We start from the raw sequence: 49,925 nt of genomic DNA, 5'->3' as shown, positions 1-49,925 counted from the left end.
ACGCCGGAACCGGCGAGGGCGGCGGAGGCGGGCGGCCCGGGGCCCAGGCCGCACCCGCACAGCCCCCCGCCCCGGCGGCCCCCGCTCCCGCTCCCGCCCCGACTCCTGCCCAGGCCCCCGCTCCCGCCCCGGCACCCGCGCCCGGCGCCTGGCCCGCCGCGGCTCCCGCGGGCGGCGGGCGGCGGCCCGGCGGATGGCCCACGACGGCTCCCGCCGGCGGTGGACGGCCTCAGGCACCGGCCTCGCCGGGCCCGTCGACGCCCGCCCCGGCACCGGGGACCGCGACGACGGCCACCGCTGTGCCCGCCGCCCCGGCCCCGTCCCCGAGCGGTGGGCCCGACCCGCGCGCGCTGTGGCCCAACATCCTCGAAGCGGTCAAGAACCGCCGACGGTTCACCTGGATCCTGCTCAGCCAGAACGCCCAGGTGACCGGTTTCGACGGCACGACCCTCCAGATCGGCTTCGTCAACGCGGGCGCCCGCGACAACTTCCTGAGCAGCGGCAGCGAGGACGTGCTCCGGCAGGCCCTCACCGAGCAGTTCGGCGTGCAGTGGAAGACCGAGGCGGTCGTCGACCCCTCCGGCGGTTCGGCCCCCGCGCCCTCCGTCGGCCCACCCGGCGGATACGGCGGCTCCGGCGGCGGCCCGGCCGGTGGGTACGGCGGCTCCGGCGGCGGTGGGTACGGCGGCGGTGGGTACGGCGCGGGCGCGCCCGCGCAGCGTCCGGCGGCGCCGGCTCCCGCGGCCCCGGCCGCACCCGCACAGGCCCCCGCGCCGCCGCCCGCCGCCGCGGCCCCGGCCTCCGCCCCGGCGGCCGGCCCGGCCCCCCGGCGCACGGCCCCCGAGCCTCCGGCGCCGCCCCCGGTCTCCCCGGAGGACGACATCCCGGAGGACGACGACCCCGACCTCGACGAGTCGGCCCTCTCCGGCAAGGAACTGCTGGTGCGCGAGCTGGGAGCGACCGTCGTGGAGGAGATCGCGCACGAGTAGCGGCGGCCCGCGCGGTCCGGCACCCCGGGTGTTGGAGGAAACGCCAAGCGCGTCTCGTCCGCCGCTTCGGAAGCCCGCACAAACCGACCCGGCCCGTTCCCATTAGGCTGACCCCGTGAAGGTCCTTGTCATCGGCGGCGGCGCCCGCGAACACGCCCTGTGCCGTTCCCTGTCCCTCGACCCCGACGTCACCGCGCTGCACTGCGCGCCCGGCAACGCCGGGATCGCCGAGGTCGCCGAACTGCACCAGGTCGACGCCCTCGACGGCGCGGCCGTGACCGCGCTGGCCACCAGGCTCGGCGCCGAACTGGTCGTGGTCGGGCCGGAGGCTCCCCTGGTCGCCGGGGTCGCCGACGCCGTGCGCGAGGCGGGCATCCCGGTGTTCGGCCCCTCCGGGCAGGCCGCGCGGCTCGAAGGCTCCAAGGCCTTCGCCAAGGACGTCATGGCCGCCGCCGGCGTCCCCACGGCCCGCTCGTACGTCTGCACCGGCCCGGCCGAGGTGGACTCGGCCCTCGACGCCTTCGGCGCCCCGTACGTCGTCAAGGACGACGGTCTGGCCGCCGGCAAGGGTGTCGTCGTCACCGACGACATCGAGGCGGCGCGGGCGCATGCGACGGCCTGCGACCGCGTCGTCATCGAGGAGTACCTGGACGGCCCCGAGGTCTCCCTCTTCGCCATCACCGACGGCGAGACCGTCCGCCCCCTCCAGCCCGCCCAGGACTTCAAGCGGGCCCTCGACGGCGACGAGGGCCCGAACACCGGCGGCATGGGCGCGTACTCGCCGCTGCCGTGGGCCGACCCCAAGCTGGTCGACGAGGTCGTGGACAGCGTGCTCCAGCCGACCGTCGACGAGATGCGCCGCCGGGGCACCCCGTTCTCCGGCCTGCTGTACGCGGGTCTCGCGATCACCTCCCGAGGCGTCCGCGTCATCGAGTTCAACGCCCGCTTCGGCGACCCCGAGACCCAGGTCGTACTGGCCCGCCTGAAGACCCCGCTCGCCGGTCTGCTGATGGCGGCCGCCACCGGCAACCTCGCCGACCTGGAGCCCCTGCGCTGGAGCGACGACGCGGCCGTCACCGTGGTCGTCGCCTCCCACAACTACCCCGGCACCCCGCGCACCGGCGACCCGATCACCGGCCTCGACGAGGTGGCCGCCGAGGACGCCCCGCACGCCTACGTCCTGCACGCCGGCACCCGGAGCGAGGGCGACACCGTCGTCAGCGCCGGCGGTCGCGTCCTGTCCGTCACGGCCACCGGCGCGGATCTCACCGAGGCCCGCGACCGCGCCTACCGTGCGGTCGCCCGCATCGGTCTCGACGGCTCCCAGCACCGTACGGACATCGCGGCGAAGGCGGCGGCGGACGCGTAGGACGGCGCCGCACCGCTCCGGAGGCTCCGGAGCAGCCCATTCCGCACCGAACCGGCAGGCCCCGGCTCCCTCCCAGGAGTCGGGGCCTGATCCTTGCTGTGTGTCACCCACCTTTCCCCAAAGCCATTCCATCGAGTGACCGATGCGCCATACGGCTGACGGGCGGGAAGGCCCCAACTAGGGTGCGGCGCAAGCTTTCCGGCACTTGGCCCACCGGCATTGCGATGTCAGTGCCGGGTGCCACAGTGGGGGAGTGGGCATCAGCAGAAGAGCAGCAGCACGGGACGGCCGAGCCGGACGGGACAGACCGGTCGGACGGCACGGAGCCGTGGGGCGAGCACGACGAGCCGCGGGGCAGCACAGGGCAGCAAGGAGGGGGTGAGCTCAGGCCGTGACCGGTATCGGTGGTGTGGAGACGGGCGCGCAGACCGCGCGCTCCCGGGCGCTGGCCGTGCTGCGCGTCCGCTCCCGGGCAGTGGCCGTCGCCCTGCTGCCCGCTGCCGCCGCCGTGATCCTGCTCGTGGGTGGGTCCACCGGTCATCTCGTGGGCAGGGGCTGGGACGCCGCCCGCTGGGCCGTCTCCGTGCTCGCGCTCCTCGTCCTGGCGGCCGCCGCAGGTGTCGCCCTGGTCGTCTCCCGCGCCCGGCCGGCCATGACCCCGACGGTCACGATCGCCGAGACGTCGGCCCCGGACCTCTACCGGATGGTGCGCGACCTGGCCGAGCGGCTCGACGTCCCCGCCCCCTCCGCGATAGCGCTCACGCCGGACTGCGACAGCTGGCTGGAGGACCGCACCCACCCGGCGCACGGCCCCCCGCGCGCGGACCGGCACGACGACGCGGCCGGCGGGGCCGCCCCCGTCCACCGCCGCGGCCCCGCCGCCCCCGTCCTCGTCATCGGCTCCCCCTTCCTGTGGTGGATGCGCGTCGGCGAGCTGCGCGCGGTCCTCGCCCCGGTCGTCGCCGGTACGGGACCCTCGGCACACCCCGACATAGCCGCCGCCCGCCGCTTCATACGGGGCCTGGACGCGGCGGTGGCGGTGGCCTCGACGCGGAAGCGCTGCCTGCTGTCCCGCGCGGTGTGCGCCGGTCTGGGCCACGTGTGCCGGCTCCTGCTGCGCAGCTGCCGGGGGCATGTGGCGGAGATGGAGCGCGGGGTCGCGGCGGCGGCCGCCGAGCGCGCCAAGGCCGTGGACTACGGCCTGCGGATCGTCGCGCAGGAGCAGGTCGGACTCGCCTACGCGGGCTGGGACCGGCTGCTGACCCGGGTGGCGCTCCCCGCCTGGCGGATGGGGCGCTGGCCCTCCCGGCTGGACGTGGGCGTCGTCGCCGCGCTCACGGAGCTGTCCCGCCGGGACCGCCTGGCCGAGGGGTTCGCCTCACGCCTGGGCGAGCGTCCCGCCTGCGACCTGCTGGAGGAGCCCGGACTGATGGACGAGGCGGTCTCCCTCCTCGCCGCGCGCCTCTTCCACGGAGGGCCGGCCGGGACCGGCCAGGACTGGTCGCCGGTGGAGTGGGACGAGTATCCCGAGGAGGTCGTCGACCGGACCTGGCGCACGGAGGCGGCCCGCCTCCACCGCGTCCTGGACACCCTGGGCGTCCGCCGCACCACACCGGGCACCGACGGCCCCACCCTCACCCGCGTCCTGGACCACCTCACGACCCCACCGGCACGGGCGGCTGACGGGGATGCGCCCGCTGCCGGGGGAGCGGTCGTCGACCGGGTCGCGGACACTGCCGGGCCAGGGTCTGTCACCGGGCCCGGGGCCTCCGCTGGATCCACGGCGTCCGCCGAAGCCACGGCCTCCGCCGGGACCGGAGCCGTTGACGGGCCCACGGGCCCTTCCGGGTCCGCGGCCTCCGCTGAATCCACGGCGTCCGCCGAATCCACGGCGTCCGCCGAATCCACGGCGCCCGCTGGATCCACGGCCTCCGCCGAATCCGCGGTTTCCGCCGGAGCCACGGCCTCCGCCGGGACCGGAGCCGTTGCCGGGCCCACGGGCACTGACGGGCCCACGGGCACTGCCGGGTCCGCGGCCGTCCCCGACGACGATGACGACCTCGCCGGCACCACCCCCCGCGGCGCCGCGCTGGCCGCCGGGCTCAGTGCCCAGCTGGCCCGCGAGGAGGCGTCGACCGGCCGGTCCCCGTCGCCCGGCCGGGAGGCACCCGCGGGCGCGACCGGTTTCGGCCCCGCCCTCTGGGACGACCGTGCGCTCCCCCTCCTCCCCCTCCAGCCCCCGCGCACCGGCCGCGAGATCCTGACCGCCCACATCACCGCGATGGTGTGCTGCGCGGCGATGGACACCGCGGGCGCGGCGCCCGGGCTCGACTGGCTCGACGGCCCGTCCCTGCTGTTCGACGGCGCCCGCGCCGCGGACCTGGCACCCCGCGTGCTCAGCCTGGTCGAGAGGGGTGACCCAGGCCCCCTGCGCGCCTGGATGACCGAGCTCGGCATACGCCCGGAGAAACCGGTGCGCCTGGTCTGACCCCGGCCCCCGGGACCTGACGCCCGGCCGTCCGAACCCTCCCGGCCGCACCACGACCACCCAACCGGATCCCCCTCTTCCACTTTCGGCCACTTCGCAACGAACAGTGACAGCACGCGCGCAAAATGTGATGTGCTGGGGTCCGATCGCGCACATGGCAAAGGCGTTCGTCATACGCACGACCACGGGGGCACAAGGGAGGGGACTGTCCCATGGGGCCCGAGCAGATCCGCCGCTGGGAGCCGGGAACACGCGCACACGCCGTGACGGACCCCTTCGGACAGGGGCCCGTCCCCTGGTTACGCGGCGGCGAGACGTACTTCGGCGACAACGGCCAGATCGTCTCCTGGTACGCGGAGCCGGACACCGCCCGGGCCGCGGACGTCGAGCAGCCCCGGCCCGGGACGGCCCGGCAGAAGGCCGCGCGCCGCACCGACGGCGGCGGCCCACGCGCCGCCGACGACGTCCGGTGCCAGATCAAGGGCTTCACCGCGACCGGCGCCGCCGCCCCCGGCGAGTCGATCGACTTCCACGTCACCGTCGACCCGCCCCAGGAGTTCGGCGTCGACGTCTACCGGATCGGCCACTACGGCGGCGACGGCGCCGCGAAGATCACCACCAGCCCCCGCCTGTCCGGCATCGTCCAGCCGCCACCGCTCACGGCGGACCGCACGGTCTCCTGCCACCACTGGTGGCTGTCCTGGCGGCTGCAGATCCCGTCGTACTGGAACACCGGCGCGTACGTCGCCGTCCTCACCACCGCCGACGGCTACCGCTCCCACGTCCCCTTCACGGTCCGCCACAGCGACCCCGCCGACCTGCTCCTGGTCCTGCCGGACATCACCTGGCAGGCGTACAACCTCTTCCCGGAGGACGGCCGCACCGGCGCCAGCCTCTACCACGCCTGGGACGAGGAGGGACGGCTGCTGGGCGAGGCCGACGCCGCGACGACCGTCTCCTTCGACCGGCCGTACGCGGGCGCGGGGCTGCCCCTGCACGCCGGCCACGCCTACGACTTCATCCGCTTCGCCGAGCGCTACGGCTACGACGTCGCCTACGCCGACGCCCGCGACCTGCACTCCGGCCGGGTCGACCCGACCCGCTACCGGGGCCTGGTCTTCCCCGGACACGACGAGTACTGGTCCGCCGCCATGCGCCGCACCACGGAACTCGCCCGTGAGCACGGCACGTCCCTGGTCTTCCTCTCCGCCAACACCATGTACTGGCAGGTGGAGCTCGCGCCCTCCCCGTCCGGCGTCCCCGACCGCCTGCTGACCTGCCGCAAGCGCCAGGGCCCCGGCCGACCGGTGCTGTGGCGGGAGATCGACCGCCCCGAGCAGCAGCTGCTCGGCATCCAGTACGCCGGCCGCGTCCCCGAACCGCACCCGCTGATCGTCCGCAACGCCGGACACTGGCTCTGGGAGGCCACCGGCGCCCACGAGGGCGACGAGATCGAGGGCCTGGTCGCGGGAGAGGCCGACCGCTACTTCCCGCGCACCCCGCTCCCGGAGCACGACGAGCGGGTCCTGCTCGCCCACTCCCCGTACACCGACGCCGACGGCGCCCGCCGCCACCAGGAGACATCGCTGTACCGGGCCCCCTCGGGCGCCTGGGTCTTCGCGTCCGGGACGTTCGCCTGGTCCCCGGCCCTGGACCGCCCGGGCCACGTCGACCCGCGCGTCCAGCGCGCCACCGCCAACCTCCTGGACCGCATCTGCAAACGCGACTGATCCCCGGACCGGTCCGCGCACGGGGGACGCCCCCCTGTCCCCGGTCACCCGGACGTACGGGAGAATCGAGGCATTGGACAGAACCACGGGGAGGAACCGTGTCCGGATTCGTCGAAAAGCCCGAGCCCATCCAGGTTCCGGGTCTGGTGCATCTGCACACCGGCAAGGTGCGCGAGCTGTACCAGAACGAGGCGGGCGACCTCGTGATGGTCGCCAGCGACCGCATGTCCGCCTACGACTGGGTGCTGCCGACCGAGATCCCCGACAAGGGCCGGGTCCTCACCCAGCTCTCCCTGTGGTGGTTCGACCTGCTGGCCGACCTGGCCCCCAACCACGTCGTGAGCACCGAGCTGCCTCCCGGCGCCCCCGCCGACTGGCAGGGCCGCACCCTGGTCTGCCGGTCGCTGCGGATGGTCCCCGTGGAGTGCGTGGCCCGCGGCTACCTCACCGGCTCGGGGCTGGCCGAGTACGAGGAGACCCGCACCGTCTGCGGCCTCGCCCTCCCCGAGGGCCTCGTGGACGGCTCCGAGCTGCCCGCCCCGATCTTCACTCCGGCCACCAAGGCCGAGGTCGGCGAGCACGACGAGAACGTCTCCTACGAGGAGGTGGCCCGCCAGGTCGGCGCCGACACCGCCGCCCGGCTGCGCCAGGCCACCCTCGCCGTGTACTCCCGGGCCCGGGACGTCGCCCGCGAGCGCGGGATCATCCTGGCCGACACCAAGTTCGAGTTCGGCCTCGCCGGTGAGGACGACGAGGACCTCGTCCTCGCCGACGAGGTCCTCACCCCGGACTCCTCCCGCTTCTGGCCGGCCGACCAGTGGCAGCCGGGCCGCGCGCAGCCGTCCTACGACAAGCAGTACGTGCGGGACTGGCTGACCTCGGCGGAGTCCGGCTGGGACCGCAGGAGCGAGCAGCCCCCGCCGGCGTTGCCGCAGCAGGTCGTCGACGCGACCCGCGCCAAGTACGTCGAGGCGTACGAGCGCCTGACGGGACTGAGCTGGTCCTAGCCGGCCGGGGCCCGTCGGCCGCCCCCGGCCACGAAGAGGCCAGAACACGAGGAAGCCCCCGGCCGGAACCGGGGGCTTCCTCGTGTGGAGCGAACGACGAGGTTCGAACTCGCGACCTCAACCTTGGCAAGGTTGCGCTCTACCAACTGAGCTACGTTCGCACTGCGCCGTGGACCAGAGCCATGGGCCTGGGCCCTGGGTCGAAGCCCTGAGCCGAAGCCCGGGCCTTTCGCCGTGGCGCGACAGCCACTATACCCAACCGCGCTCCCGTGCGAGCCGCACCGCCGCGTGCCGGTTCTCCGCGCCGAGCTTCGTCACGGCCGACGACAGGTAGTTCCGCACGGTCCCCTCGGCGAGCGCGGCCCGCTCGGCGATCTCCGCGACGGGCGCCCCGTCGGCCGCGTGCTCCAGCACCTCCGCCTCGCGCGCGGTCAGCGGCGAGTCCCCGGCGGAGATCGCGTCGGCGGCCAACTCGGGGTCGATGTAGCGGTTCCCGGCGTGCACCGTGCGGATCAGCTCGGCGAGCCGCTGGGCGCTGACCGTCTTGGGGACGAACCCGCGCACCCCCGCCGCGAGCGCCCGCTTCAGATGCCCGGGCCGTCCGTGACTGGTCACGATCAGCACCCTGCAGCCGGGCAGTTCGGCCCGCAGGGATGTGGCGACCTTCACACCGTCCGCGCCGGGCATCTGGAGGTCCAGCACGGCGACGTCCGGCTCGTGCGCCCGGGCCATCGCCAGGGCCTCCGGGCCGCTGGCCGCCTCGGCGACCACGACGAGGTCGTCCTCCAGGGACAGCAGGGCGGCCAGCGCCCCGCGGATGAGGTGCTCGTCGTCGGCGAGCAGCACGCGTACGGGCGTCGTCACGACGCGACCTCCAGCACGGCCGGGGCGGCCGACGGCAGCGGCACCTCGGCCGTGAGCCGGAACACGCCCTTGCCGGCGGGCCCGGCCTCCAGGACGCCGTCCACGGCGGACAGCCGCTCCCGCAGCCCCGCGAGCCCGGACCCGCCGGCGGCGGCAGCTCCGGCCGACGGGGCGGCGGAACCCGTACCGGCCGTCTCCGGCACCCCGTCGTTCTCCACCGTCAGCACCACACGTCCCTCCGACAGCCGCACCACCACGGCGCACTTCTCCGCGTCCCCGTGCCGCAGCACGTTCGTGGTGGCCTCCCGCACCACCCAGCCGAGCGCCGACTGCACCTCGCCGGGCAGGCCGCTCGTCTCACCGCTCACCTCGCAGTCGATGCCGGCCGCCGCCAGCACGCCGCGGGCGCCGGTCAGCTCGACCTCCAGGTCGGCCTCCCGGTAGCCGCGTACGACGTCGCGGACCTCCCGCTGCGACTCCTGGGCGATGCGCTGCACCTCGATCATCTGTTCCACCGCCTCCGGTCGTCCGCGCCGTGACAGCTGGACGGCCAGCTCGCTCTTGAGCGCGATCACGGCCAGGTTCCGGCCCATCACGTCGTGCAGGTCCCGGCCGAACCGCAGCCGTTCCTCGGCGACCGCGAGCCGGGCCCGGGTCTCCTTCGCCTCGTCGAGCGTGTAGACGGCGTTGAGCAGCCAGACGGAGAAGACCGACGTGAAGGCGAGGAACCCGCCGGCCGTCAGCACGAGGCCGGCCAGGACGAGTGAGGCGGCGGCGGGCAGCCCCAGCGGGAACGACACGAGGCCGGCACCCAGCGCGAAGCCGCTGACGACGGCGACCACGCGCCGCCGGTCCCGCACCCCGAGCGTGATCGTGCCCGCGGCGAAGAACAGGACACCCCCGAAGACCGCGCCCGCCGCGGTGTCCACGTCGTCGCCGCCCGGCCCGTGCTCCGCCAGCGCGATGGTGGCGACCGCCATCGCCGCCGTGAGGGCGGTGTAGCCCCACAGCAGCCGTACGGGCTGCGGGCGCCGGCGCAGCGTCCAGTCCAGTGCCCGGGACGCGACCACCATGCCGACGGCGGCGTGCACCGTGACGAGGAGGGCCAGTCCGGTCGCGAGCCGCGGTCCGGTCCGGTCGAAGGCCGACACCCCGATCGCGAGGATCTCGATGATCCCGAAGAAGTGGAACGACCACCGCGTGTACGTCTCCACCTTCGCCGGCGTGCTCTTCCGCCGCCACCAGCGCCTCGGCCTGCGCATGTCCTCGCCCACCCCGATCCGCCTCGTCCCGGTCCCGGTCCGGGTCCCGGTCCGGGTCTTCCCGTCCGTCAGTGCCGTGGCTCCCAGCGGAACCACCGCCGTACAGCAAACACCGCGAGCGCGGTCCAGGCCACCGCCGTGGTCACGGCGCCCAGCACCTCGTACGCCGGCAGGTCACCGGTCCAGCCGCCGCGCACCAGGGTGATGACGGGCGTCAGCGGCAGCAGCTCGCAGACGGAGGCCAGCCGGTCGGGCAGCAGCTCCAGCGGCACGAACAGGGAGGAGCCGAACATCGACACGAACATGAACGGCAGCGGCGTGACCTGGGCGCTCTCGCCGGTCCTGGTGAAGCTCGCGGTGACCGCCGCGAGGGCTGCGCACATCACGAGGCCCAGCAGCAGGCCGAGGACGGCCAGATGCGGCGCGGACGGCGCGGACAGGTCCAGCAGCACGGTGCAGCCCACCGTGAGCAGCAGGGACTGCACGAGCCCGCTGAGGACGGCCGGCATCGCCGAACCGCTCAGGATCTCGACGTCCCGCAGTTCACCGGTGCGCAGCCGCTTGAGGACGAGTTCCTCGCGCCGGACGACGAAGACACCGGTCAGGGCCGAGTAGACGGCGAAGAGCAGGGAGAAGCCGATCGCGGCGGGCAGCACGAGCGTGCCGGTGGTCAGTCCGGCCTCGGCGAGGTCCATCTCCTGGGACGCCGACCGCACGGTGAACGGCAGCACCAACGGCACGAACAGCGCGGCGAAGACCGTGCCCTTGTTCCGCCCGAGCAGGGTCAGCTCGGCGCGGGCGAGGGCGGTCATGCGTCGCATCGGCGTGGTGACGGCGGCGCTCGTGGGACCTGCCGGGGAGTGGTTCGTGGTCGTCGCGCTCATGCCGCGTACTCCTTCGTCGTCGTGCCCTCGGTCGTCCTCGCGGAAGCGGCCTTCGCGATGCCGAGGAACGCCTCCTCCAGGGACGCCGACCGCATGTCCAGGCGGCGCAGCTCCACTCCGGCCCGCCCGGCCCACACCAGCAGCCCGGTGGCCGCGCGCTGCAGCTCCCGGGTGCGCAGCCTGACCGTCCGCCCTTCCACCTCGTGATCGCTCACGCCCAGCTCGCCGAGCGGCGGCAGATCACCCACGAAGTAGCCCTCGGGCAGGTCGAAGGAGATGCGGGACGGCTGAAGGGCGGTCACCTCGGCCGGGGTTCCGGTGGCGGCGATCCGGCCCTCGTGCATGATCGCGAGCCGGTCGGCGAGGTTCTCGGCCTCCTCCAGGTAGTGCGTGGTGAGCAGCACCGTGGTGCCCCCGTCGCGCAGTGCGCTCACCAACTCCCAGGTGTCCCGGCGGCCTTCGGCGTCCAGTCCGGTGCTGGGCTCGTCGAGGAAGAGCACCTCGGGGTCGCCGAGCAGCGCGAGCGCCAGGTCGAGCCGGCGCCGCTGGCCCCCGGACAGCTGCTTCACACGCGTGCCGGCCTTCGACTCCAGCCCGACCACCGCCAGCACCTCCGCCGGAGGGCGGGCCCCGCTCACGCAGCCCGCCCACATCCGCGCGGTCTCCGCGACGGTCAGCTCGGACGGGAAGCCGCCCTCCTGGAGCATCACGCCGGTGCGGGGGCGCACGGCGGCCCGCTCGGTGTACGGGTCGTGCCCGAGGACGCGCACCCGCCCGCCGGACGGGGCGGCGAGGCCCTCCAGCAGCTCCACCGTCGACGTCTTGCCCGCGCCGTTGGTGCCCAGCAGCGCGAAGACCTCCCCGCGGCGCACGGAGAAGTCGATCCCGCGCACGGCCTCGAACCCGCCCCCGTACACACGTCGCAGGTCAGTGACCTCAATCACGTGTTCGTGTCCGTTTGATTGCATGCCCTAAGCATTCCGGCGCCGGGGGAGGGCCGGCAGTGCGGGGCGTCACCGGCCGGCATGACAAATGTCAGAACGGAGACCGGGACGGGCGGCGCACGATCCGTTCGACGCGGTCGGTCCCGGGCACACGAAAAGACCCCGGTCCTCAGGGGACCGGGGTCTGATTCCCGAGCGGACGACGAGGCTCGAACTCGCGACCTCAACCTTGGCAAGGTTGCGCTCTACCAACTGAGCTACGTCCGCATTGCCCCCGACCGGCCTTCACCGATCGGTGCGAGCACCAGCCTACCTGATCGACTTGCGTGATCGGTACGGCGGTGCAGAGCGGGTGACAGGAATTGCACACTGCGCCTTCCCCCTGGAAGGGGGATGTTCTACTACTGAACTACACCCGCATGTTCCGTGAGCCCGGCCTTTCGGCCTCGCCCCTCGGCGTGCTCCAGACTCTAGCCGATCACCCGGGGTGTTGCGCAAGTCGGTTGCCGCGAGGGGCGGCTGAGCGGCTGTCGACCGCCGGCCGGGGGGGGGAAGCGCGCCACCGCGGACGGTGCCTCTCGCGCCCTACCCCCGCCTACCCCCGCGCGCCCTACCCCCGCGCCTCCCGCGCACTACCCCCGCGCCCCCCGCGCGCGGCGGCTCACCGCCGGCGCCTCACTGTGCCTCGGCGAATCACTGCGCCTCGGCGAACGCCTCGTACACCCTCTTCGGGATCCGGCCCCGCGCGGGCACGTCCATCTTGTTCGCCTGGGCCCAGGCCCGGACGGCCGCGGGGTCGGGGGCGACCTCCGTCTGCCGGTACGCCCTGCCGGAGCGCGACCGCTTGCGGCCGGCCGTCACGTAGGGCTCGAGGGCCTTGCGCAGTTTCCGGGCATTGGCTTCGTTCAGGTCGATCTCGTACATCCGGCCGTCGACTCCGAAGGCGATCGTCTCCGTCGCTTCCGAGCCGTCGATGTCGTCAAAGAGAGTGACCACGACACGCTGCGCCACGAATATCGGTCCCTTCGTGCGGCATCTCCGCGATGACGTGCCAAGACGCCGCGATGATGCCGACTGTTCGCCTGTAATTGGGCAAAGTATCGGCTAATGACATTTCATTTGTACAGTGCCCGGCATTGCAATGGGAAGCCCGACTAAATCTCTCCGCGTGTCTGTCGCGCAATAGGTGTCCGGGCTCGATCCGGGATCTTTCCCAAAGCTTTTCGTCAGCGCCTCCCGTCGAGTCCGAATCGTGACAGGGCTCACGTAGTTTCCTCCAAGGCTACGCGCGTAGAAATTTTGTACGGGTAGTCTGAAGGGACCTGCTCAGCACCACACACCGGGAGTGCCAGTGGCACGCGTCGTAGTCGACGTCATGCTCAAGCCGGAGATCCTCGACCCCCAGGGCCAGGCGGTGCAGCGCGCACTGCCGCGACTGGGTTTCGAAGGGATCTCGGACGTACGTCAGGGAAAGCGATTCGAACTGGAAGTGGACGGACCGGTCGACGACGCCGCCCTCGCCCGCATCCACGATCTCGCGGAATCCTTCCTCGCCAACACCGTGATCGAGGACTTCACCGTCAAGGTCGAGTCCGACGACGTAGTCGCGGGGGCCGCGAAGTGACCGCTCGTATCGGCGTCGTCACTTTCCCCGGCAGTCTCGACGACCGGGACACGCAGCGCGCGATCCGCGTCGCCGGTGCCGAACCCGTCGCCCTCTGGCACAAGGACAAGGACCTCAAGCAGGTCGACGCCGTGGTGCTGTGCGGCGGTTTCAGTTACGGCGACTATCTGCGCGCCGGCGCCATCGCGCGCTTCTCGCCGGTGATGGACACCGTCATCGACCAGGCCAGGGCCGGCCTCCCGGTGCTCGGCATCTGCAACGGCTTCCAGATCCTCACGGAGGCCCACCTGCTGCCCGGCGGGATGCTCGGCAACGACCACCTGCACTTCATCTGCCGCGACCAGAAGCTGCGGGTGGAGAACGCGGACACCCTCTGGACCAGCGACTACACCGCCGGCCAGGAAATCAGCATCCCCCTGAAGAACATGGACGGGCGCTACGTCGCCGACCGGCGGACGCTGGACGAGCTGGAGGCCGAGGGCCGCGTCGCCTTCCGGTACGTGACCGACGGCGAAGCCGCTCACGGATACGGCAACCCCAACGGCTCGCTCAACGACATCGCCGGCATCACCAACGCCGCCGGGAACGTCGTCGGCCTCATGCCGCACCCCGAGCACGCCGTCGAGCCGCTGATCGGCACCGGCCGCACCGACGGCCTCCCGTTCTTCACCTCGATCCTCAAGAAGCTGGTCAACGCATGAGCCGGACGCCTCTGGACACGGTCGAGCACGCGGCCGCGACCCCCGACGTCGAGCTGCCCTGGGCCGAACTGGGCCTGAAGAAGGACGAGTACGAGCGGGTGGTGGAGATCCTCGGACGCCGCCCGACCGGCGCCGAGCTCGCCATGTACTCGGTCATGTGGTCCGAGCACTGCTCGTACAAGTCCTCCAAGGTCCACCTCCGCCAGTTCGGCGAGAAGGCCCCCGCCAACGACGCGATGCTCGTCGGCATCGGCGAGAACGCCGGTGTGGTCGACGTCGGCCAGGGCTACGCGGTCACCTTCAAGGTCGAGTCGCACAACCACCCGTCGTACGTGGAGCCCTACCAGGGCGCGGCCACGGGCGTCGGCGGCATCGTCCGCGACATCATCGCGATGGGCGCCCGCCCGGTCGCGGTCGTCGACCCGCTGCGCTTCGGCGCGGCCGACCACCCCGACACCAAGCGTGTCCTGCCCGGCGTCGTCGCCGGCATCGGCGGCTACGGCAACTGCCTGGGCCTGCCCAACATCGGCGGCGAGGTCGTCTTCGACGCCTGCTACCAGGGCAACCCGCTGGTCAACGCCGGTGCCATCGGCGTCATGCGGCACGAGGACATCCACCTCGCCAAGGCGTCCGGCGCGGGCAACAAGGTCATCCTCTACGGCGCCCGCACCGGCGGCGACGGCATCGGCGGCGCCTCCATCCTGGCCTCGGAGACCTTCGACGACGCCAAGCCGTCCAAGCGCCCCGCCGTCCAGGTCGGCGACCCCTTCCAGGAGAAGCTCCTCATCGAGTGCACCCTGGAGGCGTTCAAGGAGAAGCTGGTCGTCGGCATCCAGGACCTGGGAGCGGCGGGCCTGTCCTGCGCGACCAGCGAACTGGCCTCGAACGGCTCCGGCGGCATGCGGGTCACCCTGGACGACGTACCGCTGCGCGACTCCACGCTCTCGCCCGAGGAGATCCTCATGAGCGAGTCGCAGGAGCGCATGTGCGCGGTCGTCGAGCCGGGCAAGGTCGACCGCTTCCTGGAGATCTGCGAGAAGTGGGACGTCATCGCCACCGTCATCGGTGAGGTGACCGACGGCGACCGCCTGGAGATCTACTGGCACGGCGGCAAGATCGTCGACGTCGACCCGCGCACGGTCGCCCACGAGGGCCCGGTCTACGAGCGCCCCTACGCCCGCCCCGAGTGGCAGGACGCCCTCCAGGCCGACGACGCGAACAAGCTGCCGCGCCCGCAGTCGGGCGAGGAGCTGAGGGACCAGGTCCTGAAGCTGGTCGGCTCCCCGAACCAGGCGTCCAAGAAGTGGATCACCCAGCAGTACGACCACTTCGTACAGGGCAACACCGTCCTCGCCCAGCCCGAGGACTCGGGCATGATCCGCGTCGACGAGGAGACCGGCCTCGGCGTCGCGATCGCCACGGACGGCAACGGCCGCTATGCCAAGCTCGACCCGTACACGGGTGCGCAGCTCGCCCTCGCGGAGGCGTACCGCAACGTGGCCACGACCGGCGCGAAGCCGCTCGCGGTCTCCGACTGCCTGAACTTCGGCTCGCCGGAGGACCCTGCGGTCATGTGGCAGTTCGCGGAGGCCGTGCGCGGTCTGGCCGACGGCTGCCAGCAGCTGGGCACCCCGGTGACCGGCGGCAACGTCTCGCTCTACAACCAGACCGGCGAGGCCGCCATCCACCCGACCCCGGTGGTCGCGGTCCTCGGCGTCATCGACGACGTGGCCCGCCGCACGCCGGTCGCCTTCCAGGAGGAGGGGCAGCTGCTCTACCTCCTCGGCGACACGCGTGAGGAGTTCGGCGGCTCGGCCTGGTCCCAGGTGATCCACGACCACCTCGGCGGCCTGCCCCCGAAGGTCGACCTGGAGCGCGAGCGGCTGCTGGGCGAGATCCTGATCTCCGCCTCCCGCGACGGCATGATCGACTCCGCGCACGACCTGTCCGACGGCGGCCTGGTCCAGGCGGTCGTCGAGTCGGCACTGCTCGGCGGCAAGGGCGCGCGTCTGGTCGTACCGGACGGGCTCGACGCCTTCACCTTCCTCTTCTCGGAGTCGGCGGGCCGCGCGGTCGTCGCCGTCCCGCGCTCGGAGGAGGTCCGCTTCAACGACATGTGCGGCGCCCGCGGCCTGCCCGCCACCCGCATCGGTGTCGTGGACGGCGACGCGGTGGAGGTCCAGGGCGAGTTCACCCTCCCCCTGACCGAGCTGCGCGAGGTCCACGAGGGCACGATCCCGGCGCTGCTGGCGTAGTCGGCCCGAGAGGACGAGGTCCCGCCCCGCACCGGACGGGACCTCGTCCGCTCAGCGCACGTAGTTCTTGAGGATCTCCGTGTCGAGCTCGATGCCCACGGGATCGGGGAGCGCCACCGTCTCGCCGAACTTGGCGACGTGGACGTCGCGGTAGCCGCCGATCCGCCGGTCGGGGGAACTGTGCACCGTGATCGTGCAGGAGTCCCGGTCGATCAGGAGATACAGGGGAATCCCCGCCTGCCCGTACGCGGCCGGTTTCTCGTACCGGTCCCGTCGGTCCGTGTCCGAGTCGTACGAGGTGACCTCGACGACCATGAGCGCGCCGCCCGGGTCGGCCCATTCGCCGTGCCCCGCGAAGTGGGCCTCCGGCGCGAGCACGGCGTCCGGCCGCGCCCTGCTCTGCCGGTACGCGTCGACCCGGAGGCCTCGCCCGTAATACAGGTCCAGGTCGGGCCGGGCCTGCATACAGCGCTTGGCCAGCCAGGACACGATGGTGTCGTGGTCCCCGTCCGTCACTTTCTTGACCTCGATCCGTCCGTCGATGAACTCCAACGTGACGGTCTCGGGAGCGGCGGAGGCGATCGTTTCGAACTCGTCCACCGACATCTGAGACGTGTGCTCGGCCATAACCGTCATGTTGCACCTCCTTCCAGGCGCGGACCAGTGTTTCCGTGCCCCGGCGCTTCGGGGGCCGGTTTCCGCCGCCAGACACACGTACGAGTGACTGCCCGGGCGGCCGCAGTCCCGCCGGCCGCCCTGGACCCCCGGTAGTACCCCGAGCGCCCCACCGGCCCCGCGGGCTAGGCTCGCCGCCATGCCGCCCGCCAGGAAACGCGCCCGCGCCTACGACCCCGCACGTACCCGCACCGCCGTGCTGGCCCAGTTCGGCAGCGTACGGACAGCCGTCCGCACCCTTACCGCGCAGCAGCTCGCCCTGCCCACGCGGCTCGGCGACTGGACGGTGCGGGAGCTGGTCGCGCACGTCGGGATGGCCCTGACCGCCCTGCACCGCGCCGTGGACCGGCCCGCGCCGCCCCGGCAGGACGTGCAGGTCACCGAGTGGCCCTTCGCCACCGCGGGGAACTCCGCCGCGATCGCCGACTTCACCCGGAAGCTCGCCGCGGACCACCCCGACCTCGACGCCTACCTCGCCGACGTCGAGGAGAGCCTGCGCGCGCTGCTCGCCGAGCACCCCGGCAGCCGGCTCCTGGAGACCAACGCGGGCGCCCTGCCGCTGGACGACTACCTCGTGACCCGCACCGTCGAGCTGGTCGTCCACACCGACGACCTCAACGCCGCCGTGCCCGGCCTGGACATCCCGCACGACCGGCAGGCGCTGGCGTCCGCGACCCGGCTGCTGGCCGACGCGCTCGCGGTGAAGGCGCCCGGCGGGTCGACGGAGGTGCGGGTGCCGCCGTACGCCGTCGTGCAGTGCGTCGAGGGCCCCCGGCACACCCGTGGCACGCCGCCCAACGTCGTCGAGACCGACCCGCTGACCTGGATCCGGCTGGCGACCGGACGACTGGCCTGGAAGGACGCCCTGGACGACGCGAAGGTGAGCGCGAGCGGGGAGCGGGCCGACCTGGGGGAGCTGCTGCCGCTGCTGGGCTGAGGGGAACCGGACCCTCCCCGCCTCCGTCGAATGGGCATGTACAGGAGCAAGCAGCAGCGCAGCATGACCCTGACCGCGGCGGCCGTCGCCGCGCTCGTCCCGCTCGCCGCGGCCTGCGGCGGCGAGAAGGCCGACGGCGGCAGCGGCTCCGTGGGGACGGGGGAGCGGCCCGTCACCGGCGTCCAGTGGCACATCGACAGCGTCACCGTGGACGGCACCACCCACCGGGCGCCGGACGCGGCACGGGTCCACATCACCGACCGGGGCGACGCGGTGGGCAGCACCGGCTGCAACACCTTCAGCGCCCGCGCCGACGTCGACGGCGAACGCGTCCGGCTGAGCGACGCCGTGTTCACCGAGAAGGCCTGCGACAGGACGCCCCCCGCCTTCGAGAAGTCCCTCGGCCGCACCCTCACCGCCGGCCCGCTGACCACCGACGCGCAGGGCGAGCGGCTGACGCTCACCACCTCCGAAGGCGACACCGTCCGGCTGACGAGGCCGCGGCAGGCGTCCCTGTACGGCACGGAGTGGACCGTCACGGCCCCCGGACACAAGGGCCGCACCCACCTCACCTTCGACCGGGACGCGGGAACCGTCTCGGGCCGCCTCCCCTGCAACCACGTCAACGCCACGGCCACGGTCCGCGACGGACATATCACCCTCGGCGCCCCGACCACCACCCGAATGATGTGCGAAGGCTCACTCATGGACGCCGAGAAGCGCGTACTGCGGCTTTTCGACGGCCGCGTCGACTACCGCATCGATCAGGAGACCCTCACGCTGACCAGCGACGACGGCACCACCGTCCGAGCCGTCGCCGGTCAGTGACCCGTCCGTGAGCCCGTATCCCCAATTCGGACCAGTGGTCGACCTCGCCTACACTCGGGAACGTGCCACGTGGTGACGGTCGACTCAATCACGATCTACTTCCCGGCGAGAAGGGCCCCCAGGACGCTTGTGGCGTCTTCGGCGTCTGGGCTCCGGGCGAAGAGGTCGCAAAGCTCACGTACTTCGGGCTCTACGCCCTCCAGCATCGGGGCCAGGAATCCGCGGGAATCGCGGTCAGCAACGGCTCCCAGATCCTCGTCTTCAAGGACATGGGCCTGGTGTCCCAGGTCTTCGACGAGACCTCGCTCGGTTCGCTCCAGGGTCACATCGCGGTCGGACACGCCCGCTACTCGACCACCGGCGCCTCCGTGTGGGAGAATGCCCAGCCGACGTTCCGTGCCACCGCGCAGGGCTCCATCGCGCTCGGGCACAACGGCAACCTCGTCAACACCGCCCAGCTCGCCGAGATGGTCGCCGACCTGCCCAAGCAGGACGGACGCTCCACGCGCGTCGCGGCGACCAACGACACCGACCTGGTCACCGCGCTCCTCGCGGGCCAGGTGGACGACGACGGCAAGCCGCTGACCATCGAGGCGGCGGCCGGCAAGGTGCTGCCCCAGGTGCGCGGCGCCTTCTCCCTCGTCTTCATGGACGAGCACACCCTGTACGCCGCCCGCGACCCGCAGGGCATCCGCCCGCTGGTCCTCGGCCGGCTGGAGCGCGGCTGGGTGGTCGCCTCCGAGTCCGCCGCGCTCGACATCTGCGGCGCCGCGTACGTCCGCGAGATCGAGCCGGGCGAGTTCGTCGCCATCGACGAGAACGGTCTGCGCACGTCGCGATTCGCAGAAGCGAAGCCCAAGGGCTGCGTCTTCGAGTACGTGTACCTGGCCCGCCCGGACACCGACATCGCCGGCCGCAACGTCTACCTCTCGCGCGTCGAGATGGGCCGCAAGCTGGCCGCGGAGGCCCCCGCGGAGGCGGACCTGGTCATAGCGACCCCGGAGTCCGGCACCCCCGCCGCCATCGGCTACGCCGAGGCGTCCGGCATTCCCTTCGGCGCCGGCTTGGTGAAGAACGCCTACGTCGGACGCACCTTCATCCAGCCCTCGCAGACCATCCGCCAGCTCGGCATCCGCCTGAAGCTGAACCCCCTGAAGGAAGTCATCAAGGGCAAGCGGCTGGTCGTCGTCGACGACTCCATCGTCCGCGGCAACACCCAGCGGGCCCTGGTCCGCATGCTCCGCGAGGCCGGCGCGGCCGAGGTCCACATCCGGATCTCGTCCCCGCCCGTGAAGTGGCCCTGCTTCTTCGGCATCGACTTCGCCACCCGCGCCGAACTCATCGCCAACGGCATGAGCATCGACGAGATCGGCACCTCGCTGGGCGCCGACTCCCTGGCCTACATCTCCATCGACGGCATGATCGAGGCGACGACGATCGCCAAGCCGAACCTGTGCCGCGCCTGCTTCGACGGCGAGTACCCGATGGAGCTCCCCGATCCCGAGCTGCTCGGCAAGCAGCTCCTGGAGACCGAGCTGGCCGCCGGGCCCGCCGCCACGGCCGCCGCCGACGCCATCCGTCGCCCGTAGCCGTCCGTCCGCAATACCTGCCGTACGACACAAGAGTCAGAGGTTCTCATCGTCATGTCTGACACGACTGGTGCCAGCTACGCAGCGGCGTCCTACAAGACAGCAGGTGTCGACATCGAAGCGGGCGACCGCGCCGTCGAGCTCATGAAGGAGTGGGTCAAGAAGACCCAGCGCCCCGAGGTCCTCGGCGGCCTCGGCGGTTTCGCCGGCCTCTTCGACGCCTCCGCCCTCAAGAACTACGAGCGTCCCCTGCTCGCCTCCGCCACGGACGGCGTCGGCACCAAGGTCGACATCGCCCGTCAGCTGGGCGTCTACGACACGATCGGCCACGACCTGGTCGCCATGGTCATGGACGACATCGTGGTGTGCGGCGCCGAGCCGCTCTTCATGACCGACTACATCTGCGTCGGCAAGGTCCACCCCGAGCGCGTCGCCGCCATCGTCAAGGGCATCGCCGAGGGCTGTGTGCTGGCCGGCTGCGCCCTGGTGGGCGGCGAGACGGCCGAGCACCCGGGCCTGCTCGGCGAGGACGACTTCGACGTCGCCGGCGCCGGTACGGGCGTCGTGGAGGCCGACCGTCTGCTGGGCCCGGACCGCATCCGCAAGGGTGACGCGGTCGTCGCCATGGCGTCCTCCGGGCTTCACTCGAACGGGTACTCGCTCGTCCGCCACGTCCTGCTGAACGAGGCCGGCCTGTCGCTCGACGCCCACCTGGACGGCCTCGGCCGCGCCCTCGGCGAGGAGCTGCTGGAGCCGACCAGGATCTACTCCCTGGACTGCCTGGCCCTCACGCGCACCGCCGAGGTCCACGCCTTCAGCCACGTCACCGGAGGCGGACTCGCGGCCAACCTGGCCCGCGTGATCCCCGACGGCCTGCACGCCGTCGTGGAGCGCTCCACCTGGACCCCCGGCGCGATCTTCGACCTCGTCGGGAAGACCGGCAAGGTCGAGCGCCTGGAGCTGGAGAAGACCCTCAACATGGGCGTGGGCATGATCGCCATCGTGCCCGAGGAGTCCACGGACGTGACGCTGGCGACCCTGGCCGACCGTGGTGTGGACGCCTGGGTGGCCGGAGAGATCACCGACCGGGGCGACCACGGGACGGGCGCCGCGCTCGTCGGCGACTACGCCGCCTGAGTCTTCGCGGGTAGCACAGAACCCGGTCGGTGACTTCCGTCACCGACCGGGAAAGTGCTCAGTACAAGGTCAAGCGCCGCGTCGCTGCTGCGGGGACTGGCCGTCCTCGTCTTCGGCGTCGTCCTCATAGAGGTCGGCGTACCGTGCGTACACGTCGTCGTCCTGCTCATCGTCCTCGAATCGCTCGCTGTTCGGCGGTTGCGAATTCGATGGCGATGCGCCCAGCTCCTCGGCCAGGCGGGAGAGATCAGTCCCACCGCTGTTGTACTTCAGCTGGCGGGCGACCTTCGTCTGCTTGGCCTTGGCCCGGCCGCGCCCCATGGCTCGACCCCCTCAACGACGGGGCTCGACGGCCCCAGAGTCTTGACACGCGTTCATGGTCCGGAACGGGCTCTCCGTGGAGAGACCGGTCCGTAGGGCTTCCACGGTACCTGAGCCCACGCCCATACGGTACGTCGCCCGCAGGACGTGGCCGCGCCCAGGACCTTCGAGGCGCCCCGTCCTCGCTGGTCAACGGCGATTTTAACCACCTTTTGGCGGTCGACCCGCCGGGAGAAGTGAGAGTTCTCTCCAACTGCCCGCCGACGGGTACCGATCAAACGTTCGAAGACCCGGTCCCGGTGGGGCGGCATCACCGCCGGGTGCGCGCCTCCGCCATCCGCTGCTCGGCGATCCGGTCGGCCGCCGCGGCCGGCGGAATACCGTCCTCCTTCGCACGTGCGAATATGGCCAGCGTCGTGTCGTAGATCCCCGCCGCCTTGCGCTTGCACCGGTCGAAGTCGAAGCCGTGCAGCTCGTCGGCGACCTGGATGACACCGCCGGCGTTCACCACGTAGTCGGGCGCGTAGAGGATGCCGCGGTCGGCGAGGTCCTTCTCCACGCCCGGGTGGGCGAGCTGGTTGTTGGCCGCGCCGCACACCACCCTGGCGGTCAGCACCGGCACCGTGTCGTCGTTCAGCGCGCCGCCGAGCGCGCACGGAGCGTAGATGTCCAGGTTTTCGACCCGGATCAGCGCGTCGGTGTCGGCGACGGCGACCACCGAGGGGTGCCGCTCCGTGAGGCCCCGGACGACGTCCTTGCGCACGTCGGTGACGACCACGTGCGCGCCCTCGGCCAGCAGGTGCTCGACCAGGTGGTGGCCGACCTTGCCGACGCCCGCCACGCCGACGGTGCGGTCGCGCAGCGACGGGTCGCCCCACAGGTGCTGGGCCGAGGCGCGCATGCCCTGGTACACGCCGAAGGCGGTGAGCACGGAGGAGTCCCCCGCGCCGCCGTTCTCGGGGGAGCGTCCGGTCGTCCAGCGGCACTCGCGCGCCACGACGTCCATGTCCGCGACGTACGTGCCGACGTCGCAGGCGGTGACGTACCGGCCGCCGAGCGAGGCGACGAACCGGCCGTAGGCGAGGAGCAGTTCCTCGGACTTGATCTGCTCCGGGTCGCCGATGATCACGGCCTTGCCGCCGCCGTGGTCGAGGCCGGCCATGGCGTTCTTGTACGACATCCCGCGCGCGAGGTTCAGCGCGTCGGCGACCGCCTCCGCCTCGCTCGCGTACGGATAGAAGCGCGTACCGCCGAGCGCGGGGCCCAGAGCGGTGGAGTGGAGGGCGATGACGGCCTTGAGACCGCTTGCACGGTCCTGGCAGAGCACGACTTGCTCATGACCCCCCTGCTCCGAGTGGAACAGGGTGTGCAGTACATCAGCAGGTGCGCCGGTTACGTCGGTCACGGTGGTGACTCCTGTGTAGGTGCGGCGGGTGAGACGGGCCCCGTGCGGGTGGCGGGGACTGTGGCACGAGATTAGGGCCTGCCGCGGTTTCCCCGCCGCCAAGTGCTCAGGATCACCTCCGCACGGAGTACCGGCGTGCGACGATTTGCAGAGGTTCCCGCGCGTTTGTGACCGACTTCCGCAGGTTTTCGCGGCGGTGCGCGGGGGAGGGAGCAGGCGTGCCCAAGGTGTCCTCGGTGATCGTCCCCTACGCGGCGTACCTGCGCGTCTACGAGCCCCTGGCCGCCTTCCCGGAGCCGGAGCGCGGGTACTGGGCCCGCTACGCGCGCCGTACCGATCTGCCGTCCTACCAGGACGAACTGCGCCGCTCCCTGGCCGACCTGCTGCCCACCCCGCCGGTTCCCGTACCGGTGCACGAGAGCGCCGACGCCTTCGTGACCGAGGCCGACGGCGTGGTCTGCGTCTGCCCGTGGCGGACCCGGCTGCGCGGCTGGCAGGCCCTGGCGGAGCTGGCCGGGGACTTCCCGGATCCGGTGCTGGACGCCCTGCTCCCGCCGGTCGTACGCCGGCAGGCCGCCAAGGACTACGAGCGCTGGCTCGAGCGCAACCCGGACGCCCGCCCGTGGATCCGCACGTCGACCTGGCAGGTGCCGATCAACTGGTTCGTGCTCGTCTCCGACGAGGAGCGCGAGTACGACAAGGGGGGCGGCGGCGCCGGGGCCGACGCGCCGGTACTGCGCTACCGGACGCCGATGGTGCAGGCGCGCCGTCGGGTGGCCCGGGGCCTCAGGGCCCTGAAGGAGGTCATGGACGAGGGGCCGCTGATCGACGGCCTGGTGGACGTGGGGCGCTGGCTGGAGGAGTTCCACCCGCGCTCGCTGGTGGAACTCGACTACGGCGGACTCGTGCACGCCCTGCCGGCCGGCGACCTGGAGGACGACCACTCCGCGGCGGACGTGGCCGAGGGCATCGAGGCGCTGCGCCACGGCGACGGGGACTCGGCGGGTGCGGCCTACGGACGGCTCGTGGAGCGGTGGCGGTCCGTACGGGACCGACGGTCGGCGAACTGACGTTTGACGTACCGCTCGTTTTGGGGTTTCGTCTTCCGATCCGACATCCGCCCCGGGTGTGCTGATGCCTTGTCAAGACGGGACGTAGGTCCCGATCCGGGCGTTTGTGTCAAGCGTGACGGACCGCACGTACATCACTCTTGCGCCGCTTCCCCCTCCTCATGCCAAAATAGGACAAGGAGCCCGGGGAGGACTCCTTCCGTCCTGCCGTGATGCACTGTGGGCGGAATCTCCGCATTGCACGCTTTGGGGGGTCTGGTGACTTCTGATCGTCCTGTGACTGATCGTCACAGTGGCGTGACTGTCCGCTATGGCACGGTCCATCGGCTTCCGTCGCTGATGAACACCTGGGAGGGCAATTCCATCGGTTTGGCCGACGCGGCTGGACAGATGGTGTAGTTGTAGTGCCGAGGACAAGCCGTTCGTCCTATAACCGACTCGACTCGCGTCCGCCATTTCGGGCAACGCGGGTCAAGGTGCAGAATTTAGAGGAAAGAACCGAGAAGGTTCGGTTCTCCCGAGGAGGCCGCTCATGACCGCTCGCACCCCTGATGCCGAGCCGCTGCTGACCCCGGCTGAGGTCGCCACCATGTTCCGCGTCGACCCGAAGACGGTCACGCGCTGGGCGAAGGCCGGCAAGCTCACGTCGATCCGCACGCTCGGCGGGCATCGCCGCTACCGCGAGGCCGAGGTCCGCGCTCTGCTCGCGGGCATCCCGCAGCAGCGCAGCGAGGCCTGAACAACTGAATAACCGGGCATGACGGCAGGTCCCCCAACCTGCCCGGACGCTCGGAACCACAGCTCCACACGACGCGGGAACTGCCCCAACAGGTCCCCCGCCCAAGCCGTTCGAACATGTCGGGTCACCGACAGGGTGCGTCGTCGATCGCGCTGGACTCCGCCGGGTCCAGCGCGATCTTTTTGTGTCCGGCCGCCTTCCGCGCCCTGCCTGGTGACAGCCCGTCCGTCCGCCCGATGGGCGTCCTTGTCGGAGTCTGGGGAGGGGTGTCGGATCCGCCGTGCGCGAGGGGCGGGACGGGAGTGCAATTGCACATATTAAATTGACTGGTTGTAGGAGAGGTGTAAGTGCCACCGTTTCAAAAACTCATGCGGTGACACCCGTCACACCACGCGGAGCTTGTTGGCTCCGGTGCGCGTGCGCTAGAGGAAGCGCAGGTTCCATCCGGTCGGCGCGGCAAGGGTGTTGGGGCCGACGGGGGGTCACGCGGTGGGGCCCTCGCCGCCCTCGCCGCCTTCTTGACGGGCCGTCGGGGATGACGGGGCCGGCGAGTCCAGCGCCAGCCGCAACAGCCGGTGGCAGATCGGACAGTGACGCGTCAGGTGACGGTACGACGACGCGGCCGACAGATGCGCACGGAGCAGGGCCCGCGTCTCGTGCCTGACCGGTGCCGTCATACGCCGCCTCCAGGGGCCGTACGGGGAACGTGCCCTGTCTTTGGAGTACCGAGCGAATGTGACGCCGTCAAGACCGCGAGACGGGCGCTGAGGCCTTCTGGGGCCGCGCGACGGACGGTCGTTGGGCCGGAACGCCGCCCAGGGCCTCGGAGGGGGCGGCTGCGCCGCGTGCGCGGCCCCGGGTTCGGCGGGGTGGTGGCAATGAAGAAGGCCCGCACCGATCGGTGCGGGCCTCTCACTGCGGTCCTGACGGGATTTGAACCCGCGGCCTCCACCTTGACAGGGTGGCGAGCACTCCAAACTGCTCCACAGGACCAGGTTTCGCGGCGCTTTTCTTGCGTTGCGCTGCGAGAAGAGACTCTACAGGAGGGTGGGCCCCGGGTCGAACTCACCCTCCGTGCGGGTCCCGTCACGGCACGAGCGCGTCGATCGCCTTCATGATCCGCTTGTCCGAGACGGGATAGGCCGTGCCCAGCGCGTGCGCGAAATAGCTGACCCGCAACTCCTCGATCATCCACCGGACGTCCAGGACCTGCCGCGGCACCGGCCGCCCCCGCGGCATCTGCTCCAGCAGCCACGCGTACTCGTCCCGCATCTCGTGGACCTTCTCCATGCGGGTCGTGTCCCGCTGGACCCCGGTCGGCATCTGCTGCAGGCGCCGGTCGGCGGCGACCAGATACCTCATCAGGTCCGGCAGCCGTCCGATGCCCGCCTCCGTCACGAAACCGGGCTTCACCAGCCCGTCCAGCTGCGCCCGCACGTCCTGGAGGTTCGGCAGCAGAGCGGGACTCCGCACGGCCTTCAGGCGCCGCTCACAGGCCTGCCAGGCGGCCAGCACCTGCTGCACCTGACCCACCGTACGGACGGTCGTGTCGACGATCTCCGCGCGGACCTTGTCGTAGAGCTTGCGGTACGACTCCTCGTCCCACGCCGGTCCGCCGAAGTCCGCGATCAGCCGGTCCGCCGCCGCCGTCGCGCAGTCGTCGAACAGAGCCTGGATCGAACCGTGCGGATTCGCCGACAGGCCCAGCTTCTGCTGGTTGGTCAGCTTCTCGGACGCGAACTTCGCGGGATTGACCGGGATGTTGCGCAGGATCAGCCGGCGCGTGCCCTTCCACATCGCCTGTGCCTGCTCGGCCTCGGTGTCGAAGAGACGCACGGACACCGTGTCGCCGTCGTCCACCAGTGCCGGATAGGCCTTCACCGGCTGACCGGCCCGGCGCGTCTCGAAGACGCGGGACAGCGTGCCGATCGTCCAGTCCGTCAGCCCCGTGCGCTCCACGGACTCGCCGCCGCTGCGCTCCGCGGTGGCCGCCGCGGCCTGCGACAGCGCCTTGCGCGCCTTCGGCTTCAGCCGGAGCTTCAGGGCCTCCAGGTCCTTGTCCTCCGCCAGCTTGCGCCGCCGCTCGTCGACGATCCGGAAAGTGATCTTCAGATGGTCGGGGACCTTCGACCAGTCGAAGTCCTCCGCGTCGAACGGCACCCCCACCATGCGCCTCAGCTCCCGCGCCATGGTCACCGTCAGCGGCTCCTGGAGCGGCACGGCCCGCTCCAGGAACGCCTGCGCGTAGTTCGGCGCCGGCACGTAGTTGCGGCGGACCGGCTTGGGCAGCGACCGGATCAACTCGGTGACGACCTGTTCCCGCAACCCGGGGATCTGCCAGTCGAACCCCTCGTCCGTGACCTGGTTGAGGACCTGGAGCGGGATGTGGACGGTCACCCCGTCCGCGTCCGCACCCGGCTCGAACTGGTACGTCACCCGGAACTTCAGCGGCCCCTGACGCCAGGAGTCCGGATAGTCGTCCTTGGTGACCGCACCCGCCTTCTCGTTGATGAGCATCTCGCGCTCGAAGTCGAGGAAGTCGGGCTGCTCGTGCCGCTTGTGCTTCCACCACGAGTCGAAGTGCGCACCGGAGACGACGTGTTCGGGCACCCGCTGGTCGTAGAAGTCGAACAGCGTCTCGTCGTCGACCAGGATGTCCCGGCGCCGGGCCCGGTGCTCCAGCTCCTCCACCTCGGTGAGCAGCCGGCGGTTGTCCGCGAAGAACTTGTGGTGCGTGCGCCAGTCGCCCTCGACCAGCGCGTTGCGGATGAACAGCTCGCGGCTGACCTCCGGGTCGATCCGCCCGTAGTTCACCTTGCGCTGGGCCACGATCGGCACGCCGTACAGCGTGACCTTCTCGTACGCCATCACGGCCGCCTGGTCCTTCTCCCAGTGCGGCTCGCTGTACGTGCGCTTGAGGAGGTGCCCGGCGAGCGGCTCCACCCACTCCGGCTCGATCTTCGCGTTGACGCGGGCCCAGAGGCGCGAGGTCTCCACCAGCTCCGCGGACATCACGAAGCGCGGCGGCTTCTTGAACAGCGCCGAGCCGGGGAAGATCGCGAACTTGGCGCCGCGCGCCCCCAGGTACTCGTTCTTCGCCGTGTTCCTCCCGCCCTCCGCTCCGGCGTCCTTGACGTCCTTCATGCCGACGTGCGAGAGGAGCCCGGCCAGCAGCGACACGTGCACGCGGTCGTCCGGGGCGGCGTGGTCGGCGTCGTTGAGCTGGATGCCCATCTGCTTGGCGACCGTGCGCAGCTGGGTGTAGATGTCCTGCCACTCGCGGATCCGCAGGAAGTTGAGGTACTCCTGCTTGCACATCCGGCGGAACGACGACGAGCCCCGCTCCTTCTGCTGCTCGCGGACGTACCGCCAGAGGTTGAGGAACGCCAGGAAGTCGCTGGTCTCGTCCTTGAAACGGGCGTGCTGCTGATCGGCCTGCGCCTGCTTGTCCGCCGGACGTTCGCGCGGGTCCTGGATGGAGAGCGCCGCCGCGATGACCATGACCTCGCGGACACAGCCGTTCTTATCGGCCTCCAGGACCATCCGGGCCAGGCGCGGGTCGACGGGCAGCTGGGCGAGCTTGCGACCGGTGTCGGTGAGCCGCTTGCGCACGTCCTTCTGCGCGGGGTCGAGCGCGCCCAGCTCCTGGAGGAGCTGCACACCGTCACGGATGTTGCGGTGGTCCGGCGGATCGATGAACGGGAACTTCTCGATGTCGCCGAGGCCGGCCGCGGTCATCTGCAGGATGACGGAGGCGAGGTTGGTACGGAGGATCTCCGCGTCCGTGAACTCCGGCCGCGCGTTGAAGTCGTCCTCGCTGTACAGCCGGATGCAGATGCCGTCGCTGGTCCGCCCGCAGCGGCCCTTGCGCTGGTTGGCGCTGGCCTGCGAGATCGGCTCGATGGGCAGCCGCTGGACCTTGGTGCGGTGGCTGTACCGCGAGATGCGGGCGAAGCCGGGGTCGATGACGTACTTGATGCCCGGCACGGTCAGCGAGGTCTCGGCGACGTTGGTGGCGAGCACGATCCTGCGCCCGGTGTGCTGCTGGAACACCCGGTGCTGTTCGGCATGGGACAGGCGGGCGTACAGCGGCAGGATCTCGGTGAATCTGTACTTCTTCTTCTCCAGGGCGTCCGCGGTGTCCCGGATCTCCCGTTCACCGGAGAGGAAGACGAGGATGTCACCCTTCCCCTCGCCCATCAGCTCCTCGACGGCGTCGGTGATGGCGGTGATCTGGTCCCGGTCGGCGTCGTCGCCGTCCTCTTCCAGGAGCGGGCGGTAGCGCACCTCCACCGGATACGTCCGGCCGCTGACCTCGATGATCGGGGCGTCGTTGAAGTGCCGGGAGAAACGCTCGGGGTCGATCGTCGCCGAGGTGATGACGACCTTCAGGTCCGGCCGCTTCGGCAGCAGCTGGGCGAGGTAGCCCAGCAGGAAGTCGATGTTGAGGGACCGCTCGTGCGCCTCGTCGATGATGATCGTGTCGTAGGCGCGGAGCTCGCGGTCGGTCTGGATCTCGGCGAGGAGGATGCCGTCCGTCATCAGCTTGATGAAGGTCGCGTCCGGGTTCACCTGGTCGGTGAACCGCACCTTCCAGCCGACGGCCTCACCGAGCGGCGTGTCCAGCTCGTCCGCCACCCGCTCGGCGACGGTACGGGCGGCGATCCGGCGGGGCTGCGTGTGCCCGATCATGCCGCGCACACCGCGGCCGAGCTCCACACAGATCTTCGGGATCTGCGTGGTCTTTCCCGACCCGGTCTCTCCGGCGACGATGACGACCTGGTGATCGCGGATGGCCTCCGCGATCACGTCCTTCTTCTGGCTGACCGGGAGTTGGTCGGGATAGGTGACGGCGGGCACACGGGCCCGGCGCTCACCGATGCGCTGTTCGGCCTTGGCCACCTCCGCCTCGATCTCGGCGAGAACGGCGGCCCGGGCCTCCGGCTTACGGATCTTCCGCGCACCCTCGAGCCTGCGGCCGAGCCGGTGCGCGTCGCGCAGTGACAGCTCGGCCAGCCGGGGAGCGAGGGCGCCGAGGGCGGGGGCGGGGTGCGTAGACATACGGACTCCAGGATCTCATCCTGGAGAAATTCCTGGCGAACGCTTTTGCCGCGGTGCGGCGGCGGTGCGGAGGCCGGCTCCGGCAGCGAGCGGGCAAGGGCGCCGGAAACGGGCAGACAAAGGAGCCGACGCAGCCAACACAGACGATGCAGCCGACACAGACAACGCCCGACACAGACAACGCATACAACAAGGCCCCGATCCGAAGATCGGGGCCTTTGTTGTGGCTGGGGCCGGGGTCGAACCGGCGACCTATCGCTTTTCAGGCGATCGCTCGTACCAACTGAGCTACCCAGCCGTGAGGTTTCACGTGAAACCTCAGCGGTCCTGACGGGATTTGAACCCGCGGCCTCCACCTTGACAGGGTGGCGAGCACTCCAAACTGCTCCACAGGACCATGTGGGTGTGTGCGAACCAACGAAAGTAAGTGTCGCACACCGTACTGCGTGCCCCCAACGGGATTCGAACCCGTGCTACCGCCTTGAAAGGGCGGCGTCCTAGGCCGCTAGACGATGAGGGCTATCGGCCCGCCTGGGCGCTTCGCAGCGCGTCGGGGACGTGAGAAGCATAGGCGATGGCAGGAGGTATCGCCAAAACGCTTTACGGAGGGCCGGGGCTCGCGTCGGAGGGGGACGGGGTGGCGCCCGGTTGGTTCTCCTTCGGCAGGTGGCGGCTGACCTCCGCCGTCGTCAGGCCCAGGCCGCCGAGCTTGATCTCGTCCCAGGCCTGGAGGCGCCGGGTGTCCCGGTCGAAGTAGAGGATCGACGCCTGGATCGGGTCGGGGTTCTTCCCCTCGACGGCGCGCAGGCCGCTGCCGCCGGTGGAGCCTTCGACGCGCAGGCGGGTGCCGTACTTCATGACCTCCATGTCCTCGTGGTGGACGTGGCCGGCGAGCACCAGGGGCACCTCGCCGTCCACCTCGCGCGCCGCCGACGGCTCGTGGGCGATCGCGACGTCCACGGGGGTGCCGGCCGCGGCCTGGTCGCGGAGGGCGGAGGCCAGGCGGGCGCCGGCGAGTTCCTGGGAGGCCTCGGCGCCCTCGGGCCTGGACCGGTCGGGGGTGTACTGCGGGTCGCCGATTCCGGCGAAGCGCAGGCCCGCGACGGTCCGGGCCCGGCCGTCGTCCAGGACGTGCACGTTCTTCAGGTCCTCCAGGTAGTCCTGGGTGACGGTGGAGTCGTGGTTGCCCCGGACCCAGACGTAGGGGGCGCCCAGGTCCTCGATCGGGTCGAGGAACCCGTTCTCCGCGGCCGTGCCGTGGTCCATGGTGTCGCCGGAGTCGACGATCACGTTCACCCTGTACTGCTCCACCAGCGAGGCGATGATCTTCCAGCTCGCCGGGTTGAGGTGGATGTCCGACACGTGCAGGACGCGGATGGTGGTGGGGTCGGGCTGGTAGGCGGGGAGCGTGGACGTGACGTCGTAGAGCTTGGTCACGTTGGTGACCAGGCGGGCCAGTTCCCGCTGGTAGACGTCGAACTCGGTGACGATGCTGCGCGCGTCGCCGACGAGGGAGGGCGCGGAGGAGAGCAGTCCGGAGAACTTCGGCTCCAGGACCGAGTCGGGGTTCCAGGTGGCGTACGCGGTGCCGCCGGAGGCGATCAGCAGGGTGAGGGCGAGACCCCCGGCGCCCAGGGCGCGCCGGGGGCGGCGGTAGACGGCGAGGCCGAGCGCGGTGGCGCCGGTGACGACGGCGACGCAGGAGCGGACGGCGAGGTCGAGTGTGCCGTGCTCGACGTCGCGGGCGACCTCGTCCTGGAGCCCGGAGAGGCGTTCGGGATGGTCGACGAGGGCCTGGGCGCGGTCGGGGTCGAGCTGGTCGACATTGACGTCGAGGCGGACGGGGGCGACGTGGCTGTCCAGCTGGAGTGCGCCCAGCGGGGAGACGTTGATCTTCGTGCCGCCGGTGAGGGAGGGGCGCAGGGTCATGGTCGTGTTCATGGGGCCGACCGGGACCCGGACGTCGCCCACGACCAGCAGGCCCAGCCAGGCGCCGAGCAGGACGACGGCGACGAGTCCGACGGCGCGGGTCCAGGGACGCGCCCGGGGGCCGGGTTCGGTCACCGCGGGCGCCCGGCGGGCCCGGTGGCGGCGGGCGAGGGCGCGTGGGGCGTTGCGGATGGGGTTCACCACCTCGGCCAGGACGTGCAGGACTGCGGCGGGGACGCGGGCCATTGGTCCCCTATGCCCGGAGTCCGGGGCGGATATGCGGGCGGCGGTCCCCGGCCGCCGGGCCGGGGGAACGGGGTGGGGATGTGGGGCGCGTCTGTGTCGTACCCCACGGTCGTACCGGACAATGGGCCCTGTGCTGGAGATGACGCGCGAGGAGTTCGAGGAACTGGTCGCCGAGGCCCTGGACCGGATCCCGCCGGAGCTGACGCGGCTGATGGACAACGTCGCGGTGTTCGTCGAGGACGAACCGCCGGCCGACGATCCCGAGCTGCTCGGGTTGTACGAGGGGACGCCGCTGACGGAGCGCGGCGAGTGGTACGCGGGGGTGCTGCCGGACCGGATCACTATCTACCGGGGGCCGACGCTGCGGTTCTGTGAGACGCGTGAGGACGTCGTGGCGGAGACCGAGGTGACCGTGGTGCACGAGATCGCGCACCACTTCGGGATCGACGACGCGCGGCTGCACGCCCTCGGGTACGGCTGAGCGGGGCCCGGGGTCGCGTGTCCTCTTGTGGGTGACGGGAGTTGGGCACGTCGACTCCTTGAGACCCGGAGGTGGCCGCCCGTGCGCCCCTTGTACGTACCCGTCCGTCTGGCCGCCGCGGTCGTGGCCGTCGCTGCTGCCTCCGGCTGTATGAGTGTGGGCGACGACGGGGCCGGCGGCGGCGCCAGGCCGTCGCGCTCCGCCGGTGAGCGGGGCGGTGAGGGTGCCGACGGCGGCCCGGAGGCCTCGGGCGGGAACGCCGGGTACGGCGCCGCCGTCGAGGGCGGGCACGGGCGTGCCAGGGAGAAGGGGAAGAAGGCCAAGGGCGACGACGCGCGCGGCGGCAGGGGCAAGGGCGGGGGCGGCGAGGGGAAGAGCGGGGACGCGTCCTCCCCGGCTCCGCCGGCGGCGCGTCCGACGGGGTCCGCTCCGGTGGTGGGCGGCGAGCCGGGCGAACCGGTGCCCACCTGGACGCCGCCCGTGGAGCCCTCGCGGACGGTGGAGCCGGAGCCGACGCCGACCCAGGAGCCGCCCGCCTCGCCGACGCCGGAGCCGACGGTGGCGGAGCCGTCCTCGTCGGCGCACGAGCCGCCGGGAACCCAGCTGGCGCACCGGGAGCCGGCGCCGGAGGCCGGAGTGCCGGTGTAGGCGCGCACGGGGTGCCGACGGGGACGCGCACGGCGCGCGGAAGGGGGCGCGGGCGTAGGCCGGACCCGGGCGCGGAGGGTGTCGCGGGAGCGGGCGGCGACCCGGCTGAGCTGGGCATGTGCTACTCGGTTTGCCTTCTGGGGTGGGGAGTGCGTATGGTGGCAGATCGTTTGATCCCATTTGCCCGGCGCCACCGCAGAGCGCGCCGTGTGGCGCGTACTCTCCCTTGCCGTGGTGGACCGCATCGAGGCGGTCGTATTGCGAATCGCGATTCACGGAGTTGACGGGCGCGTGCCGACGAGAGACTCCGGAAGGTTTCGCATTCGCATGTCCATCATCAGTACTGATCACGTCGTCGTGCCCGAGAACGCCGACATCCCCGAGGGCCCCGAGGCCGTCGAGAACCCCGGCACCGAGGCCGCCGACACGGACACCGTCGGGACCGAGGCCGCCGAGGCCGCTCCCGAGGTGACCTTCGCCGACCTCGGCCTGCCCGAGGGCGTCGTGCGCAAGCTCGCGCAGAACGGCGTGACCAGCCCCTTCCCGATCCAGGCCGCGACCATCCCGGACGCGCTGAAGGGCAAGGACATCCTCGGCCGGGGCCGTACCGGCTCCGGCAAGACCCTCTCCTTCGGTCTGCCGACCCTGGCCACGCTGGCCGGCGGTCGCACCGAGAAGCACAAGCCGCGCGCCGTCATCCTGACGCCGACCCGTGAGCTGGCCATGCAGGTCGCCGACGCGCTCCAGCCCTACGGCGACGTGGTCGGCCTGCGGATGAAGGTCGTCTGCGGCGGTACCTCCATGGGCAACCAGATCTACGCCCTGGAGAAGGGCGTCGACATCCTGGTCGCCACGCCCGGCCGGCTGCGCGACATCATCAAGCGCGGTGCCTGCTCCCTGGAGAACGTGGAGATCGCGGTCCTCGACGAGGCCGACCAGATGTCCGACCTGGGCTTCATGCCCGAGGTCACCGAGCTGCTCGACCAGATCCCGGCGGGCGGCCAGCGGATGCTGTTCTCCGCGACCATGGAGAACGAGATCAAGACCCTCGTCGACCGGTACCTGAAGGACCCGGTCAGCCACGAGGTCGACGCGGCCCAGGGCGCGGTGACGACCATGTCGCACCACATCCTGGTCGTGAAGCCGAAGGACAAGGCGCCGGTCACCGCGGCCATCGCCTCCCGCAAGGGCCGCACCATCATCTTCGTCCGCACCCAGCTGGGCGCCGACCGCGTCGCCGACCAGCTGCGCGAGTCGGGTGTGAAGGCGGACGCGCTGCACGGCGGCATGACCCAGGGCGCGCGCACCCGCACGCTGGCCGACTTCAAGGACGGCTACGTCAACGTCCTGGTCGCCACCGACGTCGCCGCCCGCGGCATCCACGTCGACGGCATCGACCTGGTCCTGAACGTGGACCCGGCCGGTGACCACAAGGACTACCTGCACCGCGCCGGCCGCACGGCCCGCGCCGGCCGTACCGGCACCGTCGTCTCCCTGTCCCTGCCGCACCAGCGGCGGCAGATCTTCCGGCTGATGGAGGACGCGGGCGTCGACGCCACGCGCCACATCATCCAGGGCGGCGCCGCCTTCGAGCCGGAGGTCGCCGAGATCACCGGTGCCCGGTCGATGACCGAGGTCCAGGCGGAGTCCGCGGGCAACGCCGCCCAGCAGGCCGAGCGGGAGGTCGCCCAGCTCACCAAGGAGCTGGAGCGCGCCCAGCGGCGTGCCACCGAGCTGCGCGAGGAGGCGGACCGACTGGTCGCCAGGGTCGCGCGGGAGCGGGGCGAGGACCCGGAGACGGTGCTGGCCGAGGTGGCCGCGGCGGCGTCCGAGCCCGAGGTCTCGCTGCCGGAGCAGCCGGGTGCCCGGGACGTCGACAAGGCCGAGCGCAACGGCGGCAACGGGCAGGACCGCTTCGCGGACCGCGAGCGCGGTGGCCGTTCCTACGAGCGTCGTGACGACCGGGGCGACCGAGGTGGCCGTTCCTTCGAGCGTCGTGACGACCGTGGTGGCCGTTCGTTCGAGCGTCGTGACGACCGACGTGACGACCGCGGCGGTGACCGGGGTGGCTTCCGCCGTGACGACCGGGGCGACGACCGTGGTGGCCGTTCCTTCGACCGGCGCGACGACCGTGGTGGCCGTTCCTTCGACCGGCGCGACGACCGGGGCGGCTTCCGCCGTGACGACCGTGGCGACCGGGGTGACCGTGGTGGTCGTTCCTTCGAGCGTCGTGACGACCGTGGTGGCCGTTCCTTCGAGCGTCGTGACGACCGGGGCGGCTTCCGCCGTGACGACCGTGGCGACCGGGGTGACCGGGGTGGCCGTTCGTTCGACCGCCGTGACGACCGACGTGACGACCGCGGCGGTGACCGGGGTGGCTTCCGCCGCGACGACCGCGGCGACCGCGGCGGGCACCGTGGCAGCGACCGCCCGTTCAACCGCGACCGCCAGGGCGACCGTCCCGGCTTCCGCTCCGGCGGCCACGACCGCCCGTACGGCCGCCGTGACGACCACCGCGGTTCGTCCTTCGGCCGCCGTGACGACAAGCCGCGCTGGAAGCGCAACGGCTGACGGCTGAACAGCCGCCGACCAGCACACACTGAGCGCCGTGGCCCCCACCCCACCGGGTGGGGGCCACGGCGCTCCGCTTTCGGCCGACGAGTGACGCATGTCACGCTCCCGGCGAGGGAATCGCTGGGGGCATGACAGATGACGCCAAGGCGAGTGGGCTGTCGGACGAGGAACGGCTGGCCCAGCTCGGCTACACCCAGGTTCTGGCCCGCCGCATGTCGGCGTTCTCCAACTACGCGGTCTCCTTCACCATCATCTCGGTCCTCTCGGGCTGCCTGACGCTCTATCTGTTCGGCATGAACACGGGCGGTCCCGCCGTCATCACGTGGGGCTGGGTCGCCGTCGGCCTGATGACCCTCTTCGTCGGGCTGGCGATGGCCGAGATCTGCTCGGCGTACCCGACCTCGGCGGGCCTGTACTTCTGGGCGCACCGCCTCGCACCGCCCCGCACGGCCGCGGCCTGGGCGTGGTTCACCGGCTGGTTCAACGTGCTCGGCCAGGTCGCGGTGACCGCCGGCATCGACTTCGGCGCCGCCTCCTTCCTCGGCGCCTACCTGAACCTCCAGTTCGACTTCGAGGTGACGCCCGGCCGCACGATCCTCCTCTTCGCCGCGATCCTCGTCCTGCACGGTCTGCTGAACACCTTCGGCGTCCGCATCGTCGGCCTCCTGAACAGCATCAGCGTCTGGTGGCACGTCCTCGGCGTCGCGGTGATCGTCGGCGCGCTGACCTTCGCCCCCGACCACCACCAGCCGGCGTCGTTCGTCTTCGGCGAGTTCGTGAACAACACGGGCTGGGGCAGCGGCGTCTACGTCGTGCTGATCGGCCTGCTGATGGCCCAGTACACGTTCACCGGCTACGACGCCTCCGCCCACATGACGGAGGAGACGCACGACGCGTCCACGGCCGGCCCGAAGGGCATCGTGCGCTCCATCTGGACGTCCTGGATCGCGGGCTTCGTCCTCCTCCTCGGCTTCACCTTCGCCGTCCAGTCCTACGAGGGGGCCCGCACCTCGCCGACCGGTGCGCCGCCCGCGCAGATCCTGCTCGACGCGCTGGGCGCCAGTGCGGGCAAGCTGCTGCTGCTCGTCGTCATCGGGGCGCAGCTGTTCTGCGGGATGGCGTCGGTGACGGCCAACAGCCGCATGATCTACGCCTTCTCCCGCGACGGCGCGCTGCCCTTCTCCCACCTCTGGCACACGGTGAGCCCGCGCACCCGCACGCCGGTCGCGGCGGTCTGGCTGGCGGCACTGGCCGCGCTGGTCCTCGGCCTGCCGTACCTGATCAATGTCACGGCGTACGCCGCGGTGACGTCGATCGCCGTCATCGGTCTCTACATCGCGTACGTCATCCCGACCCTGCTGCGGGTGCGCAGGGGCGCCGCCTTCGAGCGGGGGCCGTGGCACCTGGGGCGCTGGTCGCAGGTGGTGGGCGTGGTGGCGGTGGTGTGGGTCGGCGTCATCACCGTCCTGTTCATGCTGCCCCAGGTCTCCCCGGTCACGTGGGAGACGTTCAACTACGCGCCGATCGCGGTCCTGGTGGTCCTCGGCTTCGCCGCGACCTGGTGGCTGGCCTCGGCCCGGCACTGGTTCCTCAACCCCGACCACGAACGCACCAGGGCCCGCGCGGCGGCCCGCGCGAACGCCCCCGGGCCGGTGGAGCCGTAATCCCGCTCCCGCGATCGCCCACCCGGCCCTCGCACCCGGCCCTCGCACCCGGTCCCGGATCTCCGGTCCCGGATCTCCCGTGCCCGGATCTCCCGTGCCCGATCTCCGATGCGAGATCTCCTGCGCCCGATCTCCCGCGCCCGATCTCCGATGCGCGATCTCTGATCCCCGATACCCGATCGGAGATGCGGTCGCGTCGGGCTATGCTCGGTGTGGCACCATCACGCCACACCCCTTGGGCCCTTAGCTCAATTGGCAGAGCAGTGGACTTTTAATCCATTGGTTGTGGGTTCGAGTCCCACAGGGCCTACCGCCACGCCCCCAGCTCACGAGCACGACGAGCTGGGGGCGCCGCCGTCCCCCGCTGGAGCGTGCCATGTCCCTCCCGTACGTCCTGCTCTCCGCCGCCGTCTCCCTCGACGGCTACCTGGACGACGCCGGCCCCGAGCGGCTCCTGCTGTCCGGCCCGGCCGACTTCGACCGGGTCGACGAGGTGCGCGCGTCCGTCGACGCCATCCTGGTCGGCGCCGGGACGGTCCGTGCCGACAACCCGCGGCTGCTGGTCGGCTCGGCCGAGCGGCGGGCCGCGCGGGTGGCGGCCGGGGAGGCGGAGTACCCGCTCAAGGTCACGGTCAGTGGGTCGGGCGAGCTGGACCCGGCGGCGCGGTTCTGGCACACGGGCGGGGAGAAGGTCCTCCTGACCACGGACGAGGGCGCCCGGCGGGCCCGCGCACGGGGAATCGCCGCCGACGTCGTGCCGCTCGGCAGCGCACTCGACTGGCGTACGGCGCTGGAGTACCTGCACGCCGCGCGGGGCGTACGCCGGCTCATGGTCGAGGGCGGCGGGACCGTCCACACCCAGCTGCTGCAACAGGAACTCGCCGACGAACTGCAGCTCGTCGTCGCCCCCCTGCTCGTCGGGGACCCGGGGGCGCCCCGCCTGTTCGGGCCCGGCGCCTACCAGGGCGGTCGGCTCGCGCTGGTGGAGACGCGGCGCATCGAGGACGTCGTGCTGATGCGGTACCGGCCCACCGCCCCGGGTACCGGCGGCCGGGTGTCCGCCGCGGACCGGCACTGGCTGGCGCTCGCCTGTGAGCTGGCCGAGCTGTGTCCGCCGTCCGGGACGGCGTTCAGCGTGGGGGCGGTCGTGGTCGCCGCCGACGGTACGGAGCTGGCGCGGGGGCACTCGCGCGAGGCGGGCGACCCCGTCGTCCACGCCGAGGAGGCCGCGCTCGCCAAGGCCTGCCCCGCCGACCCGCGGCTCGCGACCGCCACCGTGTACAGCAGCCTGGAGCCGTGCGCCCGCCGCGCCTCCCGGCCCGCGCCCTGCGCCCGGCTCATCCTCGACGCCGGGGTGCGCCGCGTGGTCACGGCCTGGCGGGAGCCGGACACCTTCGTGCCGGGGGCCGACGGCAGCGGGGTGCTCGCCGCCGGGGGCGCCGCCGTCGTCGTCCTGCCCGAGTACGAGGGGCGGGCGAAGGCGCCGAACCGGCACCTGCCGGAGGGCTGAGACGGCCGTGCGCATACGCGTGTGCGTTCCACCCCCCACATGACGTACACTGGTGACACAACGACGCGGGGTGGAGCAGCTCGGTAGCTCGCTGGGCTCATAACCCAGAGGTCGCAGGTTCAAATCCTGTCCCCGCTACTGAAGACCGAAGGCCGGAATCCATGAGGATTCCGGCCTTCGGTGCGTCGGCCCGGCCCGTGGGCCGGTGACGTCATCCGGTCGGCCCTCACGGCTCGCCCCCCGCCCCCGCTCCGGGAAACCTGGATTGACGGGACGGCAAGCGGCGTGACGTCGCGGGGTGGCGGGAGACGAGTGGTGCGGCCAGGTGACGTGGCAGACGAGGGACCGTACGCCCGGGCCGGCGGCCGGCTCCCCGGCGACCCCGTGCCCGACCCCGGCCTCGGTGACAAGGTGGCGCTCCCGCCGCCCGCGGGGCCCGGCCGGCGGTGGCGGACCGCGTACGGACGGACCCTCGTACGCCTGCTCCCCGTGCTGCTGATCGTCAGCGCCGTCCTGTACGACGTCCTGACCCCGCGGTACTTCACCGCGGGCCCCCTCTACACGGCCGCCCCGCTGGTCGCCGCCCCGGTCTACTCACGGCGCGGCACGGTGCTCACCGGCGTCGCCGCCGTCGTCGCCGTGATCGGGCTCCAGCTCACCAAGGGTGTCGCCCACTACGTCGACTCCCTCACGGAGCTGATCACCATCGCGACGGTCGCGGCGCTCGCCGTCCTCGTCAACGCCTTCGTCCGCCGCACCGACGAGCGTCTCGTGTCCGTCCGTGAGATCGCCGAGGCCGCCCAGCGCGCCGTGCTGCCCGAGCCCGCCGAGCGGATCGGCGGCTTCGAGATCGCCGCCCGCTACGAGGCCGCGCAGGCCGACGCCTTCATCGGCGGTGACCTGTACGCGGTGCAGGACAGCGCGCACGGCGTGCGGCTCATCGTCGGGGACGTGCGGGGCAAGGGCATGGGCGCGGTGGCCGCCGTCGCGGTCGTGATCGGCGCCTTCCGGGAGGCCGCCGAGCAGGAGTCGACGCTGGAGGCGGTGGCGCAGCGCCTGGAACGGGCCCTGGCTCGCGAGGGCACCCGGCGGGAAGGCCTGGACGCCTTCGAGGGGTTCACCACCGCAGTCCTCGCCGAACTCCCGCACGGCGCGGGCGTGGTCCGCATCGTCAACCGGGGCCATCCGCCACCCCTGCTGCTGTACGCCGACGGCACCCTGCTCTCGCTGCCCGCCCGGGAGTCGGCGCTGCCGCTCGGCATGGGAGAGCTGGGTGTGTGGCCCGACCGGGCGGAGGAGGTCGACTTCCCCGGTGGGGCCACGCTGCTGCTGTACACCGACGGCCTGTCGGAAGCCCGCGACGACCGGAACGCGTTCTACGAGCCGCACGAGCGCCTGGCCGGTTCCGTCTTCCGGCATCCGGCCCGACTGCTCGACACCCTGGCCGAAGACGTGCGCCGGCACTCCGGTGGCGGCATGGCGGACGACATGGCCCTGCTCGCCGTACGACGGCCCTGACCGTCATCACGATCGGTGACGGTGCGAGCGCCCTCCGCATAACAACTGACACACCATCAGAAGAGGCCTGGAGGGAAGGCGCCGCTGAGGGGTGGTCAAGTCGCCCTGTTTTCGCCGCTCGTGAGGCTTACGTCCGCCGGGGATCCGTTAACGATCAAGCGGAACGGCTTGGAATCCGAGGCCCCCGTCTATTAACGTTCGATAACGCAGCGCGGTCGTCCCAGCCGTCACAGAAGGCGGCTCCGTGCGCACGCGCCGAATCCCGTAAGGGAACCGGGGAACCACCACCTTGGGGTGAATCGGGCGTATGCCGCCGTGGAGACACGGCCGGTATACGCGCGTAGGAGACCTTCCTGCTCCGAACCCGTCAGCTAACCCGGTAGGCGGAAGGAAGGAAAGGAGTACGCCCACGTGGCGTCCAACCGGCCTGCCCCCGAGGCCCCGTTCGTGCCCAGCGGGCACGGCACCGACACCTTCGGCTACGACGGCCACCGCGCCGAAGAGGGCCCCTGGGAGGAATGGAACCCCACCGAGGAGTCCATCCGCCCCGTACGCGGCCGGCACCGCGTCGCCAAGCAGCGCGGCGGGCTCGCCCGCAGCTCCACCGTCCTCGGCGTCGGTGTCATCGCCGCCGTCGGAGCGGGCGGCATGGCCAGCGCGCAGACCGGCAAGCCGCCGGTGCCGATCTCCATGCCGGACCTGCCGAACGTGGGCTCGCTGATCTCCGACAGCGACGAGGAGCCGGAGCCGCAGGGCACCGCCACCCCCCTCAGCAGCATCGGCACGACCTCCACCGACACCACGGAGGGCACCACCGACGCCGGTGAGACCCTGCGGGCCCGGATCATGGCGCAGGCCGAGCAGCAGCAGGCCCAGGTCGAGAGCAAGGCCGCCGCGGAGGCTGCGGCCGCCGCCGAGAAGCAGGCCGCGGAAGCCGCCGCCAAGGCGGAGAGGGAAGCCAAGGCCAAGGCCGCCGCCGCCAAGAAGAAGGCGGAGGAGGAGGCCGCGAAGAAGGCCGAGGCCGAGCGGCTCGCGAAGCTGGCCAAGCAGTACACGCTGCCGACCTCCTCGTACACGATCTCCTCCACCTTCGGCCAGGCCGGCGCCTACTGGTCCTCCGGTCACCACACCGGCCTCGACTTCGCCGCACCCACGGGCACGCTGCTCAAGGCGGTGCACAGCGGCACGATCACGTCGGCCGGCTATGACGGGTCGTACGGCTACAAGACGGTGCTCACCCTCGAGGACGGCACCGAGATCTGGTACGCCCACCAGTCCTCCATCAGCGTCAGCGTCGGCCAGAAGGTCAGCACCGGTGACGTCATCGGCCGCGTCGGCGCCACCGGCAACGTCACGGGCGCCCACCTCCACCTGGAGGTCCACACGGCCTCGGGCGGCGGCGTCGACCCCATGGCGTGGCTGCAGAGCAAGGGCCTCACTCTCTGAGCCGCACCGTTCCCGGCGCCCGCCGCCGCTGATCCCCGGCGGTCCTGACGCAGACCCCCCGACGTCAGGGCTGCCGGTCCCCGCGGAAGCCGTTCGCCCAGGCCTCGCCGCCAGGGCCGGACGTCCGGGCGGCTATCGCTGGTAGGGACGGGGCGACGGGTACGGCAGATACCAGTGCGGCGCGGGGTACTGCGGCGGCACCGGCGTCGTGGAGACGTAGCCGTACGGGCCGTGGCATGGGTAGGGGCCGTACGCCCCGGGCCCCCGCCACGGTGGCACGGCCCGCGGCGCCGTGACGAGGGCCGCGTGCTCCAGGGCCGGACGTGCCGCGTCCCGTCGCTGCCACAGGGCGTCCAGCAGTTCCCGCTCCCGTACGACGTAGTCGGCGCCCGCCCTGCCCCGGCGCCCCCGCTGCCGCAGGAAGGCCAGTGAGGTCGCGTACGCCTCGTACTGCGCCACCGCCCGCGCCGCCGGCTTCCCGGCGTGCCGGCGGGCGTGCTGCCGGGCGATGCGGCGGGCGCGCATCGAGCCGAGGACGAACGGCTCCGCCGGCGCCAGCCACCCGGCCGCCACGTACGCGGGCAGTTCGGCCCGCACGGTGCCCAGTTCGCGCTGCCGGGTCCAGATCACCAGCCAGGTCAGCAGGCCGAACGCGGGGAGCATGAAGGCCGCGTACACCGCGAGGAAGCCGTACTCGCCGAACGAGGCCGAACCGTTCCACAGGGCGTGCATGCCCATCGCGAGCAGCAGACCGGACAGCGGGAGCAGGGCGCGGTGCAGGTGCCGGCGGTCGGCCAGGAGCGCGGCGGCGCCGAAGCCGATGCCGGTGAGCACGGTGAACAGCGGGTGGGCGAACGGCGACATCACGATGCGGACGAAGAAGGTCGCGGCCGTGACGGAGGCGATGCCGCTGTCGCCGGTGAGCTGGTCGGTGCCGAAGGCGGTGCCCAGGTAGAGGATGTTCTCGGTGAAGGCGAAGCCGGTGGCGGTGACACCGGCGACCACCACGCCGTCGACGATGCCGGTGAAGTCCCGTCTGCGGAAGAGGAAGACCAGCAGGACGGCGGCGGCCTTGGCGGACTCCTCGACGACCGGGGCTATGACCGTGGCGCCGAGGGTGTCCGCGCCGGCCGGGTCGGCGGTGGCCGTCGCTATCCATCGCGTCGCGAAGCTGTTCGCGACGATCGCTATCAACGCCGCCGCGCAGGCGCCCCAGGAGAAGCAGAACAGCAGGTTCCGCCGGGGCCCGGGGTCGACCCGGTCCAGCCAGCGGAACGCGGCCACGAGCAGCGGCACGGGCAGCACCGCGAGACCCAGCCCCACCAGGAACCCCCGCGTCCCGGTCTGTTCGCGCACCAGGGCCAGGATCACCAGGCCGGAGAGCGCCAGCAGGGTGATCAGCGCGCCGTGACGCACCCAGGTGCGCTGCCACCAGTGCGGACGCGGCGGATACGTCGGATACGGGGGACAGGTGGCCACGGCATGGACCCTAACCGGTGGGGGGCTGCTCCTTGTACTGGTCGCGGCCCTGTCCGCGCTGCGGTACGGGGTGCGACACGGAGTGCTGTACGCGGCGGAAGAGCAAGTCGTTCACCACGTGTCCCTTGTCCAGTCCCTGGCCCTCGAAACGGGTCAGCGGCCGGTGGGCGGGGCGCGGCGCGTAACCGCCGCCGGGCACGGTGTTCTCGAAGTCGGGGTGCGCGGTGAGGACCTCGAGCATCTGCTCCGCGTACGGCTCCCAGTCGGTGGCGCAGTGCACGACGGCTCCCGGCGCGAGCCTGGACGCCGCCAGGGTCAGGAACTCCGGCTGGATCAGCCGGCGCTTGTGGTGCCGCTTCTTGGGCCAGGGGTCGGGGAAGTACACGCGCAGGCCGGCGAGGGAGTCGGGGGCGAGCATCTCGCGCAGGAGGATGATCGCGTCGCCGTTGCCCACCCGGATGTTGGACAGCCCTCCCCCGCTCTCGGCTTCGCCCGAGCGGGGGGACCCCCATCGCTCCGCGAGGGAGAGCAGGTTGCCCTGGCCGGGGGTGTGGACGTCCACGGCGAGGATGTTGGTGTCCGGGTCGGCGGCGGCCATCTGGGCGGTGGCCTCGCCCATGCCGAAGCCGATCTCCAGGACGACGGGCCGGGTGTTCCCGAACAGCTCGGCGAGGTCGATGACCCGCTGCCCGTCGATGTCCAGGCCCCACTTCGGCCACAGCCGCTGCAACGCGTCCGCCTGCCCGGCGGTCACCCGGCTGCGCCGGGGCTGGAAGCTGCGGATCCGCCGCTCGAAGTGCGACCCGGCGGGGTCGGCCTTGGGCCCGTCCGGGAACCGGGGCTCGCCCTTGGCACGGGTGTGCCGCAGGGACGCGCCGTCCTGGGGGGCGGCTGGCTGGGGGGCGTCGGAGGCGCTGCGGAAATCAGACACAGTGCCCCCAATTTTACGGCCGTCCGAGCATGGCCAGCGCCCTGCGCCCCACCTCCCGCCCGATCGGCAGCGCCGCCGTGGCAGCGGGCGACGGCGCGTTCAGGACGTGTACGGCGTGGGCGCCCTCGCGGATCAGGAAGTCGTCCACCAGCGTCCCGTCCGCGAGCACCGCCTGGGCCCGCACCCCCGCGGCCGTCGGCACCAGGTCCGCCTCCGTCACGCCGGGCAGCAGCCTGCGGACCGCCGCGGTGAACGCTCCCTTGGACAGCGACCGCCGCAGTTCGCCGGCGCCGTATCGCCAGTGCCGCCCGGCCAGCCGCCACGCACCCGGCCAGGCCAGCGTCCCGCCCAGCTCGCGGGGCCGCACCACGCCCCAGCCGTAGCCCTCCCGGGCGAGGGCCGGGACCGCGTTCGGCCCGATGTGCACGCTCTGGTCGATGCCGCGCGTCAGGTGCACCCCGAGGAACGGGAAGGCCGGGTCCGGCACGGGATAGACCAGCCCCCGCACCATCGCGGGCCGCGCCAGCTCGTAGTACTCGCCCCGGAAGGGGATGATCCGCATGCCCGGGTCGTCCCCGGTCATCCGGGCGATCTCGTCGCAGCGCAGCCCGGCGCAGTTCACCAGGACCCGGGCGCGGAGCACGTCACCGGAGCCGGTGCGGACGGCGACCCCGAGGCCCGGGCGCCGGTCGATGTGCCGCACCTCGGCGTCGTAGCGGATCCGCGCGCCCGATGCCCGGGCCAGCTGCCGGGCCACGGCGACGTAGTCGCAGACGCCGGTCGTGCCGACGTGTATGGCCGCGAGGCCGCGGACCTCCGGCTCGTACTCCGTGATCTGGGCGGCGCCCAGCTCGCGCACCGGTATGCCGTTCTCCCGGCCGCGCTGCACGAGCGCGTGCAGGCGGGGCAGCTCCGCCCGGTCGGTGGCGACGATCAGCTTGCCGGTGACCGCGTGGTCGATGCCGTACTCGGCGCAGAACTTGACCATCTCCGCGGCGCCCCGCACCGCGTAGCGCGCCTTCAGGGAACCCGGGCGGTAGTAGACACCGCTGTGGATGACGCCGCTGTTGCGGCCCGTCTGGTGCCGGGCCGGGCCCGGTTCCTTCTCCAGCACCGTGACGCGGGTGCCGGGCGCGGCGCGGCTGATCGCGTACGCCGTGGACAGGCCGACGATCCCGCCACCGATCACCAGCACGTCGCAGTCGTATGCGCTCTCGGCCCGCACGCGTTCCACCTCCGGCCCACCTCCCGGCTTCGATAGTGCACTGCGCCACTGACAATGCCTTCAAACCCGGAACGGGCGGGCTCAGGCCGACGTCGTCAGGAGCGGACGGGCGCGCTCGCGCAGCTCGGCCACGCGGGGCTCGTCGCCGTACGGCTCCAGGCGGTGCAGGAGATCCCTGACGTACTCGGTGGTGCGCGCGGAGGAGATGCGGCCGGCCACCTCGACCGCCCGCACGCCCTGCTCGCAGGCCGCGTCCAGATTGCCCGACTCCAGCTCGGCCACCGCCGAGACGACGAGCCGGAGGCCGTGCGAGCGTACGAACTCCTCCGTCGGCTTCGACAGGGCCTGCTCGGTGAAGCGGCGGACCTGGCGTGGTGCCTTCAGGTCGCGGTAGCACTCGGCCGCGTCGGCGGCGAACCGGTCGTAGGAGTAGAAACCCAGCCAGGTCGGGTCGCTGTCGCCGGGCCGGGCGCGCTCCAGCCAGCTCTCGGCCGCCTTCAGGGCGGCGCCGGCCGCCGGTGCGTCACCCGCGCGCGCGTGTGCGCGGGCCTCGACCAGGCGGAAGAAGCTCATGGTGCGGGCTGTGGCCAGGCCCCGGTTGCGTTCGAGGGCGGCCTGCGCGAGGTCCACTCCCTCGTCGCCGAAGCCGCGGTAGGTCGCCTGGAGCGACATGGAGGCGAGTACGTAGCCGCCCAGGGGGACGTCGGCCGCCGCGCGGGCCAGGCGCAGGGCCTGGATGTAGTAGCGCTGGGCCGCCTCCTGCTGGCCGGTGTCGAAGGCCATCCAGCCCGCCAGACGGGTCAGTTCGGCCGAGGCGCCGAACAGGGCGCGGCCGACCTCGTCGGAGTAGGAGCCGAGGAGCAGGGGCGCGGCCTCGACGCGTAAGCACTCGGGGACCATCGACGAACGCCAGTCGCCGCCGCCGTACTTGGAGTCCCATCGGCGGGCGTCCTCGGCGGCCTCCCGCAGTTTCTGCACATCGCTGTGGCCGACTTTGAGCGGTGCGCCGGAGCCCTCGGCCGGGCTCGCGTCGCGCGCCACCGAGCTGTCGGCCGGGGTTATCAGCCACCGCGAGGCGGGCGTTGCGTATGCGCTCACTGCGAACGATCCGGCGAGCGACTGCCAGATGCCGCCGGAGCCGGCCCGGCGGCCGGCGAGGTCGAGACGGTAGAGCTCGGTGGCGGACCTGACCGCCTGGCCGACGTCCCGCGGGAAGGCGAGGCCCACCTCGGGGGCGGGGTCCGCGTCCGCCAGGCCGATCTCGTGGAGCGGTACCGGGCGGCCGAGCTTCTGGCCGATGGCGGCGGCGATGAGGTGCGGTGCCGCACCCTGCGGCACCATGCCCTTCGACACCCAGCGCGCCACCGACGTCTTGTCGTAGCGAAGAGTCAACCCGCGTTGGGCGCCGAGGTCGTTGACGCGCCGCGCGAGTCCTGCGTTGCTGATTCCCGCGAGGGCGAGAACCGTGCCGAGCTTTTCGTTCGGCCCGCGTTGCTCCCTGGACATGCGCCACCCCTCGACACAGACGGCTGCCGCGCTGGCATAACCACGCGGCATTCGTAAACCCAGCGTAGTTCGCCGCATCCCATGCGTTAAGAGGCATTGTTCCGGATGGCGGGATTGTGGTCCGTACTGAAGTGCGGCGCGTGCACGGTCTGTTGCGGCGCGCTCCCGCTGTGTGGCCGTGCGCCCGTCCGTGCGCTCTACTCCGGCCACCGGGGGAGCGGTTCCATGGGGACGCGTGGGCCGGCCCGCTGTACTGGATCCGGTGGGCTGGGGGATGCCGCCGCCTACATCCCCGCGGGCGGCGGACCGGTCCGGGGGGCGTGCCTCGCCCCCCGGACCGCGCACCGCCGGGCGGTGCGCAAAGCCTGTACGGAGCGTGTTCGAACGCGTCCATGCGACGTCGATTCGGCCGAAAATCGACCCTGGGGGTATCAGGGGAGTACCGCCCTCACCATGGGAGTTGAGGGCGCTCCGGGGAGCCAAACGGCGCGATACGGGGGCGCATTCGCGTCGTCTTCGCGCTCTCGGACAGGCAGTCGGCGTTCTCGCGCGGGTCTCCGCGGGGGCGCATTCATGGGAGCACACGCGGCTCCGCCGACGCTCTGCGGCGCGCCCTTCATGGCAGCATGGGGAACCAGTTCGTACGGTGCACTGGTTGTCCCCAGCCTGTGGAGGCGTCGATGCGGTGGTTGGTGGGGTGGAGCAGTGCCGCCATGGCCGCGCCAGGCGCCGGAGCGGGCGGTTCCGCGGGGGCCACCGGGTACGACGGCGAGACCGTACAGCCCGTGGGATCCCAGATGGTGTGGGGCGACCCCGACCCCCTGTGGGCGGTCGGCGACTGGCGCCCCGACGAGGTGCGCGTCGTCACGGCGGACCCGCAGACCCGGATCGCCGTCCTCGGCATCTGCGGCGCGTCCGACGAGCAGCTGAGGGTCGGGCTGTTCGCCGCGCGGGGAGGGGCACTTCGGCACCTGACGGCGTGGCCCGGCAGCTACACGGCCGTCGTCCAGGTGGGGCGGCGCATCACCGTCTGCGGTGACCTCGCGGGCGTACGGCCGGTGTTCCACACCCCCTGGGCCGGCGGCACCGCGTACGCGACCGCCGCGCTGCCCCTGGCCGACCTCGTCGAGGCCAACCTCGACTTCGGGTACCTCGCCGCGCTGCTCGCCGCGCCCGACGTGCCGGCCGCGCTGGACGACGCCACCCCGTACGACGGCGTGAAGCGCGTTCCGCCGGGGCACGCGCTCATCCTTCGCGCCGGGGCGCGCGAGATCGCCGGGTACGAGCCGGTGGCCTCCCTCGCCGTGGCGGCGCCCCCGGCCGACCCCGGCCGGGCGGTGGACGGCGTGCGGGACGCCCTGGTCGAGGCCGTGCGGACGCGTCTGGCCGCGCCCCGGCACGTCCCCGGGGACGGCATCGACCCCGGGCCGGTGCCCGGCATGGGGCCCGCGGAACGACGCGCCGCGCGTGGCATGCCGGTCCCCGGGATCGGCGCCGACCTGTCCGGCGGACCGGCCTCGGGGACGCTGGCGCTGCTGGCCGCCGGGCTGCCGGGGTCGCCGGGGACCGTGCTCGGGCACGGCACGGGGGCGGGGGAGCGCCTGCTGGCCGTCACCTTCAACGACCTGGCCGTCGGCGGGCAGGAGTCCGAGCTGGAGCGGGCGGGTGCGCTGGCCGCCAACCCGCGGCTGCACCATGTGGTCGTCGCCGGTGACGAGACGGTGCTGCCGTACGCCGCGCTGGACGGGCCGCTGACGGACGAACCGGGCTCCTGCCTCGTCGCGGCGGCCCGGCATCGGGCGCGGCTGGCCGCGGGCAGTGCCGACCACTTCACGGGGTACGGCGCGCGGCAGGTGCTGGACGCGCATCCGGCGCGGCTGGCCGATCTGCTGATGGACCGCAAGCGGCGCCATCTCGTACGGCCGGTCGCCGCGCTGGCCAAGGCCGACGGTTCCGTGCTGGTGCCCGCGCGCGTGTACGCCGCGGCGCGGCGGCTCGCGCGGACGCCGTACCGCACCGGGCTCGAGGTGCTCGCCGAACGGCTGCTGCGCCGGCGTTTCGACACACCTGGTGACGGGGCCATGGAGGCGTCGCTCGCCGTGCTCTCCTGGGCGGGGCCGGGGCCCGCGGCGCGGTGGCTGACCGGAGAGGCGCTGGCCGAAGTATCGGTTCGTCTGCAGACGTCCTCCCAGCGGTCCGGGGTCGGTCCGGGGCAGCGGCCCGGTGACTTCCGGGCGCGGGCGGCACTGGCCCGGCAGGCGGCGGACGTGCGGGTGCTGGAGCAGGCCGCCGAGATCCGCTTCCAGCGGTTGCACACGCCGTTCCTCGACAACCAGGTCGTCCGCGCGTGCCGTGCGCTGCCGGAGGCGCTGCGGGTGCAGCCGGGGGCCCGTGCGGCGATCCTGCGGACGGTGCTGGAGGGGGCGGGGGTGAGCGATCTGCCGAGCGGCTGGGGTGCGCCGACGCAGGCGGTGGCGGCGTCCGCCGCGCGGACGGGGCTGCGGGTCGCCGCGGACTCCCTGCTGGGGTTGTTCGACACGCCGTTGCTCGCGGAGGCGGGGCTGGTCGAGGCGCGGACCGTGCGGAAGGCGGTGCGGGGGGCCGCGGCGGGCGAGGCGTTGCCGCTGGACGGGCTGGCCGACCTGGTCTCCCTGGAGCTGTGGCTTCGGCGCCTTCTCGCCCGGCGTGGCACCTGCTGGACGGGTACGCCGGCGCGGCAGCGCGCGGTGCCGGCGGGGATCGCGCCCCGGCGGGGGGCGCTGGGCGGGGCGGCCGGCCCGACGGGGGCGGGGGCTGTGGTGCGGGTGCCTCCGGCGGGTGGGATGGGGTGACACCTGCGGGGGCCTCCGGCGGTGGGCCGGGGCGGTGCCTGTGCCGCCGGTGGTGGGC

36 protein-coding genes, 9 tRNA genes, 1 pseudogene and 1 riboswitch are annotated in these 49,925 nt (G+C 72.3%); of the genes and pseudogenes, 24 read left to right on the top strand and 22 right to left on the bottom strand.

Annotation, left to right across the window (positions count from 1 at the left end):
- The 5 genes and pseudogenes from KUM32_RS12195 to KUM32_RS12175 all read left to right on the top strand — a co-directional run.
- Window positions 1-989 (top strand): annotated as a pseudogene (locus KUM32_RS12195) (DNA polymerase III subunit gamma and tau); the annotation flags it as partial.
- 115 nt (window positions 990-1,104) lie between these two features.
- Window positions 1,105-2,358, top strand: coding sequence for a phosphoribosylamine--glycine ligase (gene purD / locus KUM32_RS12190; protein WP_217141865.1), 1,254 nt, complete (start codon window positions 1,105-1,107; stop codon window positions 2,356-2,358).
- Window positions 2,359-2,749: 391 nt separating this feature from the next.
- Entirely contained in the window at window positions 2,750-4,846 is a 2,097-nt protein-coding gene (locus KUM32_RS12185) for a hypothetical protein (protein WP_217141864.1), read from the top strand.
- A gap of 212 nt (window positions 4,847-5,058) precedes the next feature.
- Window positions 5,059-6,576: a N,N-dimethylformamidase beta subunit family domain-containing protein gene (locus KUM32_RS12180; protein WP_217141863.1), complete on the top strand. Its 1,518-nt coding sequence runs from the start codon at window positions 5,059-5,061 to the stop codon at window positions 6,574-6,576.
- Between the two features lie 98 nt (window positions 6,577-6,674).
- A complete protein-coding gene (locus tag KUM32_RS12175; protein WP_217141862.1) occupies window positions 6,675-7,583 on the top strand; it encodes a phosphoribosylaminoimidazolesuccinocarboxamide synthase in 909 nt (302 codons plus the stop codon).
- An 85-nt stretch (window positions 7,584-7,668) separates the two neighbouring features.
- On the opposite strand, the gene KUM32_RS12170 is transcribed toward KUM32_RS12175, so the two are convergent.
- The 8 genes from KUM32_RS12170 to KUM32_RS12135 all read right to left on the bottom strand — a co-directional run bounded on the left by KUM32_RS12170 (window position 7,669) and on the right by KUM32_RS12135 (window position 12,548).
- Window positions 7,669-7,744 (bottom strand) — tRNA-Gly (locus KUM32_RS12170).
- 88 nt (window positions 7,745-7,832) lie between these two features.
- Window positions 7,833-8,447, bottom strand: coding sequence for a response regulator transcription factor (locus KUM32_RS12165; protein ID WP_217141861.1), 615 nt, complete (start codon window positions 8,445-8,447; stop codon window positions 7,833-7,835).
- Entirely contained in the window at window positions 8,444-9,709 is a 1,266-nt protein-coding gene (locus KUM32_RS12160; RefSeq protein ID WP_217141860.1) for a sensor histidine kinase, read from the bottom strand. The genes KUM32_RS12165 and KUM32_RS12160 overlap by 4 nt, the downstream gene beginning before the upstream one ends.
- A 68-nt stretch (window positions 9,710-9,777) precedes the next feature.
- Window positions 9,778-10,593 carry an ABC transporter permease gene (locus KUM32_RS12155; protein ID WP_217141859.1) on the bottom strand — a complete coding sequence of 272 codons (816 nt, stop codon included), beginning with the start codon at window positions 10,591-10,593 and terminating at the stop codon, window positions 9,778-9,780.
- Entirely contained in the window at window positions 10,590-11,561 is a 972-nt protein-coding gene (locus KUM32_RS12150) for an ABC transporter ATP-binding protein (protein ID WP_217141858.1), read from the bottom strand. The genes KUM32_RS12155 and KUM32_RS12150 overlap by 4 nt, the downstream gene beginning before the upstream one ends.
- A 170-nt stretch (window positions 11,562-11,731) precedes the next feature.
- Window positions 11,732-11,804: transfer RNA gene (locus KUM32_RS12145), tRNA-Gly, on the bottom strand.
- Window positions 11,805-11,884: 80 nt separating this feature from the next.
- Window positions 11,885-11,956 (bottom strand) — tRNA-Gly (locus KUM32_RS12140).
- Between the two features lie 274 nt (window positions 11,957-12,230).
- On the bottom strand, window positions 12,231-12,548 hold the full coding sequence (locus tag KUM32_RS12135) for an Lsr2 family protein (protein ID WP_217141857.1): 318 nt from the start codon (window positions 12,546-12,548) through the stop codon (window positions 12,231-12,233).
- A 340-nt stretch (window positions 12,549-12,888) separates the two neighbouring features.
- Between KUM32_RS12135 and purS the strand changes: the two genes are divergently transcribed.
- The 3 genes from purS to purL are packed head-to-tail and all read left to right on the top strand — an operon-like array spanning window position 12,889 to window position 16,117.
- Entirely contained in the window at window positions 12,889-13,161 is a 273-nt protein-coding gene (gene purS, locus KUM32_RS12130; RefSeq protein ID WP_063482444.1) for a phosphoribosylformylglycinamidine synthase subunit PurS, read from the top strand.
- A complete protein-coding gene (purQ, locus tag KUM32_RS12125; RefSeq protein WP_217141856.1) occupies window positions 13,158-13,862 on the top strand; it encodes a phosphoribosylformylglycinamidine synthase subunit PurQ in 705 nt (234 codons plus the stop codon). Before purS ends, purQ begins: the two co-directional genes overlap by 4 nt.
- A complete protein-coding gene (gene purL, locus KUM32_RS12120) occupies window positions 13,859-16,117 on the top strand; it encodes a phosphoribosylformylglycinamidine synthase subunit PurL (protein ID WP_217141855.1) in 2,259 nt (752 codons plus the stop codon). The genes purQ and purL overlap by 4 nt, the downstream gene beginning before the upstream one ends.
- A gap of 51 nt (window positions 16,118-16,168) precedes the next feature.
- Here the strand turns inward: purL and KUM32_RS12115 are convergent, their stop codons facing one another.
- On the bottom strand, window positions 16,169-16,753 hold the full coding sequence (locus tag KUM32_RS12115) for a Uma2 family endonuclease (RefSeq protein WP_217141854.1): 585 nt from the start codon (window positions 16,751-16,753) through the stop codon (window positions 16,169-16,171).
- A gap of 178 nt (window positions 16,754-16,931) precedes the next feature.
- Between KUM32_RS12115 and KUM32_RS12110 the strand changes: the two genes are divergently transcribed.
- The 4 genes from KUM32_RS12110 (at window position 16,932) to purM (ending at window position 21,283) form a co-directional block, all read left to right on the top strand.
- On the top strand, window positions 16,932-17,729 hold the full coding sequence (locus KUM32_RS12110; RefSeq protein WP_217141853.1) for a maleylpyruvate isomerase family mycothiol-dependent enzyme: 798 nt from the start codon (window positions 16,932-16,934) through the stop codon (window positions 17,727-17,729).
- Between the two features lie 36 nt (window positions 17,730-17,765).
- Window positions 17,766-18,557 carry an META domain-containing protein gene (locus KUM32_RS12105; protein WP_217141852.1) on the top strand — a complete coding sequence of 264 codons (792 nt, stop codon included), beginning with the start codon at window positions 17,766-17,768 and terminating at the stop codon, window positions 18,555-18,557.
- A gap of 62 nt (window positions 18,558-18,619) precedes the next feature.
- Window positions 18,620-20,146: an amidophosphoribosyltransferase gene (gene purF / locus KUM32_RS12100; protein ID WP_217141851.1), complete on the top strand. Its 1,527-nt coding sequence runs from the start codon at window positions 18,620-18,622 to the stop codon at window positions 20,144-20,146.
- Between the two features lie 54 nt (window positions 20,147-20,200).
- Window positions 20,201-21,283, top strand: a complete 1,083-nt coding sequence (gene purM, locus KUM32_RS12095; RefSeq protein WP_217141850.1) for a phosphoribosylformylglycinamidine cyclo-ligase — start codon at window positions 20,201-20,203, stop codon at window positions 21,281-21,283.
- A gap of 69 nt (window positions 21,284-21,352) precedes the next feature.
- Here purM and KUM32_RS12090 read toward each other — a convergent pair whose 3' ends face one another.
- Both KUM32_RS12090 and KUM32_RS12085 read right to left on the bottom strand, forming a co-directional pair.
- On the bottom strand, window positions 21,353-21,604 hold the full coding sequence (locus KUM32_RS12090; RefSeq protein ID WP_217141849.1) for a DUF3073 domain-containing protein: 252 nt from the start codon (window positions 21,602-21,604) through the stop codon (window positions 21,353-21,355).
- Between the two features lie 310 nt (window positions 21,605-21,914).
- Complete coding sequence (locus KUM32_RS12085; RefSeq protein WP_217141848.1) at window positions 21,915-23,009, bottom strand: Glu/Leu/Phe/Val dehydrogenase dimerization domain-containing protein; 1,095 nt, start codon at window positions 23,007-23,009, stop codon at window positions 21,915-21,917.
- Between the two features lie 218 nt (window positions 23,010-23,227).
- Between KUM32_RS12085 and KUM32_RS12080 the strand changes: the two genes are divergently transcribed.
- Together KUM32_RS12080 and bldC are read left to right on the top strand one after the other, a co-directional pair.
- Entirely contained in the window at window positions 23,228-24,079 is an 852-nt protein-coding gene (locus tag KUM32_RS12080; protein WP_217141847.1) for a hypothetical protein, read from the top strand.
- A gap of 532 nt (window positions 24,080-24,611) precedes the next feature.
- Window positions 24,612-24,818 carry a developmental transcriptional regulator BldC gene (gene bldC / locus KUM32_RS12075; protein WP_003949541.1) on the top strand — a complete coding sequence of 69 codons (207 nt, stop codon included), beginning with the start codon at window positions 24,612-24,614 and terminating at the stop codon, window positions 24,816-24,818.
- Between the two features lie 482 nt (window positions 24,819-25,300).
- On the opposite strand, the gene KUM32_RS43415 is transcribed toward bldC, so the two are convergent.
- From KUM32_RS43415 to KUM32_RS12045, 7 genes are all read right to left on the bottom strand, one after another.
- Window positions 25,301-25,495 (bottom strand): DUF6274 family protein, encoded by a 195-nt coding sequence (locus KUM32_RS43415; protein ID WP_254405424.1) that lies wholly within the window; start codon window positions 25,493-25,495, stop codon window positions 25,301-25,303.
- 241 nt (window positions 25,496-25,736) lie between these two features.
- A tRNA-Asp gene (locus KUM32_RS12070) sits at window positions 25,737-25,811 on the bottom strand.
- 93 nt (window positions 25,812-25,904) lie between these two features.
- The gene (gene hrpA / locus KUM32_RS12065; protein WP_217141846.1) at window positions 25,905-29,879 is read right to left on the bottom strand and encodes an ATP-dependent RNA helicase HrpA; all 3,975 of its coding nucleotides are present in this window, start codon (window positions 29,877-29,879) and stop codon (window positions 25,905-25,907) included.
- Between the two features lie 224 nt (window positions 29,880-30,103).
- A tRNA-Phe gene (locus KUM32_RS12060) sits at window positions 30,104-30,177 on the bottom strand.
- Window positions 30,178-30,201: 24 nt separating this feature from the next.
- A tRNA-Asp gene (locus tag KUM32_RS12055) sits at window positions 30,202-30,276 on the bottom strand.
- Between the two features lie 50 nt (window positions 30,277-30,326).
- Window positions 30,327-30,399 (bottom strand) — tRNA-Glu (locus KUM32_RS12050).
- An 80-nt stretch (window positions 30,400-30,479) separates the two neighbouring features.
- Window positions 30,480-32,054, bottom strand: a complete 1,575-nt coding sequence (locus tag KUM32_RS12045; protein WP_217141845.1) for a metallophosphoesterase — start codon at window positions 32,052-32,054, stop codon at window positions 30,480-30,482.
- Between the two features lie 130 nt (window positions 32,055-32,184).
- Here KUM32_RS12045 and KUM32_RS12040 point away from each other — a divergent pair, with 130 nt between their 5' ends.
- The 9 genes from KUM32_RS12040 (at window position 32,185) to KUM32_RS12000 (ending at window position 41,895) form a co-directional block, all read left to right on the top strand.
- Window positions 32,185-32,535, top strand: a complete 351-nt coding sequence (locus KUM32_RS12040; protein WP_043383624.1) for a metallopeptidase family protein — start codon at window positions 32,185-32,187, stop codon at window positions 32,533-32,535.
- 81 nt (window positions 32,536-32,616) lie between these two features.
- Window positions 32,617-33,183, top strand: a complete 567-nt coding sequence (locus KUM32_RS12035) for a hypothetical protein (RefSeq protein ID WP_217141844.1) — start codon at window positions 32,617-32,619, stop codon at window positions 33,181-33,183.
- Window positions 33,184-33,510: 327 nt separating this feature from the next.
- The gene (locus tag KUM32_RS12030) at window positions 33,511-35,754 is read left to right on the top strand and encodes a DEAD/DEAH box helicase (RefSeq protein WP_217141843.1); all 2,244 of its coding nucleotides are present in this window, start codon (window positions 33,511-33,513) and stop codon (window positions 35,752-35,754) included.
- Window positions 35,755-35,885: 131 nt separating this feature from the next.
- Window positions 35,886-37,421: an amino acid permease gene (locus KUM32_RS12025; RefSeq protein ID WP_217141842.1), complete on the top strand. Its 1,536-nt coding sequence runs from the start codon at window positions 35,886-35,888 to the stop codon at window positions 37,419-37,421.
- 237 nt (window positions 37,422-37,658) lie between these two features.
- Window positions 37,659-37,731, top strand: a tRNA-Lys gene (locus tag KUM32_RS12020).
- Window positions 37,732-37,797: 66 nt separating this feature from the next.
- Window positions 37,798-38,931, top strand: coding sequence for a dihydrofolate reductase family protein (locus tag KUM32_RS12015; RefSeq protein ID WP_217141841.1), 1,134 nt, complete (start codon window positions 37,798-37,800; stop codon window positions 38,929-38,931).
- Between the two features lie 64 nt (window positions 38,932-38,995).
- Window positions 38,996-39,069 (top strand) — tRNA-Met (locus tag KUM32_RS12010).
- Between the two features lie 177 nt (window positions 39,070-39,246).
- Window positions 39,247-40,449, top strand: a complete 1,203-nt coding sequence (locus KUM32_RS12005) for a PP2C family protein-serine/threonine phosphatase (RefSeq protein ID WP_217141840.1) — start codon at window positions 39,247-39,249, stop codon at window positions 40,447-40,449.
- Window positions 40,450-40,692: 243 nt separating this feature from the next.
- Window positions 40,693-40,849, top strand: a riboswitch (cyclic di-AMP (ydaO/yuaA leader).
- Between the two features lie 11 nt (window positions 40,850-40,860).
- Window positions 40,861-41,895 carry a M23 family metallopeptidase gene (locus KUM32_RS12000; protein ID WP_217141839.1) on the top strand — a complete coding sequence of 345 codons (1,035 nt, stop codon included), beginning with the start codon at window positions 40,861-40,863 and terminating at the stop codon, window positions 41,893-41,895.
- A 132-nt stretch (window positions 41,896-42,027) separates the two neighbouring features.
- Here KUM32_RS12000 and KUM32_RS11995 read toward each other — a convergent pair whose 3' ends face one another.
- The 4 genes from KUM32_RS11995 to KUM32_RS11980 form a co-directional block, all read right to left on the bottom strand.
- Window positions 42,028-43,374: a PrsW family intramembrane metalloprotease gene (locus KUM32_RS11995; RefSeq protein ID WP_217141838.1), complete on the bottom strand. Its 1,347-nt coding sequence runs from the start codon at window positions 43,372-43,374 to the stop codon at window positions 42,028-42,030.
- A 10-nt stretch (window positions 43,375-43,384) separates the two neighbouring features.
- A complete protein-coding gene (gene trmB, locus KUM32_RS11990) occupies window positions 43,385-44,305 on the bottom strand; it encodes a tRNA (guanosine(46)-N7)-methyltransferase TrmB (RefSeq protein WP_217141837.1) in 921 nt (306 codons plus the stop codon).
- A gap of 13 nt (window positions 44,306-44,318) precedes the next feature.
- Window positions 44,319-45,539: an L-2-hydroxyglutarate oxidase gene (lhgO, locus tag KUM32_RS11985; RefSeq protein WP_217141836.1), complete on the bottom strand. Its 1,221-nt coding sequence runs from the start codon at window positions 45,537-45,539 to the stop codon at window positions 44,319-44,321.
- 72 nt (window positions 45,540-45,611) lie between these two features.
- Window positions 45,612-47,036: an MFS transporter gene (locus KUM32_RS11980; protein ID WP_217141835.1), complete on the bottom strand. Its 1,425-nt coding sequence runs from the start codon at window positions 47,034-47,036 to the stop codon at window positions 45,612-45,614.
- 680 nt (window positions 47,037-47,716) lie between these two features.
- Between KUM32_RS11980 and KUM32_RS11975 the strand changes: the two genes are divergently transcribed.
- The gene (locus KUM32_RS11975; RefSeq protein WP_217141834.1) at window positions 47,717-49,867 is read left to right on the top strand and encodes an asparagine synthase-related protein; all 2,151 of its coding nucleotides are present in this window, start codon (window positions 47,717-47,719) and stop codon (window positions 49,865-49,867) included.
- The last annotated feature ends 58 nt before the right edge of the window (window positions 49,868-49,925 follow it).

This window comes from Streptomyces sp. AC627_RSS907, assembly GCF_019049165.1.
The sequence above is the reverse complement of the archived record's forward strand: the minus strand, read 5'-3'. Positions and strand labels throughout refer to the sequence as shown.

Bases quoted from the DNA above. Each gene is read 5' to 3' on its own strand.
- purL (WP_217141855.1), top strand. From the start codon at position 13,859: ATGAGCCGGACGCCTCTGGACACGGTCGAGCACGCGGCCGCGACCCCC.
- KUM32_RS12025 (WP_217141842.1), top strand. From the start codon at position 35,886: ATGACAGATGACGCCAAGGCGAGTGGGCTGTCGGACGAGGAACGGCTG.
- KUM32_RS43415 (WP_254405424.1), bottom strand. From the start codon at position 25,495: ATGACGGCACCGGTCAGGCACGAGACGCGGGCCCTGCTCCGTGCGCAT.
- KUM32_RS11975 (WP_217141834.1), top strand. From the start codon at position 47,717: ATGCGGTGGTTGGTGGGGTGGAGCAGTGCCGCCATGGCCGCGCCAGGC.
- KUM32_RS12030 (WP_217141843.1), top strand. From the start codon at position 33,511: ATGTCCATCATCAGTACTGATCACGTCGTCGTGCCCGAGAACGCCGAC.
- purM (WP_217141850.1), top strand. From the start codon at position 20,201: ATGTCTGACACGACTGGTGCCAGCTACGCAGCGGCGTCCTACAAGACA.
- KUM32_RS12180 (WP_217141863.1), top strand. From the start codon at position 5,059: ATGGGGCCCGAGCAGATCCGCCGCTGGGAGCCGGGAACACGCGCACAC.
- KUM32_RS12105 (WP_217141852.1), top strand. From the start codon at position 17,766: ATGTACAGGAGCAAGCAGCAGCGCAGCATGACCCTGACCGCGGCGGCC.
- KUM32_RS12160 (WP_217141860.1), bottom strand. From the start codon at position 9,709: ATGCGCAGGCCGAGGCGCTGGTGGCGGCGGAAGAGCACGCCGGCGAAG.
- KUM32_RS12155 (WP_217141859.1), bottom strand. From the start codon at position 10,593: ATGAGCGCGACGACCACGAACCACTCCCCGGCAGGTCCCACGAGCGCC.
- KUM32_RS12110 (WP_217141853.1), top strand. From the start codon at position 16,932: ATGCCGCCCGCCAGGAAACGCGCCCGCGCCTACGACCCCGCACGTACC.
- KUM32_RS12115 (WP_217141854.1), bottom strand. From the start codon at position 16,753: ATGACGGTTATGGCCGAGCACACGTCTCAGATGTCGGTGGACGAGTTC.
- KUM32_RS12015 (WP_217141841.1), top strand. From the start codon at position 37,798: ATGTCCCTCCCGTACGTCCTGCTCTCCGCCGCCGTCTCCCTCGACGGC.
- KUM32_RS11980 (WP_217141835.1), bottom strand. From the start codon at position 47,036: ATGTCCAGGGAGCAACGCGGGCCGAACGAAAAGCTCGGCACGGTTCTC.
- KUM32_RS12150 (WP_217141858.1), bottom strand. From the start codon at position 11,561: ATGCAATCAAACGGACACGAACACGTGATTGAGGTCACTGACCTGCGA.
- KUM32_RS12090 (WP_217141849.1), bottom strand. From the start codon at position 21,604: ATGGGGCGCGGCCGGGCCAAGGCCAAGCAGACGAAGGTCGCCCGCCAG.
- KUM32_RS12045 (WP_217141845.1), bottom strand. From the start codon at position 32,054: ATGGCCCGCGTCCCCGCCGCAGTCCTGCACGTCCTGGCCGAGGTGGTG.
- hrpA (WP_217141846.1), bottom strand. From the start codon at position 29,879: ATGTCTACGCACCCCGCCCCCGCCCTCGGCGCCCTCGCTCCCCGGCTG.
- bldC (WP_003949541.1), top strand. From the start codon at position 24,612: ATGACCGCTCGCACCCCTGATGCCGAGCCGCTGCTGACCCCGGCTGAG.